The organism is Nocardioides sp. HDW12B (assembly GCF_011299595.1).
In the GTDB taxonomy this organism is placed as follows: domain Bacteria; phylum Actinomycetota; class Actinomycetes; order Propionibacteriales; family Nocardioidaceae; genus Marmoricola_A.
Window position 1 is genome coordinate 2,625,470 of record NZ_CP049867.1, and the last position, 56,403, is coordinate 2,681,872.

Consider the following 56,403-nt stretch of genomic DNA (forward strand, 5'->3'; position numbering starts at 1 on the left):
GTCGCCGTTGAGGAAGGTGCGCACGCGCAGGTCGGAGGCGTCGAGGTCGGTCTCGACCCACGGGCCCAGCGGGCAGAAGGAGTCGAACCCCTTGGCGCGGGTGAACTGGACGTCGGAGCGCTGCAGGTCGCGGGCCGTGACGTCGTTGCCGACGGTGTAGCCGAAGACGACATCCGCGACCTTCTCGACCGGCACGTCACGGCAGATCCGTCCGACCACCACGGCCAGCTCGCCCTCGAAGTGGACGTTGCGGGACTGGCGCGGGTAGAACACCGGGTCGCCGGGGCCGACCACCGACGTGTTCGGCTTGAGGAACATCAACGGTTCCTCGGGCAGGTCGCTGCCCATCTCGGCGGCGTGCGCGGCGTAGTTGCGCCCGATGCCGACCACCTTGCTGCGGGGCAGCACGGGCGCCAGCAGCCGGACGTCGGCCAGCCGGAAGCTCTGGTCGGTCGGCTTCATCCCGACGTAGAGCGGGTCGCCGGCCAGGGCCACGATGCTCGCGTCGGGGTCCAGCTCGCCGTGCTCGTCCAGGTCTCCGGTGACGACCCCGAACTGGGGGTCCTCACCCGTGGTGAATCTCGCGATGCGCACCGTCCGAGCCTACCGGTGGGGAGGGGCCGCTCCCGCGACTAGGCTCGACGCTGTGGACGGCACGACGGATCTCGCTCGGGCGACCGTCCTGCCACCGTCGGTGTGGCAGGGACGGCGCGCCGCCCACGAGGCACGCGTCGACCGCTGGACGGCCCCCTTCCTCGCGCGTCGGCGCGTGGGCGGCAGCCACCCGGTCGAGGACTTCCTGTTCACCTACTACTCCCAGCGGCCGGCCGCGCTGCGCCGCTGGCACCCCGGGTACGGCGTGGCCCTGGTCGACGGGGCCGACTGGCTGTCGCTGACCGGGTACGTCGAGGGGCCCGACGGGGTGGGGGTCTCCCCCGACCTCCTGGCCACGCGCCGGCCCGTGCTCTCCCAGGTCCACTGGCTGCTGGCCGCGACCGCCGGGCGGGCGCCGCACTTCGGCTGCTTCGGGATGCACGAGTGGGCGATGGTCTACCGGCAGTCGCCGGACGACGTGCGGCACGCGTCCTGGCCGCTGCGCCTCGGCACAACGGGGACCGACGAGGTCGTCGAGGGCCACCGGGTCGCCTGCTCGCACTTCGACGCGTTCCGGTTCTTCACCGAGCCGGCGCGCGGGCTCAACACGCTGCAACCGGGCCGGGAGGACCGGCCGGCGTTCGAGCAGCCCGCCTGCCTGCACGCCGGGATGGACCTCTACAAGCACGCCTTCCGGCTCACCCCGCTCGTCGCCTCGGAGCTGGTCGCCGACTGCTTCGCGCTGGCGTGGGACATCCGCGTGCTCGACATGCGCGCGTCGCCGTACGACTTCTCGGGGCTGGCGGGGTGGGACCACGCCCCGGTGCGGGTCGAGACGGCGGAGGGCAAGGCCGAGTACGCCGCCGCGCAGCGCACCTTCGCCGAGCGCGGCGCACCGTTGCGGGCGCGGCTGATCGAGGAGTGCGAGCGCCTGCTGGCCTCCTAGGCCGACGAGACCCGGACGTCATCGGGGTGCTCGGCGCGGGTCTCGTGACCCGGCTCGTCGTTCGCACGTCGCGGGCGCGGCAGCCCTAGTCCTTGGCGAGGTAGAAGCAGAAGGGGTGGCCGGCGGGGTCGAGCATGACGCGGACGTCGTCCTGGGGCTGGTGCTCGGCGAGCTCGGCGCCGCAGTGGAGCCCCCACGCCACCGCGGCGTCCACCTCATCGACCTCGAGGTCCAGGTGGAGCTGCATCTGCGGCACCCCCTCGACGGTCGGCCACACCGGCCGTCGGTGCAGCGGCTCGGAGGCGAAGGCGAGGTTGTAGCCGGCGCTCTCCGAGGGGGCGAGCGTCGTCCACTCCGGGCTCTCGTGGAAGATCGTCCACCCGAGCAGACGCTCGTAGAAGTGGGCCAGGGCCGGGCCGTCGACGGCGTCGAGGACCACCCCGAACCAGGTGGTCGGCACCCGGGCCGGCGGCGCCCCTGCTGCTGTGTCAGTCATGCAGGAACCTCCCAGCGGCCGGGAGGGCCACCCTGGCACACGGGGTCGAGGTGACGGAAGACCCGACCGCAGGGGTACGACGTACTCGACGCGGCTAGCGCAGAGGTACGAGGGCGGGACCGTACGTCGCGCTCATGTGCCCGACGCCCTCGTTCGCCCAGAATGGGGTGATACCGGCGGGGGCGGCCCGCTGTGATGACGAGGGACACGATGACGCACCTTCTGGACCACCACAGCCATCAGGGCCCCGACGGCCGCGACGCCACCCAGGCGGTGGCCGACGCCGTACGCTCCCGCGTCCTCCCGAGCCTGGCGGCCTTCTTCGACCAGGGGCTGAGGCTGCTCGCGTGCACGGAGCAGTTCGCCGCCGAGCAGGGCTCCACCCCCTCCGAGCTCTGCGGACGCTCGTTGCCCGAGGTGGTGGGCGACGAGGTGCACGCCCAGCTGATCGGTCCTGCCCTCCGCGCGGTGGCCGGGTCGACCGAGCACACGATGGTGCGGCGTGCCGATCCCGTCCTCGACCGTCAGTGGCTCACGCTCGTCGGCTACCAGGTGGACGGCGAGCAGCTCGGCGTCGCCGTGCTCACCGGCGAGGTGGTCTGAGCCTCCCCCGAGGCCGCAGGCCCGGGGCCGCACGACCGACGACTAGCCTGGCGCGATGAGCGCCCTGACGGACGTCCCCGGCGTCCGGGTCGGCCACTGGACCGACACCGAGGCCCGCACCGGCTGCACGGTGGTGCTGCTGCCCGACGACGGCGCGACCACCTCGATCGACGTCCGCGGCGCTGCCCCCGGCACCCGGGAGACCGACCTGCTGCGCCCCGAGGCCACGGTCCCGCGGGCCCACGCGATCGTCCTGACCGGCGGGTCCGCCTTCGGCCTGGCGGCGGCCGACGGGGTGATGAGGCACCTCGAGTCCCGCCGGATCGGTACGCCGACCCCGGCCGGCCCGGTGCCGATCGTGCCGGCGGCGGTCCTCTACGACCTCGCCGTGGGGTCCGCCTCGGTGCGCCCCGACGCCGAGGCCGGGCTCGCCGCCGTCCTCGACGCCGAGCGCGGCCTGCCCTGCACCACCGGCGTGGTCGGAGCCGGGGCCGGCGCCACGGTCGGCAAGCTCTTCGGCGCCCCGGTCGCCGGAGGCCTCGGGACCGCGTCCGTGGTGCTGCCGTCGGGCGCCGTGGTCGGCGCACTGGCGGCCGTCAACGCGGTCGGCGACGTCGTGGCCGAGGACGGGTCGGTGCTGGCCGGCGCGACCTCCCCCGGCACCGTCACCCGTCTCCTGGCCGGCGAGGCACCGGGCCCCCCGCCGCCCGGCACCAGCACCACCCTCGCGGTCGTCGCCACGGACGCCGCCCTGACCAAGACCCAGTGCCACCGGCTGGCCCAGGTCGCGCACGACGCGTTCGCGCAGGCGATCCGCCCGGTGCACACCGGGTTCGACGGCGACACCGTCTTCGCGGTCTCCACCGGGGTCGGCGAGCCGCTCGACGACGCCGCCTTCCTGGTCGTCCAGGTGGCGGCCGTCGAGACCGTGGCCCGGGCGATCCGGTCCGCGGTCACGACGGCCTGAGCCGCTGCCGACTCGACCCGCGCCGGACCGCACGGGAGCGACGTACATCTGAGCGAGGGTTGTGGACGCCTCGCCGGGGTCACACCCCTGGGTGGGCGTCCATAACCCCGCGTTACATGCGGGGTGCGGGCCGGGTCACATCCCGGTGCGGCGGAGGCCGAAGACGACACCGTCGAGCAGGGCCGCCCAGGAGGCCTCGATGACGTTGGCGCCGACGCCGACCGTGACCCAGGAGGTCTGGCCGTCGGTGGTCTCGATGAGCACCCGCGTCACCGCGTCGGTGCCGTGGCCCTGGTCGAGGATGCGCACCTTGTAGTCGATCAGCTCGAACTTCGCGACCTCCGGGTAGGCCTGGCCGATCGCCTCCCGCAGGGCGTGGTCGAGGGCGTTGACCGGACCGTTGCCCTCCCCCACCGTGACGATGCGCGCGCCACCGGCACGCAGCTTCACCGTCGCCTCGGAGACCGCCTCGCCGCCCGGGAAGGAGTCGGTGATGACGCGCCAGGACTCCACCTCGAAGTACGACGGACGCGTCCCCTCGACCTCCTCGACGAGCAGCAGCTCGAAGGACGCGTCCGCGGCCTCGAACGTGTGACCGGCCTGCTCGAGCGCCTTCACCCGCTCGGTGACCCGCGTGACGAGCTCGCGGTCTTCCGACAGGTCGAAGCCGAGCTCGCGGCCCTTGAGCTCGATCGAGGCGCGCCCGGCCATGTCGGAGACCAGCAGCCTCATGTCGTTGCCGACGCCCTCGGGGTCCATGTGCTGGTAGAGGTTCGGGTCGACCTTGATCGCCGAGGCGTGCAGGCCCGCCTTGTGGGCGAACGCGCTGACGCCGACGTAGGGCTGGCGTGAGGACGGCGGCACGTTGGTGACCTCGGCGACCGCGTGGGCGATCCGGGTGGCCTCGCGCAGGCTGCCGCTCGGCAGCACCGGGCGGCCCAGCTTGAGCTCGAGGTTCGCCACCACGGAGACGAGGTCGGCGTTGCCGGTGCGCTCGCCGTAGCCGTTGAGCGTGCCCTGCACGTGGGTGGCGCCGGCGTCGACCGCGGCCAGCGAGTTGGCCACCGCGCAGCCGGTGTCGTTGTGGCAGTGGATGCCGACCTTGGCACCGGTGCTCTCCAGCACGTCCTGCACGACGTCGGACACCCAGGCCGGGAGCATGCCCCCGTTGGTGTCGCACAGCGCCACCACGGACGCCCCGGCCTCGGCGGCGGTGCGCAGCACCTCGAGGGCGTAGGCGCGGTTGTCGCGGTAGCCGTCGAAGAAGTGCTCGGCGTCGAGGAACACCTCCTGGCCCTCGGCGCGCAGGTGGCTCACCGTGTCGCGCACCATGGCGAGGTTCTCCTCGAGGGTGGTGCGCAGCGCGAGCTCGACGTGGCGGTCGTGCGACTTCGCGACGAGCGTCACCACGCCCGCGCCGCTGTCGCGCAGCGCCGCCACCAGCGGGTCGTCGGCCGCGGCCACGCCGGCACGGCGGGTGGCGCCGAAGGCGGCCAGCTGCGCGTGCTCGAGCACGAGCTCCTCACGGGCGCGGCGGAAGAACTCGGTGTCCTTGGGGTTGGCGCCCGGCCAGCCGCCCTCGATGTAGCCGACGCCGAGACCGTCGATGTGCCGCGCGATGTGCAGCTTGTCGAGGACCGAGAGGTTCAGGCCCTCCTGCTGCGCGCCGTCGCGCAGCGTCGTGTCGTAGACGTGGAAGTCGGTCTGCTGGCTCACTTCGGGATCCTGACGTGTACTGGTTCGGGCAACAAAAAAACCTCCCGTGGGACGAGAGGTCGCGCGGTCGGGGAGCACCCCGCCGCGCTAGGCAATGATCACCAGGCTCTGCTGCATGCGGTCGAGTCTGCCACGACCCGGGGCGGGTCGCCACGGGTGACCGCGATGCGGGAGAGCGGGTACGGCGAGGCCCAGCGCGGCCCGGCGCGTCAGGGCAGCCGGACCCAGCCGTCGACCTGCGCGCGCCACCCGCTCCAGGGCGGACCGTCGGACGGGAACCACAGCGTGCCGGCGTCCGGCTGCACCACCCACAGCAGCCCGGTCACCGCCGCCAGGCCGGCGAGGGTCAGCAGCCCGCGCGACCCCGGGCGGGCCAGACCGGTCAGCACCGGCAGCACGCTGCGACGCACGCGGCTCGAGCCGGGCCCCCACCACACCGCCCAGGCGAGCACGACCCCACCCGCGGTCAGGGCGGCCGCCGGGGCGACCCCCAGGACCCCGGCCGCGCCGAGCACCGTGATCGTCACCGCGAGGCCGGCCACCAGCAGCAGCGCGGCGCTGCCGGCCGCGGTGGCGGCCAGGTGCCAGGGATAGCCGAGCACCGTGCGGGGCCCGTCGGACCACGTCCGCCCGCGCATGCCGCGCCGGCGCCACAGCGCGTCACGGCTGCGCGTGGTGGCGCGGGCCACGACCGCGACGGTCGCGACCACGCCCACCGTGAGGTACGGCGCCAGCCGGGTCGCGGCGGCGACCAGGAGCACGAGCAGGACGAGCATGGTGGCGCGGCGTCCTCGCGCCCAGCCGGACAACGGAGGCTGGAAGGCGCCCTCCGGGCGGGGGTGACCCGCGACGGGCGCCATCATCGGCACCGGCTGCACCGAGGTGGCGCTGGGCGGCGGCGGCCAGCTGCGTGCGATGTGCGCCGGGGGGTGGGCCAGACGCGGGTCGCTCGGCACCGCCGCGACGGCCGGCGCGACGGGCGGCGCGGCGGCAGGTGCGGCACGGGCCACCGGGGCGACGGCGGTCAGCGGGGTCGTCGCGGGGTGGCTCGCCCGGTGACCTGCCGGGTGGCTCGCGGGCGTCACCAGGGTCGGGGGGTCGTGGCTGACCGCCTGCCAGGGCGCGGTGGCGCCCGGAGGCTCCGTCAGTCCAGTCGGTCCGGCCGGGTCGGGGGCCAGGGGCGGCGCGACCGCGAGGGCGGCGGTCGGCCGGTCGTCACCACGCAGCCGCTCGAGCTCGACGGCGACCTCGTGGGTGGTGGGGCGCTCGAGCGGGTCGGGCGCGAGGGCCGCGGCCAGCAGCGGGCGGATCCCGGCGGGCACGTCGGCGATCGCGAACTCACCGCGGCGGGTCCGGTCGAGGATGGCCATCGTGTGCCCGCGGCCGTACGGCGAAACGCCCTGGGCGGCGAACACGACGGTGGAGGCCCAGCCGTGGACGTCGACCGCGCCGGTCGGCTGGTCGCCCAGCAGCAGCTCGGGGGCGAGGTAGCCGGGCGTGCCCAGCAGGATGCCGGTTGCGGTCATCGCCGGGTCCTCGGCGAGCCGGGCCAGCCCGAAGTCGATGAGGACCGGCGAGCGGCCCTCCATCACCACGTTGGTCGGCTTGACGTCGCGGTGCAGCACGCCGGAGGCGTGGACGTCGCGGATCGCCGCGAGCAGGTGGTCGGCGAGGTGGTCGAGGTCGGCGCCTCGGACCGGTCCCTCCCGCTTCACCAGCTCGGTGAGGGAGTCGCCGGGGACGTAGCGGGTGACGATAAAGGCCAGCTCGCCCCAGGGGTCGGCGTCGATGATCTCGGCGACGTGCCCGCTGCGCACCTTCCGCAGCGAGGCGACCTCGCGGGCGAGCCGCTCGCGGCCCTCGTCGTCGCCGACGACGTGCGGCCGCAGCACCTTGAGCGCGACGCGACGCCCGTCGGGGGCCTCGGCCAGGTGGACGACGCCCATGCCGCCCTCCCCGATCCGGGCCAGCACCCGGTAGGGCCCGACACGTCGGTCGTCCGGGTCGACGGCACGACGCTGCGGGTGGGACGGGGGGCTCACCCGCGTGAGGCTACCGGTCGCGAGCGTCGCCGAGCCGGAGGCGGCGGCCTCAGGTCTCGTCGAGCGCTGCGAGCTGCCGCTTGTTCGCGACGGTGCGGTAGGAGGCGTCGACGAGCTCGGCGACCTCGTCCCACCCCACGTCCTCGCGGTCGAGGTCGACGGCGCGCCAGCCGGACGGTCCGTAGTAGGCGGGCACGAAGAAGCGCTCGTCGGCGTCGAGGCCGGCCACCTCCCCGCCCTCGGGCACGAAGAGCAGCGCGTGGTCGTGGCGGACGTGCCCCTCGGGTGAGCGACGTCCGCCGCCGTAGACGGCGAACTGCTTCGCCAGCCGCCACGTGGGGCGCCCGTGGGAGACCCGCTCCTCGACCTCGGGCAGGGCCAGGCAGATCTCACGCAGCCGCTGCAGGAGCGGGTCCGCGTCGTCGTACATCTGCGGGTGTGCCATGGCTCCCCCTCCTCGTCGCGGTCCGCGCCGTCGTACGTCGTACGCCGTGCCTCAGACCAGGCGGTGCATCCAGCCGAAGGTGTCCTCGGCGCGGCCGTACTGCAGGTCGACGAGCGCCTGACGGATCGCCAGCGTGACCGGGCCCGCCTCGCCGTCGTGGCTGGAGTCGACCTCGCCGGCCCGCGACGAGAGCACCCCGACCGGGGTGACGACCGCGGCGGTGCCGCAGGCGAACACCTCGGTGATGCGGCCCGAGGTGACGCCGTCGCGCCACTCGTCGATCGTGACGCGACGCTCCTCGACCTTGTGGCCGAGCGTGCCGGCCAGGTCGATGATCGACGCGCGGGTGACGCCCTCGAGGATCGTGCCGGTCAGCTCGGGGGTGACGATGGTGCCGTCGTCGTGGACGAAGTAGAGGTTCATGCCGCCGAGCTCCTCGACGTACCGTCGCTCGATCGCGTCGAGGAAGACGACCTGGTCGAAGCCGCGCGCGATGGCCTCGCTCTGCGGCGCCAGCGAGCTGGCGTAGTTGCCGCCGGTCTTCGCCGCGCCGAGACCGCCGACGGCGGCACGGGTGTAGTCCTCGCTGACCATGATCGAGACCGGCTTCACCCCGCGGGCGAAGTACGCCCCGGCCGGGGACGCGATGACCATGAAGGTGACGTGCTTGGAGGGCCGGACCCCGAGGAACGCCTCCGAGGCGAACATGAACGGCCGCAGGTAGAGGCTCTTCTCCCCCGCCGCGTCCGGCACCCACCGCTGGTCGACCTCGACGAGCGCGGTGATGGTGGCCAGGAAGTCCTCGACCGGCAGCTCGGGCAGCGCGAGGCGTCGTGCGGAGCGCCGCAGCCGCTCACCGTTGGCGTCGGGCCGGAAGGACCAGATCGAGCCGTCCTCGTGGCGGTAGGCCTTCATGCCCTCGAAGATCTCCTGCGCGTAGTGCAGCACCGCGGTCGCCGGGTCCAGGCTGATCGGCCCGTACGCCGTGACGCGGGCGTCGTGCCAGCCCTGCTCGGGGGTCCACTCCACGGTGACCATGTGGTCGGTGAAGCTCACGCCGAAGCCGGGGTCGGCCAGGATCTCCGCCACCCGGGCGTCGGGGGTGGGGTCCTCGTTCGGGGTCACGGAGATGTCGAGCGCGCTCATGGGGGCACCGTACTTCGTTCGTCGGGGGGATGAGGAGGGCAGCCGCCCCCGCGGCAAGGAGCGCGGTGCGGAGGGTCAGCCGGCGACGCGGGCGGCGATGGCGTCGCCGACCTCGGAGGTGCGGCGTGGTGCGGCGGTGCCGCGACCGACCGCGGCGCGGTCGGCGAGCACGGCGTCCTCGATGCGGGCGGCCGCCTCGGGGTGGCCGAGGTGGTCGAGCATGAGGGCGCCCGAGAGGATGGCGGCCGTCGGGTCGGCCTTCTGCTGCCCGGCGATGTCGGGCGCCGACCCGTGCACGGCCTCGAACATCGAGGGCGTGGTCCGGTCGGGGTTGATGTTCCCGCTGGCGGCCAGCCCGATGCCGCCGGTGACGGCGGCGGCGAGGTCGGTGACGATGTCGCCGAAGAGGTTGTCGGTGACGATGACGTCGAAGCGCGCCGGGTCGGTGGTCAGGAAGATCATCGCGGCGTCGACGTGGAGGTAGTCCACGGTGACGTCGGGGAACTCCTCGCCGACCTGCTTCACCAGGCGCGACCACACCGCGCCGGCGTGGACGAGCACGTTGGTCTTGTGGACCAGGGTCAGCGTGCGGCGGGGACGCTTCTGCGCCCGGGCGAAGGCGTCGCGCACCACGCGCTCGACGCCGAAGGCGGTGTTGACGCTGACCTCGGTGGCGACCTCGGCCGGCGTACCGACGCGCAGCGCACCGCCGTTGCCCGTGTAGGGGCCCTCGGTGCCCTCGCGCACGACGACGAAGTCGATCTCGCCCGGGTCGGCCAGCGGGGAGGTGACCCCCGGGAAGATCCGCGACGGGCGCAGGTTCACGTAGTGGTCGAGCTCGAAGCGCAGCTTGAGCAGCAGGCCGCGCTCGAGGATGCCGGGCGGCAGGTTCGGGTCGCCGGGCTTGCCGCCGACCGCGCCGAGCAGGATCGCGTCGTGCTGGCGGATCTCCGCGAGCACCGAGTCCGGCAGCACCTCGCCGGTGGCGAGGTAGCGCTCGGCGCCGAGGTCGTAGCGGTTGGTCTCGACCTTGAGCTCCGCCGGCGCGGCGACGGCGAGGACCTTGAGGGCCTCGTCGGTCACCTCCCGTCCGATGCCGTCGCCGGGGATGACGGCGAGGCGGGTCCCGGTCGACCCGGAGGTGGGGCCGGACGGGGCGGACGGGGCGGACGGGGTCGCGGTCATGGGCCGGGAGCCTAGTTGTCGTCGGGGCGGTCGCGGTCGCCGTCTCGCGACTCGGGTCCAACGCCCACACCGGCTCCGACGAGGGCCGGCTCGTGCCAGTAGCGCGGACGGCGGGTCGGGGTGGCGGGGTCGGTCTCGTCACGGTGTCGCGAGGGGCCCCACTCGGGGTAGAAGTCGTACATCGGGTGTCTCCTGGGTGATCGGTCGGCCGCGTCCGCCGAGGCGGGGGCCGGAGGGATGGGAAGCAGGTGCCGTGCCGTGCCGGGGTCGCCGGCGCGGGCGGAGCCCTCCGCGACGAGCGACGGGATCTCGAGGACGACGGACGCGGATCACGCGTGGGAGCCCTGCCCACCGAGGTGGGGGAGATCGGCCAGATCGCTCTGGGTCTCAGGTGCGGAGGTGACGACGTCACTCGCCGCGGAGGGTCAGGGCCCGAAGGCAACGCCAGACACCGCGGCGAGAGGGGCCCTGGTTAGCTGGCCTCGCCGCGGCGACTGATAAGTACGAACGTCCTCCGCATGGTCCTGCCACTGTAGGCGCGGCCGCTGCGGCGGGCCCACCCCTTTCCCGGGCCTTCTCACATGCTGGGACGACGTCTCGGATGCTGGCACGAACCGTCGCAGACCTGGACGAGTGCGGCGACCCTGCGACACTCCTGCCCATGAGCGCACCCCCCGACGTCCCGGCCGTGGTGGAGCGCGCCTTCCAGGTCTCGCGCAAGCGCGGCTACGCCTCCTTCTGCCGCAACGAGACCGGCCGGCTGCTGGCCACGCTCGCCGCCACCAAGCAGGGCACGCTGGCCGAGTTCGGCACCGGCACCGGCGTCGGCACCGCGTGGCTGCGCAGCGGCGTGCGCAACGGGGCGCGCATCGTCAGCGCCGAGCTCGACACCGAGCTGGCCGGCGCCGCGGCCGAGGTCTTCGCCGACGACGCCCAGGTCGAGGTGCTGGCCGCCGACTGGTCGACGCTCAAGGAGCACGGCCCGTTCTCGCTGCTGTTCCTCGACGCCCGCGAGCCGAAGGACAGCGGCGCGGACGTGGTGGTCGACCTCGTCGAGCCCGGCGGCGTCGTGGTCCTCGACGACTTCACACCCTGCGAGTCGTGGCCCCCGGTGTACGCCGGACGCGTCGACTCCCTGCGCGAGCGGTGGCTGACCGACGAGCGCTTCACGACCGTCGAGGTCATGGTCGCCTCCGACACGGCGGTCCTCATCGCGACCAAGCGCTGACTTCGCGCGAGTCACACGCATGAAACAGGGGGGTCTCTAGACTCCCCGCCATGACCGACGTCTTCCAGGGCTACGACCAGGGGCCCGGTGCAGCGTACGACGAGATGTTCTCCGGCGGGGCCGTCCGGCGCGAGTACCACGCGGTCCACGAGACCTTCCTGCGGATGCCCACCGACGAGATCGTCACCCGGGCCGACAGCGTCGCCTCGTCCTACCTCGACCAGGGCATCACCTTCGGCGTGGGCGGCGAGGAGCGGCCCTTCCCGCTCGACATCGTGCCGCGCCTGATCGACATGAAGCGGTGGGTCGAGGTCGAGGCCGGCGTGAAGCAGCGGGTGCTGGCGCTCGAAGCCTTCCTCGACGACATCTACTCCTCGGCGCGGGTGCTCTCCGAGGGCGTCATCCCCCGCTCGGTGGTCGTCACCTCACCCCACTACCACCGGGTGGTGGCGGGCTTCTCCCCGCCGAACGGCGTGCGGATCCACGTCTCCGGCATCGACCTCATCCGCGACGACGAGGGCGACTTCCGCGTGCTGGAGGACAACGCCCGCGTCCCGTCGGGGGTCTCCTACGTGATGACGAACCGCCGCGCGGTCGCCTCCGCGCTCCCCGAGGCGTTCAGCGAGCACCGCATCGAGCCCGTGAACTCCTACCCGCGGCGGCTGCTGGCCGCGCTGCGCGCCGCGGCCCCGGTCGGTGTCGGCGACCCGACCGTCGTCGTGCTGACCCCGGGCGTCTACAACTCGGCCTACTTCGAGCACTCCATGCTGGCCCGACGGATGGGCATCGAGCTGGTCGAGGGCCGCGACCTGGTCTGCCGCGGCGGCCGGGTCTCGATGCGGACGACGCGCGGCCTGCAGCCGGTGCACGTGATCTACCGCCGCGTCGACGACGACTTCCTCGACCCCGTGCACTTCCGCCACGACTCGATGCTCGGGGTCCCCGGCCTCATCAACGCCGCACGGGCCGGCCACGTGACGATCGCCAACGCCGTGGGCAACGGGGTGGCCGACGACAAGCTGCTCTACTCCTACGTGCCCGACCTGATCCGCTACTACCTGCGCGAGGAGCCGATCCTGCGCAACGTCGACACCTGGCGGCTCGGCGACGACGACGCGCGCGAGGAGGTCCTCGACCGTCTCGACGAGCTGGTGCTCAAGCCCGTCGACGGCTCCGGCGGCAAGGGCATCGTCATCGGCCCGCGCGCCGAGGCCGCCGAGCTCGACGAGCTGCGTCGCAAGATCCTGGCCGACCCCCGCGCGTGGGTGGCCCAGCCGGTGATCTCGCTGTCGACCGTGCCGACGCTCATCGACGGCCAGGTCCGCCCCCGGCACGTCGACCTGCGCCCGTTCGCCGTCAACGACGGCAACGACGTCTGGGTGCTGCCCGGCGGTCTCACCCGCGTCGCGCTGCCGGAGGGCGAGCTGATCGTCAACAGCAGCCGCGGCGGCGGGTCCAAGGACACCTGGGTGGTCTCCGACCGGCGCGACGCGACCCCGGTGCCGAAGGTGGTCCCCCGGCGCATCGGCGTCGACGGCGCCGCCGCCCCCTCGGACCCGGGCCCGGCGATGGCCTCGCTCACCGACGACGAGCACGGCCAGCAGCAACAGCAGCAACAGCAGCAGCAACAACAGCAGGGTCTCGACAGGCTCGACCACCGAGGTCTCGACAGGCTCGACCACCGAGGTCCCAACAGGCTCGACCACCGAGGTCCCAACAGGCTCGACCACCGAGGTCTCGACAGGCTCGACCACCGAGGTCTCGACAGGCTCGACCACCGAGGTCTCGACAGGCTCGACCACCGAGGTCCCGACGGGCTCGACCACCAGGAGGCGTCGTGCTGAGCCGCATCGCGGAGTCGCTGTTCTGGATCGGGAGGTACGTCGAGCGCGCGGACGTCACCGCTCGCATCCTCGACGTGCAGACCCAGCTGCTCATCGAGGACCCGTTCGTCGACGAGGAGGAGTCCTGCCGGGCCCTGCTCGGGATCATGGGCGTCGAGCACGACGGGCCGGTCGACCAGCGCACCATGCTGCGGCTGCTGCTCTCCGACGTCCGGTCGGAGGCTTCCACCGCAGCCACCCTGGGAGCCGCCCGCGAGAGCGCCCGCCGGGCCCGCGAGACGCTCTCGACCGACATGTGGTCGGCCATCAACACCACGTGGCGGGCCATCTCCACCGGCCGCGTCCCGGGGATGCGCAGCGCCATGGCATTCGACTGGGTCCGGGAGCGCTGCTCGGTGATCAACGGGGTCGCCGGCACCACGATGAGCCGCGACGAGACCTGGCACTTCTACGTGCTGGGGCGCAGCATCGAGCGGGCCGACATGACGGCCCGGCTGCTCACCACGACGGCCCTGGCCGGCGTGCCGTCGGGCGGGTGGAACGCGACGTTGCGCGCGTGCGGCGCCTACGAGGCCTTCCTGCGCACCTACCGCGGCCTCGAGGCCGACGAGGCGGCGGCGGAGTTCCTGCTGCTCGACCGGCTGTTCCCCCGCTCGATCATGTCGGCGCTGCGCACCGCGGAGCGCTGCCTCGAGGACCTGGCCGCCGCCGGTCCGCGCGTCGGCTTCGGCGACGAGGCGCAGCGGCTGCTCGGGCGCGCCCGCGCCGACCTCGAGTACCGCCCCCTCGCCGCCATCCTGACCGACCTCCCCGACGAGATGGAGCAGCTCCAGGTGACCTGCAGCGCCGCCGCCGAGGCGATCGGCACGAAGTACTTCGACACCTCCGAGGCGATCCACTGGGCGGGTGGTCTGGGATGACGATGCAGCTCGAGGTCGTCCACACCACCGGCTACACCTACGCCCAGCCGGTCAGCTCGTCGTACAACGAGGCCCGGATGACGCCGGTGACCAGCCCCGGCCAGCTGGTGCTCGCCAGCCGGCTCGAGGTCTCCCCCGCGCCCTGGACGATGCGCTACCGCGACTACTGGGGCTCGATGGTCACCGCCTTCGAGGTCCACGAGCCGCACGACCGGCTGCTGGTGGAGTCGACGGCGACGGTGCAGGTGAACAGGCGCGCGCCGACCGTGCAGCACCTCGGCTGGGACGACTACGCCGACCGGCGCCTGGTCGACCGGATGTGCGAGCACCTGGAGGTCCCCGACCGGGTGGCGCCCGCCGAGGACTTCGCCGAGCACGTCGAGGGCATGCTCGGCGGCGCGCTCGAGCCGGCCGCCTTCGTCGCGGAGGTCTGCCGGCTCGTCCACGACGAGGTCGCCTACGTCACCGGCTCCACCGAGGTCCACGGGACCGCGGCGGAGGCCTGGCGCGAGCGGGCCGGCGTCTGCCAGGACCTCGCCCACCTGTGCCTCGGTGCGCTGCGGGTGGCGGGCATCCCGGCGCGCTACCTCTCGGGCTACCTGCACCCCTCGAGCGACCCGGTGGTCGGCGAGACCGTCACCGGCGAGTCCCACGCCTGGATCGAGTGGTGGGACGGCACCTGGGTGGGCTTCGACCCGACCAACGCGGTGGCCCCCGACGACCGCTACGTCGTGGTCGGCGCGGGACGCGACTACGCCGACGTGGCCCCGCTGACCGGCATCTTCGGCGGCGGCGAGACCTCGGAGATGTTCGTCGAGGTGGCGCTCACCCGCACCGAGTGACCTCGCTCGCCCCGGGAGCGGCCCCGTCGACGACCGGCTCCTGGACCCCGGGCAGCCGCACGACCACCCACGGCAGGAACAGCTGGAGCAGCGGGCCGATGGACAGCGCGTAGAGCGCGGTCCCGACGCCGACGGTGCCGCCGAGCAGGAAGCCGACGCTCAGCACGGTCACCTCGATGCCGGTGCGCACCAGCCGCAGCGACCAGCCGGTGCGCCGCGAGATGCCGGTCATCAGCCCGTCGCGCGGGCCGGTGCCGAGCTGGGCGCCGATGTAGAGCGCGCCGGCCAGGCCGTTGAGCACGACCCCGCCCACCAGCAGCCCGGTGCGGGCGGCGAGGTCGTCGGGCCGCTCGATCCACGACAGCCCCCAGTCGGTCGCCAGGCCGATGACGACGACGTTGGCGATGGTGCCGAGGCCCGGCATCTGCCGCAGCGGGATCCAGGCCAGCAGCACCGCGACGCCGGTGAGGATCACGATGGTGCCGAAGGACAGCGGCACCAGCCGCGCGAGGCCGAAGTGCAGGACGTCCCACGGGTCGAGCCCGAGGAACGACTGCACCATCATGGCCATGCTGACGCCGTACAGGGTGAGGCCGGCGAGCAGCTGCGTGAGCCGGCGCGGCATCCGGGGGCTGCGGATCTGCTGCCACGGCGTGAGGTTGGCCAGGGAGTCCATGCCCGCCATCATGCCTCGCAAGTGGCCTTCTCATCCATAGCCACTTGTGCGACAGTGGCCTGGTGCTCGCCACCCTGTCGGCCCGCCGCGCGGCCGCCCTCCTGCCGCCCCTCGGTGACCACGGTCCGGCGTACGCCGCCCTGGCGGACGGCGTGCGCCTGCTGATCGCCGACGGCCGGATCCCCGTCGGCACCCGGCTGCCGAGCGAGCGCGAGCTGACGACCGCCCTCGGGGTCAGCCGGACGACCGTGACGCGGGCCTACGGAGTCCTCAAGGACAGCGGCTACCTGACGGCCCGCCACGGCTCGGGCAGCGTGGCCCGGCTGCCCCACGCGGCCAGCACCAGCGACGCCCTGCTCGGCCCGCAGGCGGGCGAGGGGCCCGCGGGCGCGGGCGACGTCGTCGACCTCACCTGCGCGGCACCGGTCGCCCCGCCGGGCGTGACCGCGGCCTACGAGCACGCCGTGGCGCAGCTGCCGTGCCACCTCGGCGACATCGGCTACTACCCCTCGGGGCTGCCCGAGCTGCGGCGCGCGATCGCCGAGCGCTACGCCGCTCGGGGTCTGCCCACCGACCCCGAGCAGGTCATCGTGACCGGCGGGGCCCTGTCCGCGCTGGCGATCGTGCTCGGGGCCCTGGTCTCGCCCGGCGACCGGGTGCTGACCGAGAGCCCGAGCTACCCCAACGCCCTGGCCGCGCTGCGCCGGGCGGGAGCACGCCTGCACGGCGCCGACATCGACCAGTCCGGGTGGGCGACCGCGAGCCTCGGCGACGCCGTCCGGCAGCTGCGACCGAGCGCGGCCTACCTGATGCCGGACTGGCACAACCCGACCGGGCTGCTGATGAGCGACGATCAGCGGGCCGAGCTCGCCGCGCGGCTGCGGGCCGCGCGCACCACGGCCGTGGTCGACGAGACGACCGCCGAGCTGGCCGTGGACGAGCCGTGGACCGAACGGATGCCGCTGCCCTTCGCGGCCCACCTGCCCGGAGCGGTGACCGTGGGCAGCGCCAGCAAGACCTTCTGGGGCGGTCTGCGGATCGGCTGGGTGCGGGCGCCGCACGACCGGGTGGCCGAGCTGCTGCACAGCCGGCTCACCCTCGACCTCGGCTCCCCCGTCGTCGACCAGCTCGCGCTGGCCCACCTGATGGCCGACCACGACGCCGTCGTCGCCGCACGGCGCGAGCAGCTGGCGGCCTCGCGGGCCGCGCTGGTCGCCGGCCTCGCCGCCCACCTGCCGTCCTGGCGCTTCCGGGTGCCGGCCGGCGGGCTGAGCCTGTGGTGCGAGCTGCCCCGGCCCGCCTCCTCGGCGCTGGTGCGCTCGGCCTCGACCCAGGGGGTCCGGCTGGCGGCCGGGCCGCTCTTCGCGCCGGAGGGCGGGCTGGAGCGCTTCGTCCGGCTGCCCTTCACCCGCTCCCCCGAGCAGCTCGGCGAGGCGACCGAGCGGCTGGCGCGGGCCTGGCAGGAGACGCCCGCGGGGCGACGTACGACGCGTCCGGCAGCGCCGGCCCTCGTCACCTGATCCACTGGTGCCATGACGAGCACGACGCGTGAGGTCGCCTGCCTGGCGTGGGACCTGGTCCCCGTCGTGCGGCACGAGCAGCGTCGGGGCAACCGCCTGGTCGACCACGACCCCAACGTGCCGCTGAGCGTCGCGCTCGCGGCCGCAGCCGGACCGCTGCACCTCAGCCACCGCCTCGACGTCGCGTCCCTGCGCTCGCACTTCCTGCTCCCCCGGTGCCTGACGGTGACGACGTCGCCCGAGGGCGACGTGCTGCGCTGCGCGGTGTCCGGCCTCGAGCTGCGCGGCGGGACGAGGCCCGCCCCGGCGCCCGGCCCGGCGTGGTCCGGGCGACGACTGGTGCTCAGCACCCGCGTCGAGCAGCTGCTCACCGCCGACCGGGCGGTGGTCTGCACCCCGGGCGACTTCACCGAGCTCGTCGCCGCCGAGCTCGAGCGCGGCAACACCGCCGAGCTCGCACGGCGCGACCCGCACCGCCCCGAGACGTTCGAGCTGGCCGCCACCCCCGACCTGGACGCGGTCCACGCGGAGTTCCACCTGCCGCGCTGCGTCACCGCCGTCCGGCCGGTGCGCGGGCGCCTGAGCCTCGGCTGCTCGCAGGCCCTCACCGGTGCAGCCGGGACGGGGCCCGCCACGGCCGGCGCGGAGTCCTGGCGTCACGCGGTGCGACGGCTCGCGCCTCCGCCCCGGGTCTTCGCCGCCCGTCACGGCGACCTCGAGGGCGACCTCGTCACCACGGCGTGGCAGCACGTCGGCGTCCGCGCCGCGGGGACCGAGCTCCTCCTCCGGCGCGCGGCCGAGGACCCCTACGAGGTGCAGAGCCTCCACCGCAGCGGGGCCTGGGTGGACGCCGCCCACCGTCTCGCCGTCGACCTCCCGGCCCGCGGACGGGTCGAGGAGACCCCGCTGACGCCGCAGGAGGCCCGCCGCGTGGCGCAGCAGTGGCGCGAGGCCGGTCGCCTCGTCGCCGCCCCGGAGGACCTGTGAGGGTCGCTCAGACCCGGTGGGACTCCGGCGCGGGCTTCTCGGTGAGGTCGACCGCACGCACCTCGACGGCCTCCATGGACGAGGCGATCTCCTCGAGCGCCGCCGGCGGGATGGCGGTGTCGACCGACAGCGCGACCAGGGCGTGGCCGCCCTTGGTGTCGCGGCAGACCTGCATCCCGGCGATGTTGATGCCGGCGCGACCCAGCACACCGCCGACGGTGCCGACCATCCCGGGCCGGTCGGAGTAGCGGAAGAACGCCAGGTGCTCGGTCGGCTCGATGTCGACGTCGTAGCCGTCGACCTCGACCAGACGCTCCTTCTGCGAGATGCCGATGAGGGTGCCGCTGACCGAGACCTGGCTGCCGTCGGACAGGGTGCCGCGCAGCGTGATGAGGTTGCGGTGGTCGGGGCTGTCGGGGTCGGTCACCAGGCGTACGGCGACACCGCGCTCGGCGGCCAGCAGGGGTGCGTTCACGTAGGACACCGTCTCCTCGACGATGTCGGAGAAGACGCCCTTGAGCGCCGCCAGCTCGAGCACCTTGACGTCGTACTGGGTGATCTCGCCGCGCACCTCGACGTCGACCTGCTGGGCGACCTCGCCGGCCAGCGCGGTGAAGATGCGGCCCAGCTTCTCCGTCAGCGGGATGCCGGGACGCACGTCCTCGGCGATCAGGCCGCCCTGGACGTTGACCGCGTCGGGCACGAGCTCGCCGTTGAGGGCGAGCCGCACCGAGCGGGCCACCGCGACACCGGCCTTCTCCTGCGCCTCCTCGGTGGACGCACCGAGGTGGGGCGTGGCCACGACGTTCTCGAGCTCGAAGAGCGGGCTGTCGACGCAGGGCTCCTTCGCGAAGACGTCGAGACCGGCCGCGGCGAGCCGGCCCTCCTTCAGCGCGTTGTAGAGCGCCTGCTCGTCGACGATGCCGCCGCGGGCGGCGTTGACCAGCACCAGGTGGGGCCGGACCTGCGCCAGCTGGTCCTCACCGATGAGGCCGACGGTCTCGGGGGTCTTCGGCAGGTGGACGCTCATGAAGTCGGACTCGGCCAGCAGCTCGTCGAGGGTGACCAGACGGACCCCCATCTGCGCGGCCCGGCCGGCCTGCACGTAGGGGTCGTAGGCGATGACCTTCATGCCGAAGGCGCTCAGGCGCTGCGCCACCAGCACACCGATGCGGCCCAGCCCGACGATGCCGACGGTCTTCTCGAAGAGCTCGATGCCGGAGTAGCGGCTGCGCTTCCACTCCCCCTGCTTCAGCGCCTGGCTGGCGGGCGCCACGTTGCGGGCTGCGGCCAGCATGAGCGCGACGGCCAGCTCGGCGGCCGAGACGATGTTGGAGGTGGGGGCGTTGACGACCATGACCCCGTGCTGCGTGGCGGCCTTCACGTCGACGTTGTCCAGCCCCACGCCGGCACGGGCGACGACGCGCAGCTTGGTGGCTGCCTGCAGCGCCTCCCCGTCGATCTTCGTCGCCGAGCGGACGAGCACGGCGTCGGCGTCGGCGATCGCGGCGAGCAGCTCGCCGCGGTCGGCACCGTTGCAGTGGCGCACCTCGACGTCGGAGCCCAGCGCCTCGAGGGTGGCGGGGCTCAGCTCCTCGGCGATGAGGACGACGGGCTTGTTCGCGACGGGGCTCACGTCGGGGCTCGTGTCGGGGTTCACGTGGGGGTCCTCACGAGATCGGGTGCACGGTCGGTGGTGGGAGCCGACCCCGGCCGTGACGGCGACGGGTGGCTGCGCACGACGCTGTGCCCCCGGCGATGCTACCCCACCTCGGAGGAGGCACCCGGGGCCGCGTGGGCGTGCTCGTGGGCCTGGCGGAGGGCCTGGGCGAACACCTCCTGCGGCTGTGCGCCGGACACGGCCAGCCGGCGGTCGAGCACGAAGAAGGGCACCCCCGAGATGCCGTAGGCCCGCGCCTGCTCGATGTCGGCCGACACCTGCTCGGCGTACTCCTGGGAGGTCAGGACGGCGTCGACGCGCTCGGCCGGCAGCCCGGCGCCGACGGCGACGTCGCGCAGCACCGTGCGGTCGCCCATCGACCGTCCCTGGGTGAAGTACGCCGCCATCAGGGCCTCGACGAGGGTGCGCTGGGCCCCCGGGCCGCTCTCGGCGAGCGCGAGGTGCAGCAGGCGGTGGGCCTCGAGGGTGCGGGTGTGGGTCGCGTCGGCGTAGGCGAACCGCAGCCCGACCTCGGCCGCCATGGCCGCCACCCGGTCCATCGCCGCGCGGGTCTCGGCCGGGCCACCGCCGTACTTGCGGGCGAGCGCGTCGCCGATGGACTCCGTGCCGACCTCGGGGGCGCTGGGGTCGAGCTCGAAGGAGCGGTAGACGACCTCGACCTCGTCGCGGTGCTCGAAGTCGGCCAGCGCGGCCTCGAGGCGGCGCTTGCCGATGTAGCAGAAGGGACACACGACGTCGGACCAGATCTCGATGAGCACGCCGGGTCAACACGGGGGTCGTGCCCCGTGTTCCCGGGGTCGACCCCGAGGTCCTCTCAGGGTCCGCTCCGGGGCGATCTCAGCGACTCCCCCGATGTGCGCAGGGTGCCCCGGCGCCCAGGATCGCTCCATGATCACCGTCGAGAACCTCACCCGGACGTACGGCCGCTTCACCGCCGTCGACGACGTCTCCTTCACCGCACTCCCCGGCCGGGTCACCGGCTTCCTCGGTCCCAACGGGGCCGGCAAGTCCACCACCATGCGCGTCATGGCCGGCCTCACGCCGCCGACGTCCGGGTCGGCCACCGTCCTGGGCCGTCGGTACGCCGACCTGCCCAACCCCGGTCGCGAGGTCGGCGTCCTGCTCGACGCCTCGGCGCAGCACGCCGGACGCACCGGCCGCGAGATCCTCACCCTCGCCCAGCGCACCATGGGCCTGCCGGCCGACCGCGTGCCGGCCATGATCGAGCGGGTCAGCCTGACGCCGGCCGAGGCCGACCGCCGCGTGCGCGGCTACTCGCTCGGCATGCGGCAGCGGCTCGGGATCGCCACCGCGCTGCTCGGCGACCCGCAGGTGCTCATCCTCGACGAGCCCGCGAACGGGCTCGACCCGGCCGGCATCCGCTGGATGCGCGACCTGCTGCGGGAGTACGCCGACGGCGGCGGCACCGTGCTGCTGTCGTCGCACCTGCTCCACGAGATCGAGGTGGTCGCCGACGACCTCGTCGTGATCGGCCGGGGCCGGATCGTGGCCCAGGGCACCAAGGCCTCGCTGCTGGCGGCCGCCGGCACCCTGGCCCGCTCGCGCGACGACGTACGCCTGGGGCGTGAGCTGCAGGCCTCCGGGCACGGCGTCACCCTCGCCGACGGCGTGCTGCGCACCGACGCCGACACCGACACCGTGGGCGCCACCGCGCTGGCCGCGGGCGTCGCCCTCACCGAGCTGCGCGCCGCCGACGGCGCCGGGCTCGAGGAGATGTTCCTCGAGCTGACCGCCGACACGCAGCGCGAGGACACCGCGTCCCCGGCTGCCCCCTCCCCCGTCCCGTCCCGCACCGAAGGAGCCGCGGCATGAGCGCCGTCGTCACCACCCCCAGCCCGTCCACCCGTCCCTCGGACCGGTCGTCCGAACCGGCCGGTCCCGCCACCCGCGGGTTCGACCCGATCCCCTTCCGCCGGGTGCTCGGCGTGGAGCTGCGCAAGATGTTCGACACGCGCGCCGGATTCTGGCTCATGGCCGGCATCGTCATCAGTGCCGTGCTGGCCACCGCAGCCGTCGTCGCCTTCGCCCCCGACGACGCCCTCGAGTACGGCACGTTCGGGGCGGCCATCGGCATCCCGATGGCGGTGATCCTGCCGATCGTCGCGATCCTGTCGGTGACCAGCGAGTGGAGCCAGCGCACCGGGCTGACGACCTTCACCCTCGTGCCGCACCGGGGCCGGGTGATCACCGCCAAGGCGGTCGCCTCGGTGCTCGTCGGCGTGGTCGCGATCCCGCTCGCCTTCGGCGTCGGCGCCCTGGGCAACCTGCTCGGCTCCGCGATGGCCGGCGTCGACCCGGTCTGGGACATGGGCCTGGTCGACTTCTGGCAGATCACGCTGGGCAACGTCATCGGCCTGCTCATGGGCTTCACCCTCGGCGTGCTGTTCCGCAGCTCGGCCGTGGCGGTCGTCGCCTACTTCGTCTACGGGTTCGTGATGCCGCCCCTGACCGAGCTGCTGGCGGCGACGCAGGACTGGTTCCGCGACGTGCGCGGCTGGGTCGACCCCAACTTCACGCAGGGCCAGCTGTTCTCCGACACCGCCCTGTCGAGCACCCAGTGGGCGAACCTCGGGGTCACCAGCCTGATCTGGCTCGTCGTCCCCCTCGCCGTGGGCCTGGGCCTGGTCCTGCGCTCCGAGGTCAAGTAGTCGCAGCACGCAGGTGCCGCCTCGCCCCCGATGGGAAGGATCCCCTCATGAACACCACCCTCGTCCGACCACCGAACCGCATCATCGCCGGCGTCTGCTCCGGCCTCGCCGCCCGCTTCGGCATGAAGCCCGGCATGGTCCGGCTGCTGTTCGTCCTCAGCTGCCTGCTCCCCGGACCGCAGTTCATCGCCTACATCGTCCTGTGGGTCGTCATGCCGGACGGACGCCGCACGACGTACTGACGGGCGCTGCGCATCGGCGTGCTCCCCGAACGAAACCGGCGCTTCCCGAGCGATGCATCGCTCGGGAAGCGCCGGTTTCACTAGGTACCTGGGGAAACCGGCACCCGTCGGGTGAGTCGAGGTCAGCGGGTGGCGGTGCCCTCGACGTAGTCGGAGTCGTGCGACTTGACCCAGCTCATGAGCTTGCGCAGCTCGCGACCGGTCTCCTCGATCGGGTGCTGCTCACCCTTCTTGCGCAGCTCCTGGAACTCCTTGCCGCCGTTGTCCTGGTCGTCGATGAAGCGCTGGGCGAAGGACCCGTTGACGATGTCCTCCAGCACGGCCTTCATGTTGTCCTTGACGTGGGCGTCGATGACGCGGGGACCCGAGACGTAGTCGCCGTACTCCGCGGTGTCGGAGACCGACCAGCGCTGCTTGGCGATGCCGCCCTCGTACATCAGGTCGACGATGAGCTTGAGCTCGTGGAGGCACTCGAAGTAGGCGACCTCGGGCTGGTAGCCGGCCTCGATGAGCGTCTCGAAGCCGTACTGCACCAGCTGCGAGGCGCCGCCGCAGAGGACGGCCTGCTCGCCGAACAGGTCGGTCTCGCACTCCTCGGTGAAGGTGGTCTTGATGCCGCCGGCACGCAGGCCGCCGATGCCCTTGGCGTAGGACAGCGCGAGCTCCCAGGCCTTGCCGCTGGCGTCCTCCTCGACGGCGACGAGCACCGGGACGCCGCGGCCCTCGGAGAACTCACGACGCACCAGGTGACCCGGGCCCTTGGGGGCGACCATGGCCACGTCGACGCCCTCGGGCGGGGTGATGTAGCCGAAGCGGATGTTGAAGCCGTGGCCGAAGAACAGCGCGTCGCCGGCGACCAGGTTGGGCTCGACCGACTCGGTGTAGAGCTTCCGCTGGATGTGGTCGGGGGCGAGGATCATGACGAGGTCGGCCTCCTCGCAGGCCTCGGCCGGGGTGAGGACGCGCAGGCCCTCGGCCTCGGCCTTCGCCCGGCTCTTCGAGCCCTCGGGCAGACCGACGCGCACGTCGACCCCGCTGTCGCGCAGGGACAGCGCGTGGGCGTGTCCCTGGCTGCCGTAGCCCAGGATCGCCACGTGGCGTCCCTGGACCACCGAGAGGTCGGCGTCGTCGTCGTAGAACATCTCAGCCACGGTGGGCTCTCCTTCTGATGGATTTCTGTCGGGGACGTGCAGGTCAACCACGCCAGGGTTGTGGACGCCTCGCACGGGTTGCAACCCGGGGTGGGCGTCCATAACCCCGCGTTACAAGCGGGAGGCGAACGACTTCGGGGAGGGTACGGCGCTGCCGGCCCCCGGGCCGGCACCCGGGGCGGGAGCGGCGGCCGAGGCGGTGGCGGAAGGCACCGCGCCGGGGGTGGGGACCGGGACGGGCACCGGCTTGAGGGTGCGCTCGCTGATCGAGCGGGAGCCGCGGCCGATGGCGACCATGCCCGACTGCACCAGCTCGCGGACCCCGAAGGGCTCGAGGATGCGCAGGAAGTCGGCCAGCTTGTCGGCGTTGCCAACGATCTGCACCGTCACGGCCTCGGTCGAGACGTCGATGACCTTGGCCTTGAACAGCTGCACGATCTCCAGCACCTGGCCACGGCTCGACGCGTCCGCGCGCACCTTGACGAGCAGCAGCTCGCGGGCGACGGACGCGGACGGCTCCAGCTCGACGATCTTGATGACCTCGACCAGCTTGTTGAGCTGCTTGGTCACCTGCTCCAGCGGCGACTCGTCGACGTTGACCACGATGGTCATGCGCGAGATCTCGGGGTGCTCGGTCGGGCCGACGGCGAGGCTGTCGATGTTGTAGCCGCGACGGCTGAACAGGCCGGCCACACGGGCCAGCACGCCGGGCTTGTTCTCGACGAGCACCGACAGGGTGTGCCTGCTGCTCATGAGTGGTCCTTCTCCAGGTCGTCGTCCTCCCACGTGGGAGCCATGTCCCGCGCGAGCTTGATGTCGTCGTTGCTGGTGCCGGCGGCCACCATCGGCCACACCATCGCGTCGCGGTGCACCCGGAAGTCCACCACGACCGGCACGTCGTTGATCTCCATGGCCTTGCGGATGGTCGCGTCGACGTCCTCGGGCGAGTCGCAGGCCAGACCGACGCAGCCGTAGGCCTCGGCCAGCTTCACGAAGTCGGGGATGCGCTTGGACTGCAGGTCGGTGTTGGAGTAGCGCTGGTTGTAGAACAGCGTCTGCCACTGCCGGACCATGCCGAGCGACTCGTTGTTGATGATCGCGACCTTGATCGGGATGCCCTCGATCGCGCAGGTCGCGAGCTCCTGGTTGGTCATCTGGAAGCAGCCGTCGCCGTCGATGGCCCACACGGTCGCCTCCGGGCGGCCGACCTTGGCACCCATCGCGGCCGGAACGGCGTACCCCATGGTGCCGAGGCCGCCGGAGTTGAGCCAGGTGCGCGGGTTCTCGTAGCCGACGAAGTGGCTGGCCCACATCTGGTGCTGACCGACGCCGGCGCAGTAGACGGCCTCGGGACCGGCGATCGCGCCGAGCCGCTCGAGGACGTACTGCGGGGACAGCGACCCGTCCTCGGGGGTCTCGTAGCCGAGCGGGTAGCGCTCCTTGACGCCGGCGAGGTACTCCGACCAGGCCGTGTAGTCGCCCTCGCGCCCGGCCTCGGCCTCGGCGCGCAGCGCCACGACCAGGTCGGCGACGACCTCGCGGCAGTCGCCCACGATCGGGACGTCGGCGTGACGGTTCTTGCCGATCTCGGCCGGGTCGATGTCGGCGTGGATGACCTTCGCGTGCGGGGCGAAGGAGCTGAGCTGGCCGGTGACCCGGTCGTCGAAGCGGGCGCCGAGGCTGATGATCAGGTCGCTGCGCTGCAGCGCGCCGACCGCCGCCACCGTGCCGTGCATGCCGGGCATGCCGAGGTGCTGCGGGTGGGAGTCGGGGAAGGCCCCGCGGGCCATCAGCGTCGTGACGACCGGGATGCCGGTCTGCTCGGCCAGCACCCGGAGCTCGGCGTGGGCCTCGGCGCGGATGACGCCGCCACCGACGTAGAGCACCGGCTTGTGGGAGGCGGTGATGAGCCGGGCCGCCTCGCGGACCTGGCGGGCGTGCGGCTTGGTCACCGGGCGGTAGCCCGGCAGGCTCAGCTCGGTGGGCCACACGAAGGTGGTCCGGGCCTGCAGCGCGTCCTTGGAGATGTCGACGAGGACCGGTCCCGGACGGCCGGTCGAGGCGATGTAGAACGCCTCGGCGACGGTGCGGGGGATCTCCGCGGGGTCGGTCACCAGGAAGTTGTGCTTGGTGATCGGCATCGTGATGCCGCGGATGTCGGCCTCCTGGAAGGCGTCGGTCCCGATGGCGGCGCTCGCGACCTGGCCGGTGATCGCGACCAGCGGCACCGAGTCCATGTGGGCGTCGGCCAGCGGCGTGACCAGGTTGGTCGCGCCGGGGCCGCTGGTGGCCATGCAGACCCCCACCTTGCCGGTCGCGGCGGCGTAGCCCTGGGCGGCGTGCCCGGCGCCCTGCTCGTGGCGCACCAGGATGTGGCGCAGCTTCACGGAGTCGAAGAGCGGGTCGTACGCCGGCAGGATCGCCCCGCCGGGGATGCCGAAGATGTTCTCGGCGCCGGCGTGCTCCAGGGCCAGCACGAGGCTCTGCGCCCCGGTGACCGTCTCGCCCGCCGCGGGCTGTGCTGCCTCACTCATGACGTCCTCGTCCCTCATCGTCCGTGCCGGTCCACCACTGCTGGCCCACTGCTGGCCCACGCTGGTCCACGTCAATCTCGTCACTCAGCCTGCTCCACCCAACAAAAAACCCTCGCAACCCGGTGGGCTGGCGAGGGTGACGCGCGCGCTGGCGGCGGAGCGTTCAGCTCACGCGTCGTGTCTTACGAGTACCAGGGTGCGCATGGGACATACGGTCCCCTCTCCGGCCCGCACCGGTCAAGCCAGTGTGACAGCCGTCCCATCATCTGGGACCGCCGTCCTACGCCTCGGACGGTCTGCGGGTGGGGACGCGAACGCGGGCCGCCTCCCGGAGGAGGCGGCCCGCGTCGTCGTACGGGTCAGGCGGCGCCGCGGCGGGCGGCGCCCGACGAGGTCACTCGGAGAGCACGCCCTCGGGCTCGGTCGGGCCGGGGGCCGGACCGGTGGCGGTGCCGGCGTGCACCAGCTCCTCGATGCGCTTGCCGCACTCCTCGTCGACGTTGCGCCAGTACTCGAAGACCTTCGGGAGGCGCTCCCCCTTCACGCCGCCGAGGATGTGACCGGCGACGTTCTCGACGAAGCGGTCACGCTGCTCCTGGGTCCAGACCTCGTTGACCAGGGTGCGGGCCTGGCCGAAGTCGTCGTCCTCGGCGCGCAGGGCGTAGGCGCTGCGCACCATCGCGCCGTCGGCCTCCCACGAGTCCTCGACCTCGCCGATCTCGTTGCTGTAGCCGCGGCCCTCGGTGTTGGGGGCGTAGACCGGCTGGTCGCCGGAGTGGTCGTAGGCCATCGGGCCGTCGAAGGCGAAGGTGTTGTAGCCCTCGACGCGGGGCCGGTTGACCGGCAGCTGCAGGTAGTTCGGCCCGATGCGGTAGCGGTGGGTGTCGGAGTAGGCGAACACCCGGCCGATGAGCATCTTGTCCGGGCTGAAGCTGATGCCCGGCACGACCGCGCTGGGCTCGAAGGCCGCCTGCTCGATCTGGGCGAAGAAGTTGTCCGGGTTCTTGTTCAGCGTCATGGTCCCGACCTTGATGAGCGGGTAGTCGCTGTGCGGCCAGATCTTCGTCAGGTCGAACGGGTTGAAGCGGTAGGTCTTCGCGTCCTCGTAGGGCATCACCTGGACGTGCAGCGTCCACGACGGGAAGTCGCCGTCGGCGATGGCGTCGTAGAGGTCGCGACGGTGGAAGTCGGAGTCGTCGCCGGCGATCTTGTTGGCGGCCTCCTGGGTCAGGCCCTTGACGCCCTGGTCGGACTTGAAGTGGTACTTGATCCAGAACTTCTCGCCCGCGGCGTTGATCCACATGAAGGTGTGGGAGCCGTAGCCGTTCATGTGGCGGTAGGACCGCGGGATGCCGCGGTCGCCCATGAGGTAGGTGACCTGGTGCGCCGACTCGGGGTTGAGGGTCCAGAAGTCCCACTGCATGTCGTTGTCACGCAGACCGGGACCGCCGCGACGCTTCTGGCTGCGGATGAAGTGGGGGAACTTCATCGTGTCGCGGATGAAGAAGACCGGGGTGTTGTTGCCGACGAGGTCGTAGTTGCCCTCGGAGGTGTAGAACTTCAGCGAGAAGCCGCGCGGGTCGCGCCAGGTGTCGGGCGAGCCCTGCTCGCCGGCGACGGTGGAGAAGCGCGCGAGCATCTCGGTCTTCACGCCGGGCTGGAACAGCGCCGCCTTCGTGTACGCCGACACGTCCTCGGTCGTCTCGAAGGTGCCGAAGGCCCCGGAGCCCTTCGCGTGCACGTTGCGCTCCGGCACCCGCTCGCGGTTGAAGTGCGCCATCTGCTCGATGAAGTGCCGGTCGTGCAGGAGGATCGGGCCGTCGGAGCCCAGCGTCAGGGAGTGGCTGTCGCTGCCGGCCGGGGAGCCGGTCAGGGTGTGCGAGCCCCCCTGCGGGGTGCCCTCGATCTCGCCTGTCTCGCCACGGGTGGCTGTCATGTGGTTCCTCCTGCTGTCGGGTGTCGTCGTCCGTCGTCGCGCTGGGGTCCGTCAGGCCGTCGACCGTGGTCGGTGGCCTGCTGTCCTCCTACCCGTTGGGCGCGGGGGCCATGCCCGGTGACGGGGGTCAGTCTGGAACGTGTCCAGAAGATCGCGCCAGCCCCGGAGCGGGCTCGGCTCAGCCGAGGACGACGCTCTGGCCCCAGGGCGCGAGCGTGCCGCCCGGCTCGAGCCGCTCGCCGAGGACGACCTCGCCGGTCAGCAGGTCCGTGTCGTCGCCCAGGTCCACGGCGGCCGGGGTCCCCGAGAGGTTGACCACCACCAACAGGCGGACGTCCCCGAGTCGACGTACGTAGGCGAAGAGCTGCTCGTGCTCGAGCAGCAGGAACCTCACGTCCCCCTCGACCACTACGGAGTGCTTCCGCCTCAGTGCGATGAGACGGCGGTAGTGGTGGAACACCGAGCCGGGGTCGGCCACGGCCGCCTCGGCGTTGATCTCGGTGTGGTTCGGGTTGACCGGCAGCCACGGCGTGCCGGTGGTGAAGCCGGCGTGCTCGGTGGCGTCCCACTGCATCGGGGTGCGGGCGTTGTCGCGCGACTTCACGGCGAGCGCGGTCACCACCTCCTCCAGCGGTACGCCGCTCGCGGCCGCGTCGCGCGCCCAGTTCACCGACTCGACGTCGGCGTACTGCTCGACCGAGGTGAAGTGGGCGTTGGTCATGCCCAGCTCCTCGCCCTGGTAGACGTACGGCGTCCCGCGCAGCAGGTGGAGCACCGTCCCCCACGCCTGCGCGCTCTCGACGCGGAAGGCACCGTCGTCGCCCCAGCGCGACACGATGCGGGGCTGGTCGTGGTTGTTCCAGTAGAGGCTGTTCCAGCCGGCCGCGGCCAGGCCGTCCTGCCAGTGCTCCAGGTTGGCCTTGAGCGCGGGCAGCGACAGCGGCGCGAGGTCCCACTTGCCCGCCCCGCCGGGACGGCTGTCGAGGTCCATGTGCTCGAAGGTGAAGACCATGTCGACCTCGGCACGCGCCGGGTCGGTGTAGAGCCGGGCCTCCTCGACCGGGGTCGCCGGGGTCTCCCCGACCGTGATGAGACGACGCCCCGCGGCGGCGGCGGGCGCCATCACGGCGGCGTTCATCTCCTGGAGGAACTCGTGGACGCGGGGCCCGTTGAGGTACTGATCGCCGCCGAAGCTGCCGGAGGTCGCCGTCCCCCCGCCGTCGACGAGCGCGCCGTCCGGGCCCACCCGCTTGGAGATCATGTTGATGACGTCCATGCGGAAGCCGTCGACGCCGCGGTCGACCCAGCGGCGCATCATCGCGAAGACGGCCTCGCGCACCTCGGGGTTCTCCCAGTTGAGGTCGGGCTGCTTGCGGGTGAAGAGGTGGAGGTAGTACTCGCCGGTCGCCTCGTCGAGCTCCCAGGCCGACCCGGAGAAGAACGAGCGCCAGTTGGTCGGCTCGGCGCCCTCGCTGCCCGGCTCGTGGCCCTCGCGCGCCGGTCGCCACCAGTACCAGTCCCGCTTCGGGCTGTCCGTCGCGCTGCGGCTCTCGACGAACCACGCGTGCTCGTCGCTGCTGTGGTTGACGACGAGGTCCATGACCAGCTTCATGCCGCGCTCGTGGAGCCCGGCGATCAGCCGGTCGACGTCGGCGAGCGTGCCGAACACCGGGTCGACGTCCTCGTAGTCGCTGATGTCGTAGCCGTTGTCGTCCTGCGGCGAGGTGAAGAACGGCGACACCCACACCACGTCCACCCCGAGCAGCGCGAGGTGGTCGAGCCGGTCGATGAGCCCGGGCAGGTCGCCGACGCCGTCGCCGTCGCTGTCGGCGAACGAGCGTGGGTAGACCTGGTAGACCACGGCGGAGCGCCACCAGTCGTCGGGCCGGGCGGGTGCGGGGATGTCGGTCACGTCCGCGAGACTAGCGAGACCCCCACACGGCTCGTCGTACGACGGACGCCGCTCTCCACACCCGGAGGTCAGCCGGGACCAAGGTCCTGACATGACGCTCCGGGCGCCCTACCCTGAGGAGCATGATCGGGGGAGATCCGGGCGTGTTCCGGGTAGGCGCGGCGCGGTCCGTGTCGAGCCGGCGACCTGGACCGCCGACCGCCTCACAGGACCGACGGTGAGCGTGCGAGCGCCGCGCTGTGTCGCCACGCTCGTCGTGATGCTCGTCGTGATGCTCGTCGCGGGCGGTTGCACCTCGAACGCCGAGCCGAGCCGCGACTACCGACCCGTCGACGACCGGGTCCTGTTCCGGCAGGTCGAGGACCTGCCGGGGGTCCGCTCCGCCGACATCTCCTGGGACTCCTCCTTCACCAACGGAGCCGTCTACTCGGGGACCGTGCGTCTCGAGCGACGCGTCGACCCGGTCGACACGCTCGACCACGTCACCGCCATCCTCTGGCAGGGGCGCCCGGACTCGTCAGTCATCCTGGACGTCGTGACACCGCGCGGGAGCATCAACAACGCCTCGATCCGCCTCCAGGACCACCTCGAGATCGAGGAACGGTTCGGGCCCCAGCCCGGCGACGGTGACGTCCCCCCGGACGCACCCCCCCTGCCCCGTCCGGTCCCCGTCCGATGAGCGCTGTCGGGCGCATCGCCGTGACACTGAGCCTGCGATGACGGACCGGCTCTACCGCGGCGTCGTCGGCGCCGGACGCGTCGCGCTGCGTGCGCTGGACCTGCGCGTCGAGCTCACGGGCGACGAGCACGTGCCGGTCCGGGGGCCGGTGGTGCTCGCGGCCAACCACGTCAGCTTCCTCGACTTCCTGCTCGTCGGGCTGACCGCCGACCGCAGCCGGCGCCTGGTGCGGTTCCTGGCCCGGCACGAGGTCTTCGACCACTGGGCCTCGCGACGCCTGATGGCCGGCATGGGCCACGTCCCCGTCGACCGTCGTGCGCCCGCTGCGGCGTACCTCCACGCACGGCGCCTGCTGCGCGCGGGCGAGGCGGTCGGGGTCTTCCCGGAGGCCGGGGTCAGCCGCTCCTTCACCGTCCGGGCGCTGATGCCCGGCGCGGTCGCGCTGGCCCGCGAGACCGGCGCCCCGCTGCTGCCGGTGGCGGTGTGGGGCCCGCAGCGCCTGCTCACGGCCAAGCAGCGCCCGGAGGTACGTCGTGGCCGCCCGGTCACGCTCGTGGTCGGCGAGCCGCTCGACGTGTCCGCGGCGGCCGGCGTGGCCGACGCGGTCGCCGGGACCCGGCTGCTCGGCGCCACGCTGCAACGCATGCTCGACGACGTCCAGCGGCTCCCCCGCCACCGGCCCGGCCCGGGCGAGGCCCCCGTCTGGCACCCCGCGCACCTGGGCGGGCACGCCCTCACCGTCGCGGACGCCGCGACGCTGCAGGACCTGCCCCGGTCGGCGGTCGCGCCGACGTGGCAGCCCCGGGCCTGAGAGCCCGGCGGATCAGCGCGGTCCGGTGACCCGGCGGTCCAGCCAGGTCGCCCTCACCAGCAGCCAGAAGAACCCGACCGGCCCCAGCAGGAAGGCCACCGCACCGACGACGACCGCGGCTCGGCTCGCGGGGTCGTCGTCGCCCAGGGCCCACAGCGTCACCCAGAGGGCGAGCAGGCCGGGCACCAGCAGGGGCTGGGGGTCGAGCACGGCGGCACCGGCCGTGCCCACCGACGGCTGGGCCACCGTGTCCAGCGGCGGCACGGGCGCGGGGTCCCAGACCAGGCCGAGAGCGTCGGCGAGGTCCGGCTCGGCGCCGTCGGCGCACCACTCGGACCGAGCCAGGTGCAGCAGGACCGCACCCTCGGCGTCCACCAGCGCGAGGCGCGTCACCGGTCCCTGACGCGGGTCGGCCAGGCGGCCCGGCCGCAGCGCGACCGGGGCTCCGCTCCGGCCCGGCCCCGGCAGCCACCACCGCCTCGTGGAGCCGTTGTGCACGACGAGCGCCGTGGAGGTGGCGGTGATCCGGGCCCGCGCGGCGAAGCGTCGCGGCACGGGCGTCGTCGGCCGCGCCCGGACCAGGGTGCGACCTCGCCCGCGCCGGGCCAGGAGACGCCACCCCCCGAGCACCACCAGCGCGAGCAGACCGGCTCCCAGCAGCACGAGGGACGGCGGCCGGGTGCCGGTCACGACGAGCACCGTCAGGCCCAGCACGACGGCGTACGACGTCGCCAGCGCAGCGGGGAACCACCGCGGGACGACGTCCTCGTCGCCCGGTGTCATCCCGCCGCACGCGTGGCGGGCCGGCTGGTCCCGGCGGCGGTGGTCCGCCGGCTCGCCCACGCCCCGATGGCGACCCCGAGCAGGGCCACGAGCCCGCCCAGCACGGTCGTGAGGTCGAGGTGGTCGCCCGAGACGCCCTGGATCAGCAGCGAGGCCACCACCTGGCCGGCGACCGTGCAGAGCCCGAGCACCAGCACCCCGTGCACCTTCACCAGCAGGGCCGCGCCGGAGATGAAGACCACGCCCATGAGGCCGCCGGTGTAGAGCCACCACCCGCCGGGCAGGTCCGGCGGGCCCGTCAGCTCACCCCGCACGGCCAGGGAGACCACCAGCAGGAGCACCAGGCACGTCGTACCGACGGTGAAGTTGAGCAGCGCCGCCGCCATCGGACCGCCGACACCCGAGACCCGGCCGTTGACGGCCTGCTGCCAGCTCGTCGCCGCTCCCGCCAGCAGCGGCAGGAGCGCGAGCAGCAGCGCGGCCCCGGTCAGCGCGCCGGCGCCCTCGAGGCGGCCCGAGACGCTGACCACCACCGCGACCAGGGTCAGCGCGGCCCCCACCACCCGGCCGCCGCTGACCGCGCGGCGCCCCGAGGGCCCGAGGCCCAGGTGGTCGACGAGCAGCGCGCTGGAGGTCTGGCCGGCCACCACAGCCACCACGAAGAGGGCGACGCCGATGGTGCCGACGGTGATGCCCTGCGAGGCGACCAGCGAGGCGCCGGCCACCCCGCCGAGCAGCTGCCAGGGGCGCAGCGCTCCCGAGCGGGCCGCGCCCACGATCGCGTACGCCTCCCGGCGCACGCGCGGGACCAGCAGGGCGACGAGCGCCAGGACCACGAGCCCGGAGCCGAAGGAGACGACCGCGGCGGCCGTGCCGGCGCGCAGGCCCGAGCCGAGCTCGCCGGCCAGCCGGCCGTTGACGTCGGACTGCAGGGCCACCAGCCCGCCCATGCCCACCATCGCCGGGATCGCGACGACCTCCAGCAACCGGGTCGCGGGATCCGGTCGGTCGTCGGCGCTGTCGGGGCCGTCGGGGTCGTCGGGGCCGGACCCGCCTGCCGTCGGTGCCTGGGGGGCGGTCACCCGCAGACGGCGCCGTGCGCGGCGGACTGCACGACCTTGGCGTACTTCCCGAGGACGCCACGGGTGTACTTCGGCGCGTTGGGCGTCCAGCCCTCGCGCCGCGCGGCCAGCTCCTCGTCGTCGATGCGCACGTCGAGACGGCCGTTGGCCACGTCGAGCGTGATCGGGTCACCGTCGCGCACGAACGCGATGGGCCCGGCGTCGACGGCCTCCGGGGCGATGTGACCCACGCACAGGCCCGTCGTACCGCCGGAGAAGCGGCCGTCGGTGACCAGCAGCACGTCCTTGCCCAGCCCGGCGCCCTTGATGGCGCCGGTGATCGCGAGCATCTCGCGCATGCCAGGGCCACCCTTGGGGCCCTCGTAGCGGATGACGACGACGTCGCCGGCCTCGATCCCGCCCTCGCCGAGCGCGTCCAGGGCGGCCCGCTCGCCGTCGAAGACCCGGGCCACGCCGTCGAAGACCTCCTCGTCGAAGCCGGCCGACTTCACCACCGCCCCCTCCGGAGCGAGGCTGCCGTGGAGGATGGTGATGCCGCCGGTGCGGTGGATCGGGCGTGCGAGGTCGCGGATGATGTCGTCGTCGACGCTCGGCGGGTCCAGGGCGGCGATGTTCTCGGCCATCGTCCGGCCCGTCACGGTCAGGCAGTCGCCGTCCATGAGGCCGGCGTCCAGCAGCAGCTTCATGACGACCGGGATGCCGCCGATCTTGTCGACGTCGTTCATGACGTAGCGACCGAACGGCTTGAGGTCGCCCAGGTGCGGCACCTTCGCACCGATCCGCGTGAAGTCCTCGAGGGTCAGGTCGACCTCCGCCTCGCGGGCGATGGCCAGCAGGTGGAGAACGGCGTTGGTGGAGCCGCCCAGCGCCATCACCACGGCGATGGCGTTCTCGAAGGCGGGCTTGGTCATGATCTGCCGCGCGGTGATGCCCTGGCGCAGCATGCCGACCACCGCCTCGCCGGAGCGGTGGGCGAAGCCGTCACGGCGACGGTCGACGGCGGGCGGCGCGGCCGACCCGGGCAGCGACATGCCGATCGCCTCGGCGACCGAGGCCATCGTGTTGGCGGTGTACATCCCGCCGCACGCGCCCTCGCCCGGGCAGATCGCGCGCTCGATGCGGTCGACCTCCTCGCGGGTGATCTTGCCGGCGAGGCAGGCACCGACGGCCTCGAAGGCGTCGATGATCGTGACGTCCTGGCCGTCCACCTGCCCCGGCATGGTCGAGCCGGCGTAGAGGAAGACCGAGGCGAGGTCGAGCCGGGCCGCGGCCATGAGCATGCCCGGCAGCGACTTGTCGCACCCGGCCAGCAGGACGGAGCCGTCGAGGCGCTCGGCCATCATCACGGTCTCGACCGAGTCGGCGATCACCTCGCGCGAGACCAGCGAGAAGTGCATGCCCTCGTGGCCCATGGAGATGCCGTCGGAGACCGAGATGGTGCCGAACTCCAGCGGGTAGCCGCCGCCGGCGTGCACGCCGTTCTTGACCGCCTTCGCGAGCCGGTCCAGGGAGAGGTTGCACGGCGTGATCTCGTTCCACGACGAGGCCACGCCGATTTGCGGCTTGAGGAAGTCCTCGTCGCCCATGCCCACGGCGCGCAGCATCCCGCGGGCCGCAGCCCGCTCGAGACCGTCGGTGACGTCGCGCGAGCGCGGCTTCAGGTCGTGCGTCGCCGCAGGGCTGTCAGGGGTCTGGGGGCCGGTCGCTGCCATGGCGCGAATGCTACGCGTGGAGGCGTCCGCCCCACCCGGCCGTCCCGCGCCCGCTACCGTCGGAGGGTGACCAGAGCCACGCGCCGCCTGCTGCGTCGGCTTCCCACCACGGCGCTGTCCCGCCGGCTCAGCAACCCGCCGGACTGGTTCCGCCACCTCGCCGCCCAGTGGCAGGTGCGCGCGGCCCTCGGTGCGGGCCTCAGCCTGTCGAACGCCATCGGCATCGCGGTCGTCTACCTGCTCAGCATCCTCGTCATCCCGATGCCCGAGGCGGACCGGGACTTCCTCCTCGAGCTGTCCAACATCCTGCTCGCGGCGGCGTACGTCGTGGTCTTCGGCTCGATCGGCACCTTCCAGGCCTGGCGGGTGCTGCACCCGGTCGTGATCATGCTGCGCCCCGGCGACGAGCCCAGCGACCAGGACCGCCGCGACGTGCTGGCCGCACCGCGGCGGATCTTCCTGTTCCAGGGGCTCCTCTGGGGTGTCGCGTCGGTGCTGATCCTGCTGCAGTTCACGCGCTACTCCTTCGACTTGGCCTTCTCGATCTTCCTGGTCGTGGCGCTGGCCGGGTGGACCACGACGAGCCTGACCTACCTGCTCTCCGAGCGGGCGCTGCGCCCCGTGGCGCGACGGGTGCTCCAGGGCGGCTTCCCCGAGCGCATGTGGGTGCGCAGCGTGGCGTCGCGCACGATGTTCGCCTGGGCGCTCGGCACCGGGGCGACCGTGCTCGGCATCGTCTTCACCGGGGCGATCGCGCTGATCGACCGAGGTGCCACCACCGTCCCGCAGCTGTCGGTGACCGTCATCGTGCTGGGTGGCATCGTGCTGCTCGTGGGCGGCATGTCCTCGCTGGTCGCCGCGCAGGCGAGCAGCGAGCCGATCGCCAGCCTGCGCGACGCGGTCGCCCGGGTGGAGGAGGGCGACCTCGACGTCAAGGTGCCGATCTACGACTCCACCGAGATCGGGCTGCTGCAGGCCGGCTTCAACCGGATGGTCCAGGGGCTGCGCGAGCGCGAGGAGATGCGCGACATCTTCGGGCGCCACGTCGGCACCGACGTCGCCCGGGCCGCCCTCGAGGGCGGGGCCAAGCTCGGCGGCGAGGTCCGCGAGGTGGCGGTGCTCTTCGTCGACATCGTGGGCTCGACCGGGCTGGCGGAGAACGAGGACCCCGAGCAGGTCGTCGGCCTGCTCAACCGCTTCTTCGAGGTCGTCATCGACGTCGTCCACGAGCACGACGGGTGGATCAACAAGTTCGCCGGCGACGCGGCGCTGGCCATCTGGGGCGCCCCGTCCGGCCAGGACGACCAGAGCACGTCGGCGCTGCGGGCGGCGCGGGTGCTCACCACGCGGCTGGTCGAGGAGATCCCCGAGCTGAGCGCCGGCATCGGGGTCTCGTGCGGGCGGGTGCTGGCGGGCAACGTGGGTGCGGCCGAGCGCTTCGAGTACACCGTCATCGGCGATCCCGTGAACGAGGCCGCGCGGCTCACCGACGAGGCCAAGAAGGTGTCCTCGCTGGTGGTGGCCAACCAGCAGCTGGTGCTCGACGCCGCCGACGACGAGGCGCGGCACTGGTGCGAGCTCGACCCCCTGAAGCTGCGCGGTCGCAGCCAGGAGACCCGTGTCGCCACGGTCAAGGACGTCCCGCACGCCGACGAGGACGACTGCGACTCCTGACTCAGAGGGTGGCGGCCCGCACGCACAGCACGTCGGGCAGGTGCTCGGCGACCGACACCCACGACTCCCCCTCGTCGGGGCTCGCGTAGACGCTGCCGTCGCGACTGCCGAGGTAGACCCCGGCGGGCTCGCCGTCGTCGACGCACATCGCGTCGCGCATCACCCCGGCGAAGAAGCCGCGGTCCGGCAGGCCTCCGCCCGCGCCGCTCCCCTGCTCGGTCCAGGTCGAGCCCCGGTCGGTGGAGCGCCAGACGCGGCAGGCACGGTCGGGTGGGAAGCGGCGGTAGGAGCTCTCGAGCGGGAAGACCCAGAGCGTGCCGTCCAGGCGCGGGTGGGTGACGACGGGGAAGCCGAACTCCGCCGGCAGCCCGTCGGCGATCGAGGTCCAGCTGTCGCCGGCGTCGTCGCTGCGGTAGACGCCCCCGTGGTTCTGCGCGTAAAGCACCTCGTGGGCGTTGGCCGAGCGCGCGACCTTGTGCACGCACTGGCCGAACTCGGGGTAGCTGACCTCGTCGGGCATGAACTCGGCCTTGATGCCGCGGTTGGCCGGCTCCCAGGAGGTGCCGCCGTCGGCGGTGCGGTAGACACCGCCGGTGGACATCGCCACCGTGACGCGGTCGGGGTCGGTGGGGTGCGGCAGCAGGGTGTGGATCGCCTGCCCGCCGCCGCCCGGGTGCCACTCGGGCCGGTGCGGGTGGTCCCAGAGACCGCGGACCAGCTCGAAGGTCTCGCCCCGGTCGGTGGAGCGGAACAGCGCGCTCGGCTCCGTCCCGGCGTACACGACGTCGGGCTCGACGGCCGAGAGACCGAGGCCCCACACCGCCTCCACGGCCTCGCCGACGTCGGCGGGGAAGGTCACGCCGCCGGTCGGCGCGGCCGACCAGGTGGCACCCAGGTCGTCGGAGTGCTGCACCTGCGGGCCGATGTGCCAGTGCCGGCTGGCCATGAGCAGCCGCGGGGTCTCCTGCCGGGTGTCGACCGCGACGGCGTGGACCTCGCCCATCACGTCGTCGGGCCCGGTGACGTCCCAGCTGCGCCGGTCGTCGCTGCGGGCGATCCACAGGCCCTTGCGGGTCCCGATCATGAGCAGGGTCTCGGCCATCGTCGTCTCCTCCTGTGCGCCGGCGCCTGCTGGCCACCTTTCCACGTCGCGGCCGTCACGCCCACCCCCTCGGCCCGGCCGGCTCCGGGCCAGTTCACGCAGATGTCACACCGCGTTGACCCTCGGGAATCGTCGGCTCACTAGCGTCCTCGGTGACGGTCCCGACCGCCCTCACCGGACCATCCAGGAGCCCCTCATGACCTCATCCCTCACCGCCCCCTGGGTCGCGCGAGCGCGCCGACCGCTCGGCCTCGTCCGGGCTGTCACCCGGTGGCCGGTCGACAGCCAGCTCAACGCCCGGCGCAACGCGCTGGTGGCCTCCACCCAGCTGACGGCCCGCTCCCACGAGCGCCAGCAGGTCGAGGACTTCCTCGACCTCCACACCCGTCGGTGGCAGGCCCGGCGGGTGCCGCGCATCGGACCGGCCGAGCTGCCGGGCCCGGCCGCCGACGTCGCCCCGCTGCGCGCCGCCCTGTGAACCGGCCGGGCCCGGCCGGACCCGGCCGCGCTCGGTCGCGCACCGGTCGCGCACTGACAACCCGCGTGATCTCTCGCACCAATCACTGAGGAACCGGGTCGGTTCGGGCACACTCGGGGCATGTCCTCGTCGACCTCCTCGCCGCGCGCGGGTGCGCGCACCACCGGTTCGGATCAGCCGTCCTCCACCACGCTCGGTGACCGGACGCGTCGGCTGCGCGAGTTCCGCTCCGTCCGCTTCCACTCGGTCACCAGCGCCGACGGCACCGTGGTCGAGGCCTGGACCAACGCCGTCGAGGACGGCCCCACCGTGCTGCTGTGCAACGGGCTCGGCACGAACCCCTACGCCTGGCCCGCATTGCTCGACCCGGCGTGCGGCATCCGCGTCGTCTCCTGGAACCACCGCGGCGTGGGCCGCAGCGCCCGACCCGAGGACCGCACCCGCGTGGGCATGGACGCCTTCGTGGAGGACGCGCTGGCCGTGATGGACGCCTTCGACCTGGACCGCTGCGTCGTGGCCGGCTGGTCCATCGGCGTCAACACCGCCTTCGAGCTGGCGCTGCGCCACCCCGAGCGGGTCTCCGGACTCTTCGCCGTTGCCGGCGTCCCCGGCGCCACCTTCGCCTCGATGGGCGCCCCGCTCTTCATCCCCCGGCCGTTCCGCAAGCCGCTGACCGTCAACGTCGCCCGCGCGATGAAGCTGGCCGCCCCCGTCCTCACCCCGGTCGCGCGCCGCATCCCGATGGGTCCGGTCAGCACGACCGTGCTGCGGTTCAGCGGCTTCATGTTCCCCTCGGCACGGCCCACGGAGGTGCGCCGGGCGGTCCGCGAGTTCCTCACCACCCCGATCGACTGGTACATGCACCTCGCGCTGCACGCCTCGCGCCACGGCCGGGTCTCGCTGTCCGGGGTCTCGGTGCCGGCGGTGTTCGTGGCGGGCAAGTACGACGTGCTGGCCGACACCCGTGACATGCGCACGGCGGCCGACCGCATCGACGGGGCGACGTACCGCGAGCTGCTGGGCACCCACTTCCTGCCGCTCGAGCGGCCGGCGACCGTGGTGCAGATGCTGCGCGACCTGCTCGAGGCCGTCGACGACTGACCCACGGCACGTTTCCGCGCCTGCCTACGCTGGCCGCATGCGACTGCGCGCCGCCCTCACGCTCCTGCTGGCCCTGCCCCTCGTCGCGTGCGGTGGCGCCGAGGAGCCAACGGGCGACCCGAACGCCCTGGGGACACCGTCGGAGTCGCCGCAGCCGAGCACCCGGACGGCCCGGCCCGCTCCGGACGAGACCGACGGCGGCGGTCGCTCACCCTCCGGTGACCCGGCCGACCTCGAGCCGCGCGTGGTCCGGACGGTGGCCGAGGGCCTCCAGGCCCCCTGGGGCATCGTCTTCCTGCCCGACGGCTCGGCGCTGGTCAGCGAGCGTGACACCACGCGCGTCGTCGCGGTCTCCCCGTCGGGCCGCGTCCGGCCGGTGGGCACCGTCGACGAGGCGGCCCCGCAGGGAGAGGCCGGTCTGCTGGGACTGGCCGCCAGCCCGACGTACGACGAGGACGGGCTGGTCTTCGCCTACGTCTCGACCGCCGACGACAACCGGGTCGTGACGATGACCTACGACGGCCGCGAGCTGGGCGAGCCCGATCCGGTCCTCACCGGGATCCCCAACGGCTTCATCCACGACGGCGGACGGCTGCTGTTCGACGACGAAGGCATGCTCTTCGTCTCCACCGGCGAGATCGGCGAGCCCGAGCTCGCCCAGGACCCCGACTCGCTCGGCGGCAAGATCCTGCGCATCACCCCCGACGGCGATCCTGCTCCCGGCAACCCGGTGCCGGGGTCACCGGTGTGGACCCTGGGCCACCGCAACGTGCAGGGCCTCGCCCTCGACGACCGCGACCGGCTGTGGGCCACCGAGTTCGGCCAGCAGACCTGGGACGAGCTGAACCGCATCGAGAGGGCGCGCAACTACGGGTGGCCCGTGGTCGAGGGGTCGGGCGAGCAGGACGAGTACCGCAACCCCTTCGTCGAGTGGTCGACCGCCGAGGCCTCCCCCTCGGGGCTGGCCTTCCTCGAGGGCTCGCTGTGGGCCGGCGCGCTGCGCGGCGAGCGGCTCTGGCAGGTCCCGGTGACCGGTGACGGCGTCGGCGAGCCGCGCGGCTGGTTCGTCGGCGACTACGGCCGGATCCGCACCGTCGCGGTCTCCCCCCAGGGCACCCTTTGGGTCACCACCAGCAACCGCGACGGCCGCGGCGAGCCGCAGCCCGGCGACGACCGCATCCTCGAGCTCGACCTCCGCTGAGGGGGCGCCGGTTTCACTAGGTACCTAGTGAAACCGGCGCTTCCCGAACGATGTTTCGCTCGGGAAGCGCCAACATCGCTCGGGAAGCACGGCTTCCGAGGGCGGGTACGCCGTCGAGCCGCCTGACCACGTCGGCCGGACGGAAGCTCGCTTCGATGTGCCCCCGGAACAGGGCCGAATTAAGTCCGGGACGGAGGGGTCCCTCCTCCGCCAGTGTGACGCTTGCGCGGCGTACTCCCGCGCGCAGCTCGGGTGGAGGGCCCGGCCCGGCCGGGGTGCGTCCTGGTCGAAGGTACGACGTGCTTCCCGCACGAAACCGGCGCTTCCCGAGCGATGCTTCGCTCGGGAAGCGCCGGTTTCACTAGGTACCTGGTGAAACCGACAGGGGCCCGTTCAGGTCAGGCGGGAGAGGATGAGCTCGCGCACCTTGGCGGCGTCGGCCTGGCCACGCATCTCCTTCATGACCGCGCCGATAAGGGCACCGGCGGCGGCGACCTTGCCGTCACGGATCTTGTCGGCGACGCCGGGGTTGGCCTCGATCGCGCGGTCGACCGCCTCGGTGAGGGCGCCGTCGTCGGAGACGATCGCCAGCCCGCGGCCGGCCACCACCTCGTCGGGCGTGCCCTCGCCGGCGAGCACACCGTCGAAGACCTGACGCGCGAGCTTGTCGTTGAGCGAGCCGTCGTCGACCAGCGCCTGGATGCGCGCCACGTCGGCCGGCGTGATCGCCAGCTCGGCCAGCTCCACCTCCGCCTCGTTGGCGCGACGGGCCAGCTCGGAGAGCCACCACTTGCGGGCCGCGGCCGGGGTGGCCCCGGCGTCGATGGTCGCGGCCACGAGGTCCATGGCCCCGGCGCCGGCGGTGTCGCGCATCTCCAGGTCGGAGAAGCCCCACTCCGCCTGCAGCCGACGGCGGCGCTCCACGGGCGGCTCGGGCAGGGTCGCCCGCAGCTCCTCGACCCACGCCCGCGACGGGGCGACCGGCGCGAGGTCGGGCTCGGGGAAGTAGCGGTAGTCCTCGGCGTCGGACTTCTCGCGTCCCGGCGAGGTGGACCCGGTGTCCTCGTGGAAGTGACGCGTCTCCTGCACGACCGAGCCACCCGCGTCGAGGATGCCGGCGTGCCGTGAGATCTCGTAGCGCGCCGCCCGCTCGACCGAGCGGAACGAGTTGACGTTCTTGGTCTCGCTGCGCGTGCCCAGCGTCGAGGACCCGGTGGGCTTGAGCGACAGGTTCACGTCGCAGCGCAGCGAGCCCTGGTCCATGCGGGCGTCGGAGACGCCGAGCGCCAGCACGAGGTCGCGCAGCTGCTGCACGTAGGCGCGCGCCACGAGCGGCGCCTTGTCGCCGGGCACCTCGATGGTCCGGGTGACGATCTCGATGAGCGGGATGCCGGCACGGTTGTAGTCGAGCAGCGAGTAGTCAGCGCCGTGGATGCGGCCGGTGGCGCCGCCCATGTGCGAGGACTTGCCGGTGTCCTCCTCCATGTGGGCCCGCTCGATCTCGATGCGGTAGGTCTCCCCCTCGACCTCGACGTCCATGAAGCCGTCGAACGCGATCGGCTCGTCGTACTGCGAGGTCTGGAAGTTCTTCGGCATGTCCGGGTAGAAGTAGTTCTTCCGCGCGAAGCGGCACCACTCCGCGATCTCGCAGTTCAGCGCCAAGCCGATGCGGATCGCCGACTCGACGGCCTTGCCGTTGACCACCGGCAGCGCGCCGGGCAGCCCGAGGCAGACCGGGCAGACGTTGGTGTTCGGCTCGCCGCCGAACACCGCCGGGCAACCGCAGAACATCTTCGTCGCGGTGTTGAGCTCGACGTGGACCTCGAGGCCCATCACCGGCGCGTAGCGCGACAGCGCCTCGTCGACGGGGACGAGCGTGCCGGTCACGTTTCCGGTCATCGGGACACCTCCGGGGGTGCGAGCGGGCCGCCCCACTGCTCGAGCAGGAGTCGCTCGAGCGCCGCGGCGGCGTTGTAGAGACGGTCGTCGGCCTGCAGCGGCGCCAGGAACTGGACGCCAACGGGCAGCCCGTCCTCGGCCAGCCCGGCCGGCAGGGACAGCCCGGGGACGCCGGCCAGGTTGGCCGGGATGGTGGCGACGTCCTGGAGGTACATCGCCAGCGGGTCGTCGAGCTTCTCCCCCAGCGGGAAGGCCGTGGTCGGCGCCGTGGGCGACATGAGGACGTCGACCTCGGCGAACGCCGCGTCGAAGTCGGCCGCCACCAGCGCCCGTACCTTCTGCGCCGAGCCGTAGTAGGCGTCGTAGTAGCCCGACGACAGCGCGTAGGTGCCGAGGATGATGCGGCGCTTGACCTCGTCGCCGAACCCGGCGTCGCGGCTGGCCGCCATCACCTGCTCGGCACTCGGGTCGTCCACGCCCTCGGGGAAGGAGCGCAGCCCGTAGCGCATCGCGTCGAAGCGGGCCAGGTTGGACGACACCTCGCTCGGCATCACCAGGTAGTACGTCGCCAGCGCCTGGGCGAAACTGGGGCACGACACCTCGGTGACGGTGGCGCCCGCCGCTGTCAGCAGCGCAACGGCCTCGTCGAAACGCTCCTGCACGCCGCTCTGGAAGCCCTCGCCGGACAGCTCGCGCACCACGCCGATGCGCAGGCCGGCCACGTCACCGCGACGGGCGGCCTCGACCACCGGCGGGACCGGCGCGTCGATCGAGGTCGAGTCGAGCGGGTCGTGCCCGCCCATCACCTGGTGCAGCAGCGCCGCGTCGAGGACGGTGCGGGTCACCGGACCGGCCTGGTCGAGGCTGCTGGCCATGGCGACGATGCCCTGGCGCGACACCCCGCCGTAGGTCGGCTTCACGCCGACGGTGCCGGTCAGGGCACCGGGCTGGCGGATGGAGCCGCCGGTGTCGGTGCCGACCGCCAGCGGCGCGAGCCGGGCCGAGACGGCCGCGGCCGAGCCGCCACCGGAGCCGCCGGGCGTGCGGTCGGTGTCCCACGGGTTGCGGGTAGGGCCGTACGCCGAGTGCTCGGTGGACGAGCCCATCGCGAACTCGTCGAGGTTGGTCTTGCCCAGGATCGGCATGCCGGCCTCACGCAGCCGGGTGACCACGGTGGCGTCGTACGGCGGCACCCAGCCGTCGAGGATGCGCGACCCGCAGGTCGTGGGCTGCCCGACGGTGCAGAGCAGGTCCTTGACGGCGACCGGGACGCCGGCCAGCGTGGCGAGCACCTCCCCGGCGGCGCGGCGCCGGTCGACGTCGGCCGCGGTGGCCAGGGCGCCGTCGGCGTCGACGTGGAGGTAGGCGTGGATCGCACCGTCGTGGGACGCGATCCGGTCGAGGAAGGCCTGCGTCACCTCCACCGAGGTGGTCTCGCCTGCGGCGAGGGCGGCGGCGATCTCCGCCCCGGAGAGGGCGGTCAGGTCAGCGGTGTTCGTCACGCTCACTCCTCGCCCAGGATCTTGGGCACCAGGAACCGGTCGCCCTCGCGGGCCGGGGCGCCGGAGAGCGCCTCCTCGGGGGTCAGGCTCGGGCGGACGACGTCCTCGCGGAAGACGTTGGTCAGCGGGGTCGGGTGGCTCATGGGCGTCACGTCGTCGCGGCCCTCCAGCGCCTGGGAGACGGTCGCGACCGACTCCAGGATCTGGGGCAGCTCGCGGCCGAGGCGGTCCAGCTCGTCCTCCGACAGCTGGATCCGGGCCAGGCCGGCGAGGTGCGCGACGTCGTCGCGGGAGATCTCGGGCATGCCCGCCATCCTAGGAGCGGCCGAGAGCGGTCCCGACCACGGGCTCCGGAGCGGACCGGGCACCTACCCTGAGGCCCATGAGCCGCTTCCACACCCTTCTCCTCGACGACGAGCGCGCCCAGCTCGAGGCCTGCCTCGACGACCAGCGCGCCGAGATCGCGCGACTTCTCGACGGACTCACCGAGGAGGAGGCGCGCCGGAGCCTGGTGCCGTCGCTCACCACGCTCCTCGGCCTGGTCAAGCACGCCACCTTCGTCGAGCAGGTGTGGTTCCCGGTCGCCCTCGGTGGGCGGACGCGCGCCGAGATCGGTGTCCCCGAGACCGTCGACGAGAGCTTCACCCTGACCGACGACGACACCGTGGCCTCCGTCGGTGAGCGCTACCGCCGGGTGTGCGAGGAGTCCCGCACGCTCGCTGCGGGCTTCGGGCTCGACGACCAGGCACGGCACAACCGCCGCGGACCCCTCACGCTGCGCTGGATCCACATCCACCTGATCCAGGAGCTCGCCCGGCACGCCGGGCACGGCGACATCCTGCGCGAGCAGGTCCTCGCCGCGCGCTGACCCGGCGTACGGCGTACGGCGTACGGCGTCGGGGGGCCTCAGTCCTCCGGCGGCACCTGGGCGACCTCACGCGCCGCGTCGGGACCCTGGTCGAGCAGCACCCGGAAGCCGTCCTCGTCGAGCACCGGCACCTTGAGGGACACGGCCTTGTCGTACTTCGAGCCCGGGGAGTCGCCGACCACGACGAAGGCGGTGTTCTTCGACACCGAGGAGGCGGCCTTGCCGCCACGGGCGAGGATCGCCTCCTTGGCCTCGTCCCGGCTGAAGCCGGGCAGCGAGCCGGTGACGACCACGGACAGACCCTCCAGCACCCGCGGGGTCGACTCGTCGCGCTCGTCGGCCATGCGGACGCCGGCCGCCGCCCAGGACTCGACGATGGCGACGTGCCACTCGACGCCGAACCACTCGATGACGGCCTCGGCGATGGTCGGCCCGACCCCGTCGGCCGCCGCCAGCTGCTCCTGGCTCGCCGCGCGCAGCGCGTCCACCGAGCCGAACTCCTGGGCCAGCGCCCGCGCCGCCGTGGGACCGACGTGGCGGATCGACAGCGCCACCAGCACCCGCCACAGCGGGACGTCCTTCGACGCCTCGAGGTTGGCCAGCAGCCGCGCCCCGTTGGCGCTGAGGACGGGGTGCTCGCCCTCCCCCTTCTTCGGGGCCCGGGTGAACAGCGGCGCCTTCAGGAGCTTGGTCTCGTCGAGGTCGAAGACGTCGCCCTCGTCGGCGATGACCCCGGCCTCCAGGAGAGCCGCGGCGGCCTCGCTGCCCAGGCCTTCGATGTCGAAGGCGCCACGCCCCGCGACGTGGAAGACCCGGTCGAGCATCTGGGCGGGGCAGTGCTGGTGGTTGGGGCAGCGCAGGTCCTTGTCGCCCTCCTTCTGCTGGGCCAGCGTGGTGCCGCAGGAGGGGCACTCGGTGGGCATGACCCACTCGGCCAGCCCCTCGGGTCGCAGCGGGAGCACGGGCCCGACGATCTCGGGGATGACGTCGCCGGCCTTGCGCAGCACGACGGTGTCGCCGGGGCGCACGTCCTTGCGGCGTACCTCGTGGGCGTTGTGCAGGGTGGCGCGCTCGACGGTCGAGCCCGCGACCTTGGTGGGCTCCATGACGCCGAAGGGGGTGACGCGCCCGGTGCGGCCGGTGTTGACCTCGATGGCGAGCAGCCGGGCGTTGACCTCCTCAGGCGGGTACTTGAACGCGATCGCCCACCGCGGCGCGCGACTCGTGGAGCCGAGCCGTCGCTGCAGCGCGACGTCGTCGACCTTGACCACCACGCCGTCGATCTCGTGCTCGACGTCGTGGCGGTGCTCGCCGTAGTGCTCGATGAACGCCCGCACCTCGTCGAGGCCCTCGACGACCTTCGCCCGGTCGCTGGCCGGGAGCCCCCAGGCCGCGAGGGCCCGGTAGGCCATGGACTGCGAGGTCGGCTCGAAGCCCCGACGCGCCCCGATGCCGTGGCAGACCATGCCGAGCGCCCGGGTGGCGGTGACGCGCGGGTCCTTCTGGCGCAGCGACCCGGCCGCCGCGTTGCGGGGGTTGGCGAACAGCGGCTTGCCGGCGTCGGCCATCGACTCGTTGAGCCGGGCGAAGGCCTCGGCGGGCAGGAAGACCTCGCCGCGCACCTCGACGAGGTCGGGCACGGGGAACTCCCCCGAGCCGGTGAGCCGGGTCGGGATGCCGTCGATGGTGCGCACGTTGGGCGTGACGTCCTCGCCGGTGCGGCCGTCGCCGCGCGTCAGCGCGCGCACCAGCCGCCCCTTCTCGTAAAGCAGGTTGATGGCGAGTCCGTCGACCTTGAGCTCGCAGAGGTACGCCGCGCCGCTCACGCCCTCGCGGGTCAGCCGCTGCTCCCACGCGGCCAGCTCCTCGAGCGAGAAGGCGTTGTCGAGGCTCATCATGCGCTCGAGGTGGTCCACCGGGGTGAACTCGGTCGACACCGCTCCCCCCACCGTCTGCGACGGAGAGTCGGGGGTGCGTAGCGCGGGGTGCTCCTCCTCGAGCGCCTCCAGCTGCTTCATCGTCGCGTCGAAGTCGGCGTCCGAGAGCGTGGGTGCGTCGAGCACGTAGTAGCGCCAGCGGGCGTCCTCGAGCTGCTCGGCCAGCGCGGCGTGGCGCTCGCGGGCCTCGGGCGGGACGTCGGCGTCGGCGGCGGTGTCGGGGACCGTGGCGGGGTCAGGAGCGTGAGCCATGCCTGCATCCTGCCCGGTCCCTCCGACAACGGGCGAGGGACCACCGGCGACCGCACGGCGCGCTGCCCCGCGCGGGGAGCGGACGTCACCGGTTGCGGCAGGACGGGCCCTGATCTAGCGTGGATGGAACGAGACCGTTCCGTTCCATCAGTGGCAGGAGGATGGATGCCGACCACGACCGCCGGCTCCGACACCGCGCGTCCCCGCGTGACCGGGGAGCGCGAGGCCGAGATCCTCGACGCCTGCGTCGGCGAGCTGCTGGAGAACGGCTACGACCGGCTGACCATGGACGCCGTCGCGAAGCGGGCCCGCGCCGGCAAGGCGACGCTGTACCGCCGCTGGCAGTCCAAGCAGAGCCTCGTCGTCGACGCCGTCATCCGCTCCAAGGCCATGAACGAGCAGGACGTGCCCGACACCGGAAGCCTGCGGGGCGACCTGCTCGCGCTCTGGTCGCGCGGGCGCCCGGGAGGACCGGGGGGCCCGGGGGGCCCGGGGGCCGACGGCAGCCGCGTCCTCGGCGTCGTGATCACCGCGATGCAGACCGACGAGGAGTTCGCCGCCGACTTCCGCGCCCGGTTCCTCGCCCCCAAGATCGCCACCACCACCGCGATCTACCGCCGTGCCCACGAGCGCGGGGAGCTGCGTCCCGACGCCGACCCGAGCCTCCTCGGTCCGGCGCTCGCCGGGATCCTGCTGCACCGCGCACTCGTGCTCGGCGAGCCCGTCACCCCGGCTGCGGTCGAGCGCGTCCTCGACCACATCGTCCTGCCGGCCGCCACCGGACACTTCCCGTCCCCGACGCCCCCCAGCGCCCTGACCCGCTCCACGACCCACCCCGTGACCACGCAGGAGACCCCGTGACCACCACCGACCCCGCCACCGGGCCCTCCGGGCCCGCCGGCGCCGAGCAGCCGCGCGCCACCAGCCACGGCGGCCTCGCCCTGGCCCTGATCTGCATCGCGCAGCTGATGGTCGTCCTCGACGCCACCATCACCAACATCGCGCTGCCCTACATCCAGGCCGACCTCGCCTTCTCGGCCAACGCCCTGCCGTGGATCATCACCACCTACGCGCTGGCCTTCGGCGGCTTCCTGCTGCTGGGCGGTCGCTGCGGCGACCTCTTCGGCCGACGCCGCGCCTTCGTCTTCGGCCTCGTGCTCTTCGCGGTGGCCTCCCTGGTCGGCGGATTCGCGGAGAACGAGGCCATGCTGCTCGGCTCCCGCGCCGCCCAGGGCCTGGGCGCGGCCTTCGCCTCGCCGAACGCGCTGGCGCTGATCACCACCACCTTCGAGCCCGGCCCGCGCCGCAGCCGCGCCTTCGCCGTCTACGCGATGATGTCCGGCCTCGGAGCGGCCGTCGGCCTGCTGCTCGGCGGCTGGCTGACCGGGATGGACCTCTCCGTCCTCGGCACGGACGTCAGCGGGTGGCGCCTGACCTTCTTCATCAACGTGCCGATCGGTGTGGCCGCGGCGCTCCTCGCCCCCGCGGTGCTCACCGAGAGCGACCGCCACGCCGGCCGACTCGACGTCCCCGGAGCGGTCACCGCGACCACCGGGCTGCTGTCGCTGGTCTACGGCATCACCCGCGCCGGCGACCAGGACCACGGCTGGGGCGACCCCTGGACGCTGGCCGCGATCGGCACCGGCGTCGCGCTCCTGGTCCTCTTCGCCCTCGTCGAGCGCGGGGTGTCCCAGCCGATGCTGCCGGGCCGCATCCTCGCCAGTCGCGACCGGCTCTCGGCGTACGCCGTGATGATGTTCGTGCCCGCCGCGATGTTCGCGATGTTCTTCTTCCTGACCCTCATCCTGCAGAACGTCATGGGCGAGAGCCCGATGACCACCGGCCTGATGTTCCTGCCGTTCAGCGTCACGATGATCATCGCCGCCACGCAGGTCTCACGCCTGGTGCAGCGCGTCGACCCGGGCAAGCTCGCCGGCACCGGCGCGGTCATCGCGGCGGTCGCGGTGTTCGGCATGAGCCGCCTGCCGTACGACGACCGCGTCACCTCGCTGGGCGTCGACATCGACTACTGGGTGGACGTCTTCCCGTTCGTGGTCCTCATGCCGATCGGCATGGCGCTGGTGTTCATCCCGATGACGATGAGCGTCGTCCACGGTGTCTCGCCGCGCGACTCGGGCATCGCCTCGGGCGTGCTCAACACCATGCAGCAGGTCGGCGGCGCGCTCGGGCTGGCGTTCCTGTCGACGATGGCCTTCAACGCCACCGCGGGCAAGACCGAGGAGATCTGCGGGGCGCTGGCCGCCCGGGGCGAGCAGTGCTCCCCCGGCGACCCCGCCCTGCTGGGCGTGACCTTCACCCACGGCGCCGAGGTCGGCTTCCTGGTCGCCTCCGGGATGCTGCTGCTGGCGGGCGTCATCGCCTTCACCTTCAACCGCATCCGCCACGAGGACCTCGCCTCGGGCCACACGGCCGCGCCGGCACCCGCCGCGCACTGAGTCGGGCGGCGCGTCAGGAGAGCTGGCGGGCAGCCTCGGCGCACAGCCGCAGGGCGGTGCGGGCCCACCGCGGGTCCGCACCGGCCAGGCCACAGGCCGGGGTGAGGACGAGCCGGTCGGTGGGCTCCAACCCGAGCATGTCGAGCAGCCGCTCGACCCGGCGCACGACGTCGCCGACGGTCGGCTCGGTCTCCGGTCGCGTCGAGGGCACCGCGCCGAGGAACGTCCAGCGGTCGGCCTCCAGGGCGGCGGCCACCTCGTCGTACGCCGCGGCGTCGAGGCGGTCGAGGTCGACCGACAGCCCGACCCGTCCGTCGCCGACCCGGCCCAGCAGGTCGAAGGGCACGTCGTCGGCGCAGCAGTGCACCAGCGTCTCGAGGCCGGCGTCGTGGGCGGCGCCGAGCACGTCGTCGAGCAGCGGCGCGGCGGCCGGGGCGTCGACGGTGCGGTGGCGGTGGAAGCCGGAGGCGGTGGGCACCTGGCCGGCCAGCACCGCGGGCAGCGCGGGCTCGTCGACCTGCAGCAGCAGGGTGGCACCGGGGACCCGTCGTTGCGTCGCCGCCAGGTGGTCGTCGAGGCCGGCGGCCAGCGACTGCGCCAGCTCGCGACGCAGGCCGTGGTCGGCCAGCACCCGGTCGCCGCGCGGGCGCTCGACCGTGGCAGCCAACGTCCAGGGGCCGGTGACCTGCAGCTTGAGCACGCCTGTGAACCCCTGGAGCCGCTCCTCGACGGTGTCGAGGTCCTGACCCAGCAGCGAGACGGCGCGGCGGTGGTCGATGCCGGGGGCGTCGGTGACGCGCCAGCCCGCGGGCTGGAGGTCGACCCCGAGCCCGTCGAGCAGCGCCAGCGTGCGCCCGACCATGCCGGCGGGAGCGCCGCGTCCGGGCACCTCGGGCACGTAGGTGAGACCGGCCGGGTCGGGCAGGTCGGCCAGCACCACCTCGACGGCGTCGTCGTACGCCCGCTGGTCCTCGCCGGGGTGGGAACCGACGCCGCTGGCGCGCGTCACGCCGGCGACACGGGCGCGTCGGCCCCGACCCGGGCCGTCGCGGTGATCGTGCAGGAGCCGACCACCCGGGTGCCCTGGTAGACCACGGCCGACTGGCCGGGTGCGATGCCCTGGGCCGGGTCGAGCAGGTCGATGACGACCTCGTCGCCGTCGACGCCCACGCGGGCGCGGTGCTCGGAGCCGTGCGCGCGCAGCTGCACCGTGCCCTCCAGCGTGCCGACCGGCGGCTGCCCGCACCAGCGTGCGGAGCGGCCGTGCACGCGGTCGACCGTCAGCGCCTCGCGCGGACCGACGGTGACGGTGCCGCTCACCGGCTCGATGTCCAGCACGAACCGGGGCCGGCCGTCCGGGGCCGGGGTGCCGAGCCGCAGACCACGCCGCTGACCGACGGTGAACGCGTAGGAGCCGGAGTGGGTCCCCACGACCTCGCCGGTGCCGTGGTCGACGAAGGTGCCCTCGCGGTGGCCGGCACGGTCGCCGACCTTCTCGCGCAGCCAGCCCGCGGTGTCGCCGTCGGCGATGAAGCAGATGTCGTGGCTGTCGGGCTTGTCGGCCACCAGCAGGCCGCGCCGCTCCGCCTCCGCGCGCACCTGGGGCTTCGGGGTGTCGCCCAGCGGGAACAGCGAGTGCCGCAGCTGATCCTGGGTCAGCACGCCCAGCACGTAGGACTGGTCCTTGCCGGCGTCCTCCGCCCGGTGCATCTCCACGGTGCCGTCGGCCGCCTCGACGACGCGGGCGTAGTGACCGGTCGCCACAGCGTCGAAGCCGAGCGCGCGGGCGCGGTCGAGCACGGCGGCGAACTTGATCTTCTCGTTGCAGCGCAGGCAGGGGTTCGGGGTGCGCCCGGCGAGGTACTCCTCCTCGAAGTCCTGCACCACGTCGGCGTGGAAGCGCTCGCTCAGGTCCCAGACGTAGAAGGGGATCCCGAGCACGTCGGCGGCCCGGCGGGCGTCGTTGGCGTCCTCGATCGTGCAGCAGCCACGGGCGCCGGCGCGGTGGCTGGCCGGGTTGCGCGACAGCGCCAGGTGGATGCCGGTGACCTCGTGGCCGGCCTCCACCGCACGGGCGGCCGCGACCGCGGAGTCGACGCCCCCCGACATGGCGGCGACCACCTTCAGCCGGGCGCTCACAGGCCCGCCACCCGGGCCCGCTCCACGGCGGGGACGAGGGCGTCGACGACCGCGTCGACGTCGGCGGCGGTGCTCGTGTGCCCCAGCGACAGCCGGAGCGAGCTGCGCGCCTCGGCCTCGTCGCGGCCCATCGCGAGCAGCACGTGGCTGGGCTGCGGCACCCCGGCGGAGCAGGCCGAGCCGGTCGAGACCTCGATGCCGCGGTGGTCGAGCAGCATGAGCAGGGAGTCGCCCTCGCAGCCGGGGAAGCTGAGGTGGGCGTTGCCCGGCAGCCGGTCGACCGGGTCGCCGTTCAGCCGCACGTCGGGCAGCGCGGCTCCCACGCGGCTGACCAGGTCGTCGCGCAGGCCGGCGACGCGCGCGGCGTGCTCGACCTGGCGCTTCACGGCCAGCTCGGTGGCGGTGGCGAAGGCCGCGATGGCGGGCACGTCGATGGTGCCGGAACGGACACTGCGCTCCTGGCCGCCCCCGTGCAGCAACGGCGTCGGCGACAGGTCGCGGCGCACGAGCAGCGCGCCCACGCCGTACGGCCCGCCGAGCTTGTGCGCGGTCAGGGTCAGCGCGTCGACGCCGCTGGCGGCGAAGTCCACCGGCACCGCGCCGACGGCCTGGACGGCGTCGGTGTGCACCGGTACGCCGTGCCGGGCCGCGAGCGCGACCACCTCGGCGACCGGTTGGAGGGTGCCGACCTCGTTGTTGGCCCACATGACGGTGACGAGAGCGACCGAGCCGGGGTCCTCGTCGAGGCGCGTCGCGAGCCCGTCGAGGTCCACGCGGCCCTGGCGGTCCACGTCGAGCCACACCACGCGGGTGCCGTCGTGCTCGCCGAGCCACCCCACCGGGTCGAGCACCGCGTGGTGCTCGGTGGCCGGGCAGAGCACGCGGTCGCGCGCCGGGTCCTCGCGGCGGCGCGTCCAGGTGATGCCCTTGACGGCCAGGTTGTCGGCCTCGGTCCCGCCGGAGGTGAACACGACCTCGCTGGGGCGCGCCCCCAGGGCGGCCGCGATCCGCTCCCGCGACTCCTCGACGACCTTGCGCGCCGCTCGCCCGGACCCGTGCAGGCTGTTGGCGTTGCCCGTGCGAGCCAGGAGATCGACCATCACCTCGACGGCCTCCGGCACCATGGGCGTGGTCGCCGCGTGGTCGAGGTAGACGTGCGGGGTGGTCTCGGTCATCGCCGGTCCAGGGTACGTCGTCGCCGGCGCCGTCCCCGTCGTGGTGGGGGCCGGTGGGACCGTGGCGAGGCGGGGCGGGGCCGCGCCCCCTGCGCACACCCACCGGGTCTCGACGGGCTCGACCACCGGCCACACGGCAACGAGCCGCCCCCCACGTCGTGGGGAGCGGCTCGTCCGGTGATCCGGGGGGATCAGCCCTTGCGCTTGTTGATGCCCTCCGTGGCGGCGGGCAGCACGGTGTGGAGGTCACCGACGACGCCGAAGTCGACCATCTCGAAGATGGGCGCCTCCTCGTCCTTGTTGACGGCGACGATCGTCTTCGAGGTCTGCATGCCGGCCCGGTGCTGGATGGCGCCGGAGATGCCGTTGGCGACGTACAGCTGCGGGGAGACGACCTTGCCGGTCTGGCCGATCTGGAAGGAGTGCGGGTACCAGCCGGAGTCGACGGCGGCGCGGGAGGCGCCGACGGCGGCACCGAGCGCGTCGGCCATGTCCTCGACCTCGGAGAAGTCGCCGCCGGTGCCGCGGCCGCCGGCCACGACGATGGCAGCGTCGGTCAGCTCGGGACGGCCCGAGGACTTCTTCGGCTCCACGCCGACGAGCTTGGCGCCCTTCGCGGCGTCGGGCAGCGTGAAGGACACCTCCTCGACGGTGCCGGCGCCGTCAGCGGCCTCCGGCGTGGCGGAGTTGGGCTTGACGCAGATGATCGGCGTGCCCTTGGTGACCTTGGCCTGCACGGTGAAGTTGCCGGCGAAGACCGACTGGGTGGTCACGCCGCCCTCGGCGACGTCGACAGCGTCGGTGATGAGGCCCGAGTCGGTCTTGACCGCCAGGCGGGCGGCGATCTCCTTGCCCTCCGCGGTGGAGGTGACCAGCACGGCGGCCGGCGAGGCCGATCCGACGAGCTGGGCCAGGACCTCGGCCTTGGGGGTGACCAGGTAGGGCCCGAGGGCCTTGGCCGGCACGGTGTAGATCTTCGCGGCGCCGTACTCCTTGAGGGCCGCGGAGACCTCGTCGGACAGGTCGCCGATGAAGACGGCTGACGGCTCGCCGAGCTTGCGCGCGATCGTCAGCATCTCGTGGGTGGTCTTGCGAACGCTTCCGCCGACGTGGTCGACGAGAACCAGAACCTCGCTCATGGTGATCTCTTCCTCGAAACTGGGGGGAGACGGGTCGGCGTGCCGACTCCGGTCAGATGAACTTCTTGGACGCCAGGAAGCCGACCAGCGCCTCGGCGCCGCTGCCGCCGTCGTCGGTGACGATCTCGCCGGCGGTCCGCGGGGGACGCTCCTCGGTGCCCTCGACGGTGGACCAGGCGGCCGACAGGCCGACCATCTCGGCGTCGACGCCGAGGTCGCTCAGCGACCAGGTCTCCACGGGCTTCTTCTTGGCCGCCATGATCCCCTTGAAGGACGGGTAGCGGGCCTCACCGGTCTGGTCGGTGACCGACAGCACGGCGGGCAGGGTGGCCTCGACCATGACGGTCGCGGCGTCGCCGTCGCGACGGATCTTGACCGTGTCGCCGTCCACCTCGAGCTCGGAGGCGAAGGTGGCACCGGGGTAGCCCAGCCGCTCGGAGAGCATCGCCGGGACGACGCCCATGACGCCGTCGGTCGACGCCATGCCGCACAGCACGATGTCGTGCTCGGTCTTCTTCACGGCCTCGGCCAGCACCAGCGAGGTGGCGAGGGAGTCGGAGCCGGCGATGGCGTCGTCGGAGACGTGGATGCCCTTGTCGGCACCCATCTGCAGCGCCTTGCGGACGGCGTCCGAGGCACCCTCGGGGCCGACCGTCAGCACGGTGACCTCGCTGTCGTCGGCGAGCTTCTCCTTGAGCTGCAGCGCCTGCTCGACGGCGTACTCGTCCAGCTCGGACAGCAGACCGTCGACGCCCACACGGTCCACCGTGTTGTCATCCTCGAACCGGCGCTCGCCGGTGGCATCGGGAACGTACTTCACACACACGACAATGTTCATATCCAGATACGGCCCGGGAGGGCCCCTCCTGTGCACTCGGTTGACTCGATGTTACCCGGCGGTCACATAGACCCGCACCCACACGGGTCCGTGGGGTCAGTCACAGGGTCCCGGGGCCGGGCGAACGCCGGGATCCCGTGTCGGGCTCAGGGGCGGACGAGGCGCTCGATGATCTTGCCCGCGACGATCCAGACCACGGCGCAGATGCCCCAGTTGACCAGGACCGTCTTGGTGACGTCGACGCCGCCCTTCTTGCCGCCCTCGCGGAACTCCTTGAGGGTGCCGAGGAAGTTCAGGTTGTCGGCGGTGTCGGTGATGAACTGCACGAAACCGTTCTGCCGGTTGAAGTCCAGCACGATCAGCAGCGCGCCGACGGCCAAGAAGGCTGCGGCGACCACGGCGACGATCCAGATGACGGTGGCAGCCACCGACCGGATCTTCGTCACGTCGGCCCCCGCGCCGAATCCCCCGCTCGAGGTCTTCTTGCGCTTGCCCCCGGACTTCTTGTCGGACGTGTCCTCGGACTTCTCCGACTTCTGCTCACTCATGGCAGTGGTCCCTCCCTCTCCTCGCGCAGGCTAGCCGACGGGTGGCTCAGGCGCCGGAGAACCGGGCCTTGCCCGGCCCGTTCTCGATGAAGGACTGCATGCCCGTGGTCCGGTCCTCGGTGGCGAAGAGCGCGGCGAACTGCTGGCGCTCGATCTCCAGCCCGGTCTCGAGGTCGACCTCGCCCCCACGGTCGATGGACTCCTTGGCCGCACGCAGGGCCAGGGCCGCGGCGCCGGAGAACTGCCGCGCCCAGGCCACCGCCTCGGCGTACACCGCCTCAGCGGGGACGACGCGGTCGACGAGACCGATGGCGAGCGCCTCGTCGGCCTTGACGAAGCGTCCGGTGAAGATCAGGTCCTTGGCGCGGCTCGGGCCGACCAGGCGGGTGAGCCGCTGGGTGCCGCCGGCGCCGGGGATGATGCCGAGCAGGATCTCGGGCTGGCCGAGCGTGGCGTCGTCGGCGGCGATGCGCACATCGGCGCACAGCGCGAGCTCGCAGCCGCCACCGAGGGCGTAACCGGTGACCGCGGCCACGACCGGCTTCGGGATGCGGGCGACCGCGGTCAACGAGGACTGCAGGCCGCCGGAGCGCGCGACCATGTCCTTGTACGACATCTCCGCCATCTCCTTGATGTCGGCGCCGGCGGCGAAGACCCGCTCCCCGCCGTACACGACGACGGCGCGGACGTCGTCGCGCTCGGTGGCCTCCTGCGCCGCGGCCCGGATCTCCTCCTGGACCTGCTG

The 56,403-nt window shown here is 73.1% G+C and carries 51 protein-coding genes and 1 pseudogene (2 of these 52 only partly in view); 21 read left to right on the forward strand and 31 right to left on the reverse strand.

Features of this window, described 5'->3' with window-relative positions; genetic code table 11:
- On the reverse strand, positions 1-594 hold the 5' portion of the coding sequence (locus G7072_RS12335) for a fumarylacetoacetate hydrolase family protein (protein ID WP_166086777.1). Its footprint begins 207 nt before the window's first position; the window shows 594 of its 801 coding nt (coding positions 1-594); the start codon lies at positions 592-594; the stop codon falls past the left edge of the window.
- Between the two features lie 52 nt (positions 595-646).
- Between G7072_RS12335 and G7072_RS12340 the strand changes: the two genes are divergently transcribed.
- On the forward strand, positions 647-1,540 hold the full coding sequence (locus G7072_RS12340) for a 3-methyladenine DNA glycosylase (protein ID WP_166086778.1): 894 nt from the start codon (positions 647-649) through the stop codon (positions 1,538-1,540).
- An 85-nt stretch (positions 1,541-1,625) separates the two neighbouring features.
- On the opposite strand, the gene G7072_RS12345 is transcribed toward G7072_RS12340, so the two are convergent.
- On the reverse strand, positions 1,626-2,036 hold the full coding sequence (locus tag G7072_RS12345; RefSeq protein ID WP_166086780.1) for a VOC family protein: 411 nt from the start codon (positions 2,034-2,036) through the stop codon (positions 1,626-1,628).
- A gap of 210 nt (positions 2,037-2,246) precedes the next feature.
- On the opposite strand from G7072_RS12345, the gene G7072_RS12350 reads away from it, so the two are divergent.
- Entirely contained in the window at positions 2,247-2,639 is a 393-nt protein-coding gene (locus tag G7072_RS12350; protein ID WP_166086782.1) for a PAS domain-containing protein, read from the forward strand.
- 55 nt (positions 2,640-2,694) lie between these two features.
- The gene (locus tag G7072_RS12355) at positions 2,695-3,606 is read left to right on the forward strand and encodes a P1 family peptidase (RefSeq protein ID WP_166086784.1); all 912 of its coding nucleotides are present in this window, start codon (positions 2,695-2,697) and stop codon (positions 3,604-3,606) included.
- Positions 3,607-3,741: 135 nt separating this feature from the next.
- Here G7072_RS12355 and cimA read toward each other — a convergent pair whose 3' ends face one another.
- The 6 genes from cimA to G7072_RS12385 form a co-directional block, all read right to left on the reverse strand.
- Positions 3,742-5,322: a citramalate synthase gene (gene cimA, locus G7072_RS12360; protein WP_166086786.1), complete on the reverse strand. Its 1,581-nt coding sequence runs from the start codon at positions 5,320-5,322 to the stop codon at positions 3,742-3,744.
- A 209-nt stretch (positions 5,323-5,531) separates the two neighbouring features.
- On the reverse strand, positions 5,532-7,364 hold the full coding sequence (locus tag G7072_RS12365) for a serine/threonine-protein kinase (protein WP_166086788.1): 1,833 nt from the start codon (positions 7,362-7,364) through the stop codon (positions 5,532-5,534).
- A gap of 49 nt (positions 7,365-7,413) precedes the next feature.
- Positions 7,414-7,809 carry an MmcQ/YjbR family DNA-binding protein gene (locus G7072_RS12370; protein WP_166086790.1) on the reverse strand — a complete coding sequence of 132 codons (396 nt, stop codon included), beginning with the start codon at positions 7,807-7,809 and terminating at the stop codon, positions 7,414-7,416.
- Between the two features lie 51 nt (positions 7,810-7,860).
- A complete protein-coding gene (locus G7072_RS12375; RefSeq protein ID WP_166086792.1) occupies positions 7,861-8,955 on the reverse strand; it encodes a branched-chain amino acid aminotransferase in 1,095 nt (364 codons plus the stop codon).
- 75 nt (positions 8,956-9,030) lie between these two features.
- The gene (locus G7072_RS12380) at positions 9,031-10,140 is read right to left on the reverse strand and encodes a 3-isopropylmalate dehydrogenase (protein WP_166086794.1); all 1,110 of its coding nucleotides are present in this window, start codon (positions 10,138-10,140) and stop codon (positions 9,031-9,033) included.
- Between the two features lie 11 nt (positions 10,141-10,151).
- Positions 10,152-10,322, reverse strand: coding sequence for a hypothetical protein (locus tag G7072_RS12385; protein WP_166086796.1), 171 nt, complete (start codon positions 10,320-10,322; stop codon positions 10,152-10,154).
- A 479-nt stretch (positions 10,323-10,801) separates the two neighbouring features.
- Here G7072_RS12385 and G7072_RS12390 point away from each other — a divergent pair, with 479 nt between their 5' ends.
- The 4 genes from G7072_RS12390 to G7072_RS12405 are packed head-to-tail and all read left to right on the forward strand — an operon-like array spanning position 10,802 to position 14,974.
- Positions 10,802-11,368, forward strand: a complete 567-nt coding sequence (locus tag G7072_RS12390) for a class I SAM-dependent methyltransferase (RefSeq protein ID WP_166086798.1) — start codon at positions 10,802-10,804, stop codon at positions 11,366-11,368.
- A 50-nt stretch (positions 11,369-11,418) separates the two neighbouring features.
- Positions 11,419-13,212 (forward strand): circularly permuted type 2 ATP-grasp protein, encoded by a 1,794-nt coding sequence (locus G7072_RS12395; protein ID WP_166086800.1) that lies wholly within the window; start codon positions 11,419-11,421, stop codon positions 13,210-13,212.
- Complete coding sequence (locus tag G7072_RS12400; protein WP_166086803.1) at positions 13,206-14,132, forward strand: alpha-E domain-containing protein; 927 nt, start codon at positions 13,206-13,208, stop codon at positions 14,130-14,132. Before G7072_RS12395 ends, G7072_RS12400 begins: the two co-directional genes overlap by 7 nt.
- On the forward strand, positions 14,129-14,974 hold the full coding sequence (locus G7072_RS12405) for a transglutaminase family protein (RefSeq protein WP_166086805.1): 846 nt from the start codon (positions 14,129-14,131) through the stop codon (positions 14,972-14,974). Before G7072_RS12400 ends, G7072_RS12405 begins: the two co-directional genes overlap by 4 nt.
- Here the strand turns inward: G7072_RS12405 and G7072_RS12410 are convergent.
- Entirely contained in the window at positions 14,958-15,650 is a 693-nt protein-coding gene (locus G7072_RS12410; protein WP_166086807.1) for a hypothetical protein, read from the reverse strand. The two genes, G7072_RS12405 and G7072_RS12410, sit on opposite strands and share 17 nt — an antisense overlap.
- Positions 15,651-15,712: 62 nt before the next feature.
- On the opposite strand from G7072_RS12410, the gene G7072_RS12415 reads away from it, so the two are divergent.
- Positions 15,713-17,170 carry a PLP-dependent aminotransferase family protein gene (locus G7072_RS12415; RefSeq protein WP_166086809.1) on the forward strand — a complete coding sequence of 486 codons (1,458 nt, stop codon included), beginning with the start codon at positions 15,713-15,715 and terminating at the stop codon, positions 17,168-17,170.
- Between the two features lie 12 nt (positions 17,171-17,182).
- Positions 17,183-18,157, forward strand: a complete 975-nt coding sequence (locus tag G7072_RS12420; protein WP_166086811.1) for a hypothetical protein — start codon at positions 17,183-17,185, stop codon at positions 18,155-18,157.
- A 7-nt stretch (positions 18,158-18,164) separates the two neighbouring features.
- On the opposite strand, the gene serA is transcribed toward G7072_RS12420, so the two are convergent.
- Both serA and G7072_RS12430 read right to left on the reverse strand, forming a co-directional pair.
- Positions 18,165-19,817: a phosphoglycerate dehydrogenase gene (gene serA / locus G7072_RS12425; RefSeq protein WP_240916920.1), complete on the reverse strand. Its 1,653-nt coding sequence runs from the start codon at positions 19,815-19,817 to the stop codon at positions 18,165-18,167.
- A gap of 101 nt (positions 19,818-19,918) precedes the next feature.
- Entirely contained in the window at positions 19,919-20,596 is a 678-nt protein-coding gene (locus tag G7072_RS12430; RefSeq protein WP_166086813.1) for a DsbA family oxidoreductase, read from the reverse strand.
- A 130-nt stretch (positions 20,597-20,726) separates the two neighbouring features.
- Between G7072_RS12430 and G7072_RS12435 the strand changes: the two genes are divergently transcribed.
- Genes G7072_RS12435 through G7072_RS12445 form a run of 3 tightly spaced genes read left to right on the forward strand, consistent with a single transcriptional unit; the run spans position 20,727 to position 22,749 of the window.
- Positions 20,727-21,671: an ATP-binding cassette domain-containing protein gene (locus G7072_RS12435; protein WP_166086815.1), complete on the forward strand. Its 945-nt coding sequence runs from the start codon at positions 20,727-20,729 to the stop codon at positions 21,669-21,671.
- On the forward strand, positions 21,668-22,507 hold the full coding sequence (locus tag G7072_RS12440; RefSeq protein WP_166086817.1) for an ABC transporter permease: 840 nt from the start codon (positions 21,668-21,670) through the stop codon (positions 22,505-22,507). The genes G7072_RS12435 and G7072_RS12440 overlap by 4 nt, the downstream gene beginning before the upstream one ends.
- Positions 22,508-22,554: 47 nt before the next feature.
- Positions 22,555-22,749 carry a PspC domain-containing protein gene (locus G7072_RS12445; protein ID WP_166086820.1) on the forward strand — a complete coding sequence of 65 codons (195 nt, stop codon included), beginning with the start codon at positions 22,555-22,557 and terminating at the stop codon, positions 22,747-22,749.
- A gap of 122 nt (positions 22,750-22,871) precedes the next feature.
- Here G7072_RS12445 and ilvC read toward each other — a convergent pair whose 3' ends face one another.
- The 5 genes and pseudogenes from ilvC to G7072_RS12470 all read right to left on the reverse strand — a co-directional run bounded on the left by ilvC (position 22,872) and on the right by G7072_RS12470 (position 30,282).
- The gene (gene ilvC, locus G7072_RS12450; RefSeq protein ID WP_277343368.1) at positions 22,872-23,900 is read right to left on the reverse strand and encodes a ketol-acid reductoisomerase; all 1,029 of its coding nucleotides are present in this window, start codon (positions 23,898-23,900) and stop codon (positions 22,872-22,874) included.
- Positions 23,901-24,146: 246 nt separating this feature from the next.
- Positions 24,147-24,653 (reverse strand): annotated as a pseudogene (ilvN, locus tag G7072_RS12455) (acetolactate synthase small subunit); the annotation flags it as partial.
- Positions 24,650-26,434 (reverse strand): acetolactate synthase large subunit, encoded by a 1,785-nt coding sequence (locus G7072_RS12460; protein ID WP_206063101.1) that lies wholly within the window; start codon positions 26,432-26,434, stop codon positions 24,650-24,652. The pseudogene ilvN and the gene G7072_RS12460, both read right to left, overlap by 4 nt.
- 394 nt (positions 26,435-26,828) lie before the next feature.
- Positions 26,829-28,370 carry a catalase gene (locus G7072_RS12465; RefSeq protein WP_166086825.1) on the reverse strand — a complete coding sequence of 514 codons (1,542 nt, stop codon included), beginning with the start codon at positions 28,368-28,370 and terminating at the stop codon, positions 26,829-26,831.
- Positions 28,371-28,548: 178 nt separating this feature from the next.
- Complete coding sequence (locus tag G7072_RS12470) at positions 28,549-30,282, reverse strand: alpha-glucosidase (RefSeq protein ID WP_240916921.1); 1,734 nt, start codon at positions 30,280-30,282, stop codon at positions 28,549-28,551.
- A gap of 217 nt (positions 30,283-30,499) precedes the next feature.
- Here G7072_RS12470 and G7072_RS12475 point away from each other — a divergent pair, with 217 nt between their 5' ends.
- The gene (locus tag G7072_RS12475) at positions 30,500-30,961 is read left to right on the forward strand and encodes a hypothetical protein (RefSeq protein ID WP_166086829.1); all 462 of its coding nucleotides are present in this window, start codon (positions 30,500-30,502) and stop codon (positions 30,959-30,961) included.
- A gap of 37 nt (positions 30,962-30,998) precedes the next feature.
- Positions 30,999-31,772, forward strand: a complete 774-nt coding sequence (locus G7072_RS12480; protein ID WP_166086831.1) for a lysophospholipid acyltransferase family protein — start codon at positions 30,999-31,001, stop codon at positions 31,770-31,772.
- A 12-nt stretch (positions 31,773-31,784) separates the two neighbouring features.
- On the opposite strand, the gene G7072_RS12485 is transcribed toward G7072_RS12480, so the two are convergent.
- Genes G7072_RS12485 through ilvD form a run of 3 tightly spaced genes read right to left on the reverse strand, consistent with a single transcriptional unit; the run spans position 31,785 to position 35,349 of the window.
- Positions 31,785-32,555 carry a hypothetical protein gene (locus G7072_RS12485; protein ID WP_166086833.1) on the reverse strand — a complete coding sequence of 257 codons (771 nt, stop codon included), beginning with the start codon at positions 32,553-32,555 and terminating at the stop codon, positions 31,785-31,787.
- Positions 32,552-33,637 carry a DMT family transporter gene (locus G7072_RS12490; RefSeq protein WP_206063102.1) on the reverse strand — a complete coding sequence of 362 codons (1,086 nt, stop codon included), beginning with the start codon at positions 33,635-33,637 and terminating at the stop codon, positions 32,552-32,554. Before G7072_RS12490 ends, G7072_RS12485 begins: the two co-directional genes overlap by 4 nt.
- Entirely contained in the window at positions 33,634-35,349 is a 1,716-nt protein-coding gene (gene ilvD, locus G7072_RS12495) for a dihydroxy-acid dehydratase (protein ID WP_166086835.1), read from the reverse strand. Before ilvD ends, G7072_RS12490 begins: the two co-directional genes overlap by 4 nt.
- A gap of 66 nt (positions 35,350-35,415) precedes the next feature.
- Here ilvD and G7072_RS12500 point away from each other — a divergent pair, with 66 nt between their 5' ends.
- The gene (locus tag G7072_RS12500) at positions 35,416-37,023 is read left to right on the forward strand and encodes an adenylate/guanylate cyclase domain-containing protein (protein WP_166086837.1); all 1,608 of its coding nucleotides are present in this window, start codon (positions 35,416-35,418) and stop codon (positions 37,021-37,023) included.
- 1 nt (position 37,024) lies between these two features.
- Here the strand turns inward: G7072_RS12500 and G7072_RS12505 are convergent, their stop codons facing one another.
- Positions 37,025-38,125, reverse strand: coding sequence for an exo-alpha-sialidase (locus G7072_RS12505; protein WP_166086839.1), 1,101 nt, complete (start codon positions 38,123-38,125; stop codon positions 37,025-37,027).
- A 196-nt stretch (positions 38,126-38,321) separates the two neighbouring features.
- Between G7072_RS12505 and G7072_RS12510 the strand changes: the two genes are divergently transcribed.
- The 3 genes from G7072_RS12510 (at position 38,322) to G7072_RS12520 (ending at position 40,905) form a co-directional block, all read left to right on the forward strand.
- A complete protein-coding gene (locus G7072_RS12510) occupies positions 38,322-38,603 on the forward strand; it encodes a hypothetical protein (RefSeq protein ID WP_166086842.1) in 282 nt (93 codons plus the stop codon).
- A gap of 120 nt (positions 38,604-38,723) precedes the next feature.
- A complete protein-coding gene (locus G7072_RS12515; RefSeq protein WP_166086844.1) occupies positions 38,724-39,704 on the forward strand; it encodes an alpha/beta hydrolase in 981 nt (326 codons plus the stop codon).
- Positions 39,705-39,741: 37 nt separating this feature from the next.
- A complete protein-coding gene (locus G7072_RS12520; RefSeq protein WP_166086846.1) occupies positions 39,742-40,905 on the forward strand; it encodes a PQQ-dependent sugar dehydrogenase in 1,164 nt (387 codons plus the stop codon).
- Between the two features lie 393 nt (positions 40,906-41,298).
- Here the strand turns inward: G7072_RS12520 and gatB are convergent, their stop codons facing one another.
- From gatB to gatC, 3 genes are read right to left on the reverse strand one after another with little or no spacing between them, the layout of a single operon-like run.
- The gene (gene gatB, locus G7072_RS12525) at positions 41,299-42,804 is read right to left on the reverse strand and encodes an Asp-tRNA(Asn)/Glu-tRNA(Gln) amidotransferase subunit GatB (protein WP_166086848.1); all 1,506 of its coding nucleotides are present in this window, start codon (positions 42,802-42,804) and stop codon (positions 41,299-41,301) included.
- Positions 42,801-44,306 (reverse strand): Asp-tRNA(Asn)/Glu-tRNA(Gln) amidotransferase subunit GatA, encoded by a 1,506-nt coding sequence (gene gatA / locus G7072_RS12530; RefSeq protein ID WP_166086850.1) that lies wholly within the window; start codon positions 44,304-44,306, stop codon positions 42,801-42,803. The genes gatB and gatA overlap by 4 nt, the downstream gene beginning before the upstream one ends.
- A gap of 2 nt (positions 44,307-44,308) precedes the next feature.
- Positions 44,309-44,611, reverse strand: a complete 303-nt coding sequence (gene gatC / locus G7072_RS12535) for an Asp-tRNA(Asn)/Glu-tRNA(Gln) amidotransferase subunit GatC (RefSeq protein WP_166086852.1) — start codon at positions 44,609-44,611, stop codon at positions 44,309-44,311.
- 77 nt (positions 44,612-44,688) lie between these two features.
- On the opposite strand from gatC, the gene G7072_RS12540 reads away from it, so the two are divergent.
- On the forward strand, positions 44,689-45,174 hold the full coding sequence (locus G7072_RS12540; RefSeq protein ID WP_166086854.1) for a DinB family protein: 486 nt from the start codon (positions 44,689-44,691) through the stop codon (positions 45,172-45,174).
- 38 nt (positions 45,175-45,212) lie between these two features.
- On the opposite strand, the gene ligA is transcribed toward G7072_RS12540, so the two are convergent.
- Positions 45,213-47,363, reverse strand: a complete 2,151-nt coding sequence (gene ligA, locus G7072_RS12545; protein WP_166086855.1) for an NAD-dependent DNA ligase LigA — start codon at positions 47,361-47,363, stop codon at positions 45,213-45,215.
- Positions 47,364-47,528: 165 nt separating this feature from the next.
- Here ligA and G7072_RS12550 point away from each other — a divergent pair, with 165 nt between their 5' ends.
- Positions 47,529-48,224, forward strand: a complete 696-nt coding sequence (locus tag G7072_RS12550) for a TetR/AcrR family transcriptional regulator (protein WP_166086857.1) — start codon at positions 47,529-47,531, stop codon at positions 48,222-48,224.
- Complete coding sequence (locus tag G7072_RS12555; RefSeq protein ID WP_240916922.1) at positions 48,221-49,819, forward strand: MFS transporter; 1,599 nt, start codon at positions 48,221-48,223, stop codon at positions 49,817-49,819. Before G7072_RS12550 ends, G7072_RS12555 begins: the two co-directional genes overlap by 4 nt.
- Positions 49,820-49,832: 13 nt before the next feature.
- Here the strand turns inward: G7072_RS12555 and G7072_RS12560 are convergent, their stop codons facing one another.
- From G7072_RS12560 to G7072_RS12590, 7 genes are all read right to left on the reverse strand, one after another.
- Complete coding sequence (locus G7072_RS12560; RefSeq protein WP_166086859.1) at positions 49,833-50,828, reverse strand: methionine synthase; 996 nt, start codon at positions 50,826-50,828, stop codon at positions 49,833-49,835.
- Complete coding sequence (gene mnmA / locus G7072_RS12565) at positions 50,825-51,946, reverse strand: tRNA 2-thiouridine(34) synthase MnmA (protein ID WP_240917287.1); 1,122 nt, start codon at positions 51,944-51,946, stop codon at positions 50,825-50,827. The genes G7072_RS12560 and mnmA overlap by 4 nt, the downstream gene beginning before the upstream one ends.
- An 8-nt stretch (positions 51,947-51,954) precedes the next feature.
- Positions 51,955-53,133 (reverse strand): cysteine desulfurase family protein, encoded by a 1,179-nt coding sequence (locus G7072_RS12570; RefSeq protein ID WP_166086861.1) that lies wholly within the window; start codon positions 53,131-53,133, stop codon positions 51,955-51,957.
- A gap of 191 nt (positions 53,134-53,324) precedes the next feature.
- Positions 53,325-54,272, reverse strand: a complete 948-nt coding sequence (locus tag G7072_RS12575; RefSeq protein ID WP_166086863.1) for an electron transfer flavoprotein subunit alpha/FixB family protein — start codon at positions 54,270-54,272, stop codon at positions 53,325-53,327.
- Between the two features lie 52 nt (positions 54,273-54,324).
- Complete coding sequence (locus tag G7072_RS12580) at positions 54,325-55,110, reverse strand: electron transfer flavoprotein subunit beta/FixA family protein (protein WP_166086865.1); 786 nt, start codon at positions 55,108-55,110, stop codon at positions 54,325-54,327.
- 146 nt (positions 55,111-55,256) lie between these two features.
- On the reverse strand, positions 55,257-55,658 hold the full coding sequence (locus G7072_RS12585) for a hypothetical protein (RefSeq protein WP_166086867.1): 402 nt from the start codon (positions 55,656-55,658) through the stop codon (positions 55,257-55,259).
- 46 nt (positions 55,659-55,704) lie between these two features.
- Positions 55,705-56,403: the 3' portion of an enoyl-CoA hydratase-related protein gene (locus tag G7072_RS12590; RefSeq protein ID WP_240916926.1), read on the reverse strand. Its footprint extends 78 nt past the window's final position; 699 of the gene's 777 nt are visible here — the last part of the coding sequence; the start codon falls outside the window, past its right edge; its stop codon occupies positions 55,705-55,707.

Excerpts from the sequence above, each read along its gene's own strand:
- G7072_RS12345 (WP_166086780.1), bottom strand. The coding sequence starts at position 2,036 with ATGACTGACACAGCAGCAGGGGCGCCGCCGGCCCGGGTGCCGACCACC.
- G7072_RS12350 (WP_166086782.1), top strand. The coding sequence starts at position 2,247 with ATGACGCACCTTCTGGACCACCACAGCCATCAGGGCCCCGACGGCCGC.
- G7072_RS12355 (WP_166086784.1), top strand. The coding sequence starts at position 2,695 with ATGAGCGCCCTGACGGACGTCCCCGGCGTCCGGGTCGGCCACTGGACC.
- G7072_RS12370 (WP_166086790.1), bottom strand. The coding sequence starts at position 7,809 with ATGGCACACCCGCAGATGTACGACGACGCGGACCCGCTCCTGCAGCGG.
- G7072_RS12375 (WP_166086792.1), bottom strand. The coding sequence starts at position 8,955 with ATGAGCGCGCTCGACATCTCCGTGACCCCGAACGAGGACCCCACCCCC.
- G7072_RS12380 (WP_166086794.1), bottom strand. The coding sequence starts at position 10,140 with ATGACCGCGACCCCGTCCGCCCCGTCCGCCCCGTCCGGCCCCACCTCC.
- G7072_RS12385 (WP_166086796.1), bottom strand. The coding sequence starts at position 10,322 with ATGTACGACTTCTACCCCGAGTGGGGCCCCTCGCGACACCGTGACGAG.
- G7072_RS12390 (WP_166086798.1), top strand. The coding sequence starts at position 10,802 with ATGAGCGCACCCCCCGACGTCCCGGCCGTGGTGGAGCGCGCCTTCCAG.
- G7072_RS12395 (WP_166086800.1), top strand. The coding sequence starts at position 11,419 with ATGACCGACGTCTTCCAGGGCTACGACCAGGGGCCCGGTGCAGCGTAC.
- G7072_RS12405 (WP_166086805.1), top strand. The coding sequence starts at position 14,129 with ATGACGATGCAGCTCGAGGTCGTCCACACCACCGGCTACACCTACGCC.
- G7072_RS12410 (WP_166086807.1), bottom strand. The coding sequence starts at position 15,650 with ATGGACTCCCTGGCCAACCTCACGCCGTGGCAGCAGATCCGCAGCCCC.
- G7072_RS12420 (WP_166086811.1), top strand. The coding sequence starts at position 17,183 with ATGACGAGCACGACGCGTGAGGTCGCCTGCCTGGCGTGGGACCTGGTC.
- G7072_RS12435 (WP_166086815.1), top strand. The coding sequence starts at position 20,727 with ATGATCACCGTCGAGAACCTCACCCGGACGTACGGCCGCTTCACCGCC.
- G7072_RS12440 (WP_166086817.1), top strand. The coding sequence starts at position 21,668 with ATGAGCGCCGTCGTCACCACCCCCAGCCCGTCCACCCGTCCCTCGGAC.
- G7072_RS12445 (WP_166086820.1), top strand. The coding sequence starts at position 22,555 with ATGAACACCACCCTCGTCCGACCACCGAACCGCATCATCGCCGGCGTC.
- G7072_RS12460 (WP_206063101.1), bottom strand. The coding sequence starts at position 26,434 with ATGAGTGAGGCAGCACAGCCCGCGGCGGGCGAGACGGTCACCGGGGCG.
- G7072_RS12465 (WP_166086825.1), bottom strand. The coding sequence starts at position 28,370 with ATGACAGCCACCCGTGGCGAGACAGGCGAGATCGAGGGCACCCCGCAG.
- G7072_RS12480 (WP_166086831.1), top strand. The coding sequence starts at position 30,999 with ATGACGGACCGGCTCTACCGCGGCGTCGTCGGCGCCGGACGCGTCGCG.
- G7072_RS12485 (WP_166086833.1), bottom strand. The coding sequence starts at position 32,555 with ATGACACCGGGCGACGAGGACGTCGTCCCGCGGTGGTTCCCCGCTGCG.
- ilvD (WP_166086835.1), bottom strand. The coding sequence starts at position 35,349 with ATGGCAGCGACCGGCCCCCAGACCCCTGACAGCCCTGCGGCGACGCAC.
- G7072_RS12505 (WP_166086839.1), bottom strand. The coding sequence starts at position 38,125 with ATGGCCGAGACCCTGCTCATGATCGGGACCCGCAAGGGCCTGTGGATC.
- G7072_RS12510 (WP_166086842.1), top strand. The coding sequence starts at position 38,322 with ATGACCTCATCCCTCACCGCCCCCTGGGTCGCGCGAGCGCGCCGACCG.
- G7072_RS12515 (WP_166086844.1), top strand. The coding sequence starts at position 38,724 with ATGTCCTCGTCGACCTCCTCGCCGCGCGCGGGTGCGCGCACCACCGGT.
- G7072_RS12520 (WP_166086846.1), top strand. The coding sequence starts at position 39,742 with ATGCGACTGCGCGCCGCCCTCACGCTCCTGCTGGCCCTGCCCCTCGTC.
- gatB (WP_166086848.1), bottom strand. The coding sequence starts at position 42,804 with ATGACCGGAAACGTGACCGGCACGCTCGTCCCCGTCGACGAGGCGCTG.
- gatC (WP_166086852.1), bottom strand. The coding sequence starts at position 44,611 with ATGCCCGAGATCTCCCGCGACGACGTCGCGCACCTCGCCGGCCTGGCC.
- G7072_RS12540 (WP_166086854.1), top strand. The coding sequence starts at position 44,689 with ATGAGCCGCTTCCACACCCTTCTCCTCGACGACGAGCGCGCCCAGCTC.
- ligA (WP_166086855.1), bottom strand. The coding sequence starts at position 47,363 with ATGGCTCACGCTCCTGACCCCGCCACGGTCCCCGACACCGCCGCCGAC.
- G7072_RS12550 (WP_166086857.1), top strand. The coding sequence starts at position 47,529 with ATGCCGACCACGACCGCCGGCTCCGACACCGCGCGTCCCCGCGTGACC.
- G7072_RS12570 (WP_166086861.1), bottom strand. The coding sequence starts at position 53,133 with ATGACCGAGACCACCCCGCACGTCTACCTCGACCACGCGGCGACCACG.
- G7072_RS12575 (WP_166086863.1), bottom strand. The coding sequence starts at position 54,272 with ATGAGCGAGGTTCTGGTTCTCGTCGACCACGTCGGCGGAAGCGTTCGC.
- G7072_RS12580 (WP_166086865.1), bottom strand. The coding sequence starts at position 55,110 with ATGAACATTGTCGTGTGTGTGAAGTACGTTCCCGATGCCACCGGCGAG.
- G7072_RS12585 (WP_166086867.1), bottom strand. The coding sequence starts at position 55,658 with ATGAGTGAGCAGAAGTCGGAGAAGTCCGAGGACACGTCCGACAAGAAG.